Source organism: Enterobacter sp. BNK-8 (genome assembly GCF_048685095.1).
Taxonomy (GTDB): domain Bacteria; phylum Pseudomonadota; class Gammaproteobacteria; order Enterobacterales; family Enterobacteriaceae; genus Enterobacter; species Enterobacter quasiroggenkampii.
On record NZ_JBLQTN010000001.1, the window covers coordinates 1 to 57,465 of the forward strand.

The window sequence follows — 57,465 nt, forward strand, 5'->3', positions numbered from 1 at the left end:
AACTCCCTATAATGCGCCTCCATCGACACGGCGGATGTGAATCACTTCACACAACAAGCGGTTCGGTTGAAGAGAAAAAATCCTGAAATAACGGGTTGACTCTGAAAGAGGAAAGCGTAATATACGCCACCTCGCAACGGTGAGCGAAAGCCGCGTTGCACTGCTCTTTAACAATTTATCAGACAATCTGTGTGGGCACTCAAAGTGACATGGATTCTTAATGTCTTCGGACAATAAATGAATACCAAGTCTCTGAGTGAACATGCGTAATTCATTACGAAGTTTAATTCACGAGCATCAAACTTAAATTGAAGAGTTTGATCATGGCTCAGATTGAACGCTGGCGGCAGGCCTAACACATGCAAGTCGAGCGGTAACACAGGGAGCTTGCTCCTGGGTGACGAGCGGCGGACGGGTGAGTAATGTCTGGGAAACTGCCTGATGGAGGGGGATAACTACTGGAAACGGTAGCTAATACCGCATAACGTCGCAAGACCAAAGAGGGGGACCTTCGGGCCTCTTGCCATCAGATGTGCCCAGATGGGATTAGCTAGTAGGTGGGGTAACGGCTCACCTAGGCGACGATCCCTAGCTGGTCTGAGAGGATGACCAGCCACACTGGAACTGAGACACGGTCCAGACTCCTACGGGAGGCAGCAGTGGGGAATATTGCACAATGGGCGCAAGCCTGATGCAGCCATGCCGCGTGTATGAAGAAGGCCTTCGGGTTGTAAAGTACTTTCAGCGGGGAGGAAGGTGCTGAGGTTAATAACCTCAGCAATTGACGTTACCCGCAGAAGAAGCACCGGCTAACTCCGTGCCAGCAGCCGCGGTAATACGGAGGGTGCAAGCGTTAATCGGAATTACTGGGCGTAAAGCGCACGCAGGCGGTCTGTCAAGTCGGATGTGAAATCCCCGGGCTCAACCTGGGAACTGCATTCGAAACTGGCAGGCTAGAGTCTTGTAGAGGGGGGTAGAATTCCAGGTGTAGCGGTGAAATGCGTAGAGATCTGGAGGAATACCGGTGGCGAAGGCGGCCCCCTGGACAAAGACTGACGCTCAGGTGCGAAAGCGTGGGGAGCAAACAGGATTAGATACCCTGGTAGTCCACGCCGTAAACGATGTCGACTTGGAGGTTGTGCCCTTGAGGCGTGGCTTCCGGAGCTAACGCGTTAAGTCGACCGCCTGGGGAGTACGGCCGCAAGGTTAAAACTCAAATGAATTGACGGGGGCCCGCACAAGCGGTGGAGCATGTGGTTTAATTCGATGCAACGCGAAGAACCTTACCTACTCTTGACATCCAGAGAACTTTCCAGAGATGGATTGGTGCCTTCGGGAACTCTGAGACAGGTGCTGCATGGCTGTCGTCAGCTCGTGTTGTGAAATGTTGGGTTAAGTCCCGCAACGAGCGCAACCCTTATCCTTTGTTGCCAGCGGTTAGGCCGGGAACTCAAAGGAGACTGCCAGTGATAAACTGGAGGAAGGTGGGGATGACGTCAAGTCATCATGGCCCTTACGAGTAGGGCTACACACGTGCTACAATGGCGCATACAAAGAGAAGCGACCTCGCGAGAGCAAGCGGACCTCATAAAGTGCGTCGTAGTCCGGATTGGAGTCTGCAACTCGACTCCATGAAGTCGGAATCGCTAGTAATCGTAGATCAGAATGCTACGGTGAATACGTTCCCGGGCCTTGTACACACCGCCCGTCACACCATGGGAGTGGGTTGCAAAAGAAGTAGGTAGCTTAACCTTCGGGAGGGCGCTTACCACTTTGTGATTCATGACTGGGGTGAAGTCGTAACAAGGTAACCGTAGGGGAACCTGCGGTTGGATCACCTCCTTACCTTAAAGAACCTGCCTTTGTAGTGCTCACACAGATTGTCTGATGAAAAGTAAATAGCAAGGCGTCTTGCGATTGAGACTTCAGTGTCCCCTTCGTCTAGAGGCCCAGGACACCGCCCTTTCACGGCGGTAACAGGGGTTCGAATCCCCTAGGGGACGCCACTTGCTGGTTCGTGAGTGAAAGTCACCTGCCGTCATATCTCAAAACTGACTTGCGAGTCACGTTTGAGATATTTGCTCTTTAAAAATCTGGATCAAGCTGAAAATTGAAACGACACATCTTTAAGGTGTGTTCGAGTCTCTCAAATTTTCGCAATCAGAAGTGAAACATCTTCGGGTTGTGAGGTTAAGCGACTAAGCGTACACGGTGGATGCCCTGGCAGTCAGAGGCGATGAAGGACGTGCTAATCTGCGAAAAGCGCCGGCGAGGTGATATGAACCTTTGACCCGGCGATGTCCGAATGGGGAAACCCAGTGTGATTCGTCACACTATCGTTAACTGAATACATAGGTTAACGAGGCGAACCGGGGGAACTGAAACATCTAAGTACCCCGAGGAAAAGAAATCAACCGAGATTCCCCCAGTAGCGGCGAGCGAACGGGGAGCAGCCCAGAGTCTGAATCAGCTTGTGTGTTAGTGGAAGCGTCTGGAAAGTCGCACGGTACAGGGTGACAGTCCCGTACACGAAAACACACAGGTTGTGAACTCGAAGAGTAGGGCGGGACACGTGGTATCCTGTCTGAATATGGGGGGACCATCCTCCAAGGCTAAATACTCCTGACTGACCGATAGTGAACCAGTACCGTGAGGGAAAGGCGAAAAGAACCCCGGCGAGGGGAGTGAAAAAGAACCTGAAACCGTGTACGTACAAGCAGTGGGAGCACCTTCGTGGTGTGACTGCGTACCTTTTGTATAATGGGTCAGCGACTTATATTCTGTAGCAAGGTTAACCGTATAGGGGAGCCGAAGGGAAACCGAGTCTTAACTGGGCGTTAAGTTGCAGGGTATAGACCCGAAACCCGGTGATCTAGCCATGGGCAGGTTGAAGGTTGGGTAACACTAACTGGAGGACCGAACCGACTAATGTTGAAAAATTAGCGGATGACTTGTGGCTGGGGGTGAAAGGCCAATCAAACCGGGAGATAGCTGGTTCTCCCCGAAAGCTATTTAGGTAGCGCCTCGTGAACTCATCTTCGGGGGTAGAGCACTGTTTCGGCTAGGGGGCCATCCCGGCTTACCAACCCGATGCAAACTACGAATACCGAAGAATGTTATCACGGGAGACACACGGCGGGTGCTAACGTCCGTCGTGAAGAGGGAAACAACCCAGACCGCCAGCTAAGGTCCCAAAGTCATGGTTAAGTGGGAAACGATGTGGGAAGGCACAGACAGCCAGGATGTTGGCTTAGAAGCAGCCATCATTTAAAGAAAGCGTAATAGCTCACTGGTCGAGTCGGCCTGCGCGGAAGATGTAACGGGGCTAAACCATGCACCGAAGCTGCGGCAGCGACACTATGTGTTGTTGGGTAGGGGAGCGTTCTGTAAGCCGTTGAAGGTGTGCTGTGAGGCATGCTGGAGGTATCAGAAGTGCGAATGCTGACATAAGTAACGATAAAGCGGGTGAAAAGCCCGCTCGCCGGAAGACCAAGGGTTCCTGTCCAACGTTAATCGGGGCAGGGTGAGTCGACCCCTAAGGCGAGGCCGAAAGGCGTAGTCGATGGGAAACAGGTTAATATTCCTGTACTTGGTGTTACTGCGAAGGGGGGACGGAGAAGGCTATGTTAGCCGGGCGACGGTTGTCCCGGTTTAAGCATGTAGGCGGAGGTTCCAGGTAAATCCGGTACCTTTTAACGCTGAGGTGTGATGACGAGGCACTACGGTGCTGAAGTAACAAATGCCCTGCTTCCAGGAAAAGCCTCTAAGCATCAGGTAACATTAAATCGTACCCCAAACCGACACAGGTGGTCAGGTAGAGAATACCAAGGCGCTTGAGAGAACTCGGGTGAAGGAACTAGGCAAAATGGTGCCGTAACTTCGGGAGAAGGCACGCTGATATGTAGGTGAAGCCCCTGCGGGTGGAGCTGAAATCAGTCGAAGATACCAGCTGGCTGCAACTGTTTATTAAAAACACAGCACTGTGCAAACACGAAAGTGGACGTATACGGTGTGACGCCTGCCCGGTGCCGGAAGGTTAATTGATGGGGTTAGCGGCAACGCGAAGCTCTTGATCGAAGCCCCGGTAAACGGCGGCCGTAACTATAACGGTCCTAAGGTAGCGAAATTCCTTGTCGGGTAAGTTCCGACCTGCACGAATGGCGTAATGATGGCCAGGCTGTCTCCACCCGAGACTCAGTGAAATTGAACTCGCTGTGAAGATGCAGTGTACCCGCGGCAAGACGGAAAGACCCCGTGAACCTTTACTATAGCTTGACACTGAACACTGGTCCTTGATGTGTAGGATAGGTGGGAGGCTTTGAAGTGTGGACGCCAGTCTGCATGGAGCCGTCCTTGAAATACCACCCTTTAATGGCTGGTGTTCTAACGTAGACCCGTGATCCGGGTTGCGGACAGTGTCTGGTGGGTAGTTTGACTGGGGCGGTCTCCTCCCAAAGAGTAACGGAGGAGCACGAAGGTTAGCTAATCCTGGTCGGACATCAGGAGGTTAGTGCAATGGCATAAGCTAGCTTGACTGCGAGAGTGACGGCTCGAGCAGGTGCGAAAGCAGGTCATAGTGATCCGGTGGTTCTGAATGGAAGGGCCATCGCTCAACGGATAAAAGGTACTCCGGGGATAACAGGCTGATACCGCCCAAGAGTTCATATCGACGGCGGTGTTTGGCACCTCGATGTCGGCTCATCACATCCTGGGGCTGAAGTAGGTCCCAAGGGTATGGCTGTTCGCCATTTAAAGTGGTACGCGAGCTGGGTTTAGAACGTCGTGAGACAGTTCGGTCCCTATCTGCCGTGGGCGCTGGAGAATTGAGGGGGGCTGCTCCTAGTACGAGAGGACCGGAGTGGACGCATCACTGGTGTTCGGGTTGTCATGCCAATGGCACTGCCCGGTAGCTAAATGCGGAAAAGATAAGTGCTGAAAGCATCTAAGCACGAAACTTGCCCCGAGATGAGTTCTCCCTGAGACTTTAAGTCTCCTGAAGGAACGTTAAAGACGATGACGTTGATAGGTCGGGTGTGTAAGCGCAGCGATGCGTTGAGCTAACCGATACTAATGAACCGTGAGGCTTAACCTTACAACGCCGAAGATGTTTTGGCGAAGAGACGAACAATCAAAATTCAGCCTGATACAGATTAACAGAATTTGCCTGGCGGCTTTAGCGCGGTGGTCCCACCTGACCCCATGCCGAACTCAGAAGTGAAACGCCGTAACGCCGATGGTAGTGTGGGGTCTCCCCATGTGAGAGTAGGGAACTGCCAGGCATCAAATAAGAAGAACCCCGTACCGTAAGGTGCGGGGTTTTTTGCTTTGTGCGTCAGAAATCATGCCGGATGGTTTTGTAGGCCCGGTAAGCGCAGCGCCACCGGGCATGGCAGACCGCACGATCCCACGGTAAAAAGAAGCAAGAATACTAAAGAAGGGATTTATAAACGCAGAAAAGCAAAAACCCAGCCATAGGCTGGGTTCTTTAAATAGTGGTGCCCGGACTCGGAATCGAACCAAGGACACGGGGATTTTCAATCCCCTGCTCTACCGACTGAGCTATCCGGGCAACGGAGCGCATTAAACCGCAATCGCGCCTTATCGTCAACATTATTTCGGGAAAAGCTGTTCAATTGCTTAACTTTGCGGCAATCTGATGGTTTACGCGTCGAATAGGGCAAATTTAACAGGCTCGCTTACGTCAATGCCCCACCCATACGGCACTGAGCAAAGCGCAGAATATCTTCCGCCAGTCGGTGCGCCGTATCCACGTCGGCCTGGCTACGGTTCACCAGCATGCGGCTCAGGCAGCCCTCCAGCACCAGCTCCATCTGTTTCGCCACCATTGCCGGGTCATCCACTTCAAGACGGGTCAGCAGATCGTGAGTGAAATCATGCGCTGCCCGTTTTTGCAGATCCGCCAACTGGTGGACAGGATGGTCGGGATCGGGATAGAACGTACAGGCCGCAATAAACAGGCAGCCCGGATAGCGGTTGTTGCTGACACATTCCGTCAGGGCGGTATAGCGCGCCAGCAGCTTTTGTTCCGCAGTCAGCTCTTCATTCAGCATCAGCTGCCTGCGCCAGATATCAACCTGCTGGCTGAGATAGCGTAGAGCATCATAAACGAGCGCCTCTTTATCCGGCCAGAAGCGCTTAAGATCATCCAGGGGGTAATCGATACGGTCGGCTACCATCTCAAGCGTGGTGCTGGCGATCCCATAAATCTCAAGTAATTGCAGGGCTTGTCCCAGTACGTCTTCGCGTTGCACGGTTGTCTCCTCCGCTATTCCCAACGGTGTGTTACGTTTACAGTGTTGTTTACGGTTGGCGATTGCGCAAATGCGCACTGAATGCCGCGGCATCCATAAAGCCGGTTACACGCTGTTCTGGCTGCTCCTGCCCCTGTTGATTGAAGAACAGGATGGTTGGCAGCCCGAGCACGTTAAGCTGCTTCAGCAGAGCCTTATCCTGCGCATTATTGGCGGTTACATTCGCCTGGAGTAGAACAGTCTCTTTCAGGGCGTTTTGCACCTGTGGATCGCTAAAGGTGTATTTTTCAAACTCTTTGCAGGCGACGCACCAGTCGGCATAGAGATCGAGCATCACCGGCTTGCCTTTCGCCTGTGCGAGCGCGCTGTTGAGCTCATCGACGTTCTTAATCTGGATGAAGTTCAGATGCGCCTGCGTCTGGCCGACCGGCGAGCCGAACGCCCAGTCCTGAAGAGGACGCACGCTCACCAGCGCGGCGGCGAGCAGGAGGATTTGCACCAGGCGCATCCACGCTTTTTTGGCCCCCAGACTGACGATAAACGCCCAGGAGAAGAACGCTACGCCGAGCATCGCCCAGAGGCGAGAGCCCCATACGTCACCCGTAATGCGTTCCAGCAGGAACACCGGCAGCGCCAGAATCACAAAACCAAACGCGGTTTTCACCGTCTCCATCCACGGGCCGCTCTTCGGCAGCAGGCGGTTGCCGAAAACCGTGACCAGAATCAACGGCAGGCCCATGCCCAGTGCGTAAAGGTACAGCGTACCGCCGCCAAGCCACAGATTGCCGCTCTGGGCAATATAGAGCAGGATGGCGCTCAGCGGTGCGGTGGTGCAAGGGGAGCAAATCAGTCCGGCGATGGCCCCCATCATAAACACGCCGCCTGCCGAACCACCCTGCTGGCGATTACTCATCAGCGTTAAGCGGGTTTGCAGAGCTGACGGTAACTGCAGCGTGAACAGGCCAAACATCGACAGTGCCAGCAGGATAAATATCGCCGACAGGCCAATCAGCACATAAGGGTGCTGAAGTGCGGCCTGGAACTGCAACCCGGCAGCGGCGACCACAAGGCCGAGTGCCGTGTAGGTCAGCGCCATACCCTGCACGTAAATAAAGGCCAGCAGCAGCGCGCGGGCGGTGGAAAGGCGCTGTTTGCCGCCCAGCACAATCCCAGAGATGAGTGGATACATCGGCAGCACGCACGGCGTAAAGGCAATGCCGATACCGATCAGCAAGGCCCACAGCGCGGAGAACGGAAGGTCAGCGGGAGCTTCACGCTTCTCGCCTGAAGGAAGAGGGGGAACCGTGGCAGAGGCTTTCACTTCACTAAGCGGAACCACCTTTGTTTCAGGCGGATAGCAGAATCCGGCATCCGCGCACCCCTGATAGGTCACCGTCAGGGTCGCACCTTTATCCGCCTGATTCACCGTAACAGGCACGCTCAGGTGCTGGCGATAGATTTCGCTTTTGCCGTAAAACTCATCTTCATGCCACTCGCCAGAGGGCATCTGTAAAGCGCCCACGCTGGCCTGAGCAGGCGTAATGCTGACCTGCTTGCGATAGAGGTAATAGCCCTCTTTCACCTGCCAGTTAAGCGTAAGGACATGCTGGTTTTGCTGAAAATCGAAAACAAACGCCCGATCGGCAGGAATGAAGTTCGAACGGCCGGGCGCGTCAAACAACCCGGCAAATACTGATGTGCTGCACAGCAGCAGGATCAGCGTAAGGAAGCGTTGAGCCATGAGAGATAGTCGTTATCGCCATGAACCACTGGCAGGACCAGCAGCTCCGGGGTTTGGTAAGGATGATGAGATTTGAGGCAGTCCAGGAGTGCCTGCTGATTCGCCAGATTGGTTTTGAGCAACATCTGGACTTCGTACTCTTGCTCCAGCTTACCTTCCCAATAGTAAAGAGAGGTCGCGCCGGGGAGGAGCGTGACGCAGGCTGCCAGTTTTTCGGCCAGCACTTTGGCTGCGAGATCCTGGGCAGAGGCTTCATCAGGGGCGGTACACAGTACGACAACGGCATCAGGCGTGTTCACAAGTCGACCTCCTCATCACGAAAGGTTTCACTATATCACGCAAGGCGGTTGGTCATTAATGAAACGGGCCGCAGAGCGGCCCGATTTTAACTATTTTTACAACCGGGAACGGTTTACAGCACCACGCCACCGATGATAAAGCCGAGGATCACGCAGAGTGAAATGGCGACCACGCCCGGGATCAGGAACGCATGGTTAAACACATACTTACCGATACGGGTTGAGCCGGTGTCGTCCATCTCAACGGCCGCCAGCAAGGTTGGGTAGGTAGGTAGCACGAACAGGGCAGAAACAGCAGCAAACGAGGCGATAGCGGTTAACGGGGTGACGCCCAGCATCAGAGCCGCAGGCATCAGCGCTTTGGTGGTCGCTGCCTGAGAGTAAAGCAGGGTAGCCGCAAAGAACAGCACGACCGCCAGCAGCCATGGGTAGTTATGCAGCAGGTCGCCTGCTACGGTCTGAATGTCGCTAATGTGCGCTTTCACGAAGGTATCACCGAGCCACGCCACGCCCAGCACGCACACGCAGGCGCTCATACCGGATTTGAAAGTGCTGGCGTTCAGCACTTCGCTGGTATCAATTTTACAGGTGATGCTAATCAGCGTTGCGATGGTCAGCATGAACACCACAATCGCTTCGTTACGCGGCAGGACCGGGTTCTGGATCAGGCCCACGGTATCGCTGATGGCGGTCGCATAGAACATGACGGCGACGATACCAATCAGGAACAGCAGCACGGAGCGTTTTGCATGTGGCTTCAGTTCGAAGACCTGGCTGCCGCGCAGGCTCACTTCACCTTTTGCCAGACGCTCCTGATAAACCGGGTCGTCTTTCAGTTCAGCGCCGAGGAAGTTACACAGCACGGCGGTAATCATCACCGCAATCAGCGTCACCGGGATACAGATCGCCAGCAGCGTCAGGTAGCTCACGCCCATCGGCTCCAGGATACCGGCGAAGAAGACCACCGCCGCGGAAATCGGCGAGGCGGTAATGGCGATCTGGGACGCGACGACCGCAATGGAGAGCGGACGCGACGGACGGATACCCTGTTCTTTCGCCACTTCGGTAATCACCGGTAACGTGGAGAAAGCGGTGTGGCCAGTACCGGCGAGAATGGTCATAAACCAGGTCACCAGCGGAGCAAGGAAGGTAATGTATTTAGGGTGGCGGCGTAGCATGCGTTCCGCCAGGCTTACCAGGTAGTCCATACCGCCTGCCACCTGCATGGCGGCAATAGCGGCAATAACAGCCATGATGATTTCGATAACGTCGAACGGGATAGCGCCGGGTTTAATCTGAAAGATAAGGGTAAGAACGAGCACTCCAAGACCGCCGGCAAAACCGATGCCGATACCCCCGAGTCGTGCTCCCAAATAAATCGCCAACAAGACGATGACGAGTTCTGCTCCAAACATAAGGACCTGCCTTGCTTATTAACAAGTTGATATTGAATTGTTGTATTTTGGTAACGCCTAAAAAGAAAAAAGGCACGTCACAAGTGACGTGCCTTAAGAAGCCTAGCCTGAACGGTTACTGTTCGCTTTCATCGGTATATCGTTTCGCTTTATATGCCGGGTGCATCAGGTTTTGGGCCGAGAAGATATCGTCCAGCTCGGCTTCGGTCAACAGCCCGCGCTCCAGCACCACTTCACGTACGCTCTTACCGGTTTCGGCACAAATCTTACCGACGATGTCGCCGTTGTGGTGGCCAATGAACGGGTTGAGGTAGGTGACGATCCCGATGGAGTTATAGACATAACCTTCACAAACTTCTTTATTCGCCGTGATGCCGTTAATGCATTTTTCCAGCAGGTTGTAGCAGGCGTTGGTCAGAATGTGGATAGATTCAAACATCGCCTGGCCAATTACCGGCTCCATCACGTTCAGCTGCAGCTGACCCGCTTCAGAGGCCATGGTCACGGTCGTATCGTTACCGATGACTTTAAAGCAAACCTGATTCACCACTTCTGGCACGACCGGGTTCACTTTGGCCGGCATGATGGATGAACCCGCCTGCAGTTCTGGCAGGTTGATTTCGTTCAGGCCAGCGCGCGGACCGGAAGAGAGCAGGCGCAGGTCATTACAGATTTTGGACAGTTTCACCGCCAGACGTTTCAGCGCGCTGTGTACCATGACGTAGGCGCCGCAGTCGGAGGTCGCTTCAATCAGGTCTTCTGCAGGCACAACCGGCAGGTTGGACACTTCAGCCAGCTTCTGTACCGCCAGTTGCTGATAGCCATCCGGGGTGTTCAGACGCGTACCGATGGCGGTGGCGCCCAGGTTCACTTCCAGCAGCAGCTCGGAGGTACGCAGCAGGTTTTTGGTCTCTTCGTTCAGCAGTACGTTAAACGCGTGGAATTCCTGACCGAGGGTCATCGGCACCGCATCCTGCAGTTGGGTACGACCCATTTTCAGAATGTCCTGGAACTCAACCGCTTTACGCTGGAAGCCATCGCCCAGCTGGTTGATCGCATCCACCAGTTTCACCACGGAGGCATACACCGCAATACGGAAGCCGGTTGGGTAGGCGTCGTTGGTGGACTGGCATTTGTTGACGTGGTCGTTCGGGTTCAGGTACTGGTATTCACCTTTCTGGTGACCCATCAGCTCCAGGCCAATGTTTGCCAGTACTTCGTTAGTATTCATGTTGACGGAAGTGCCCGCGCCGCCCTGATAGACGTCAACCGGGAACTGATCCATGCATTTGCCGTTGTTCAGCACTTCATCGCAGGCCGCGATAATCGCATTTGCCGCGCTTTTAGGAATGGTTTGCAGCTCTTTGTTGGCCAGGGCTGCGGCTTTCTTCACCATCACCATGCCACGAACAAACTCAGGGATGTCGCTGATTTTGCTGTTGCTGATGTAGAAGTTTTCAATCGCTCTCAGAGTGTGGACACCGTAGTAGGCATCCGCTGGAACTTCCCTGGTACCCAACAAGTCTTCTTCGATACGAATGTTGTTTAACATGTGAACCTTCTTTTCAAGCTGCCGATGGATTGTACTAAACACACAGTATTTATGTGGTTTTGAATATTTTCTGGCCGACGATTATTCCCTCAATCAGCCAGATGCTCGAGATCATATGCTGATGATAGCGAATTGCCGTAAGCTGGATCACTTATTATCGAGCCGATTCCATGATAATTATTAATCTGTGAAATGGGTCACCGCTTTAATATTTCCAAAAAAAATATCCGTGCAAACTGATTGAATTTTCGCTAACCGTCACCATCTCATACAAACGCGCGTCGCGAACACATTCAGACAGGGGCCCGATGGCCTCTGCCACACAGGAGATGCCAGTGCGCTGGATACCGTTTATTGCTTTCTTTCTCTATGTTTATATTGAGATTTCCATTTTCATCCAGGTTGCCCATGTGCTGGGCGTCCTGCTGACGTTGATTCTGGTGATTTTCACCTCCGTCATCGGCATGTCGCTGGTGCGTAATCAGGGTTTCAAAAATTTCCTGATAATGCAGCAGAAGATGGCCGCAGGCGAAAGCCCGGCGGAAGAGATGATCAAAAGCGTGTCGTTGATTATTGCGGGGCTGCTGCTGATTCTGCCAGGGTTCTTCACCGACTTCCTCGGCCTTCTGCTGCTTCTGCCGCCGGTGCAAAAACACCTCACCATGAAGCTGCTGCCGCATCTGCGCTTTAGCCGTATGCCCGGCGGTGGGTTCAGCACCGGGCCAGGCGACACGTTTGAAGGGGAATATCAGCGTAAGGATGAACAGCACGACCGTCTGGATCACAAAGACGATCGGTGATTTTGTTGCCCGGTGGCGCTTCGCTTACCGGGCCTACTAAAGCGCCAGCCACAACACCGCCAGCATGACGATGGCATACACGCTCTTCCATCCCACCATCGCCAGCAACAGCAGGCACAGCAGCCCCCCAACAACCGCCAGTGCTTTATAACGGCCTTTCAGCAAACGGCAGCCCGCCAGCATACACAGCAGGTAGATCATAATAAAAATGCCGTTGGCATAGACGAGCAGCGTATCCAGATTGATCTTCAGGGCGTAAATGCACAGCGTACTCAGCACGCAGCAGCCCAGTACGGCATTCAGGGCATTCAGCGGCAGCTGGCGTTTAGACAGGCGCGCGAGGCGGTTATCAGGTTTATCCAGCGCCTGCGACCACACCAGACGGGCAAAGCTCTGGATATAAATGTTGAGGCTGGCAAAACAGGCCAGATAGCCGATAACGCAGGCGATCCACAGCGCCTTCACACCAAACAGTTCAACCACGATACCCGGCAGCGATGCCGCGGCGGCGAGATCCGCGCCGAACGCGTGGAAGTGCAACACCAGCACGGTACACGCCCAGTAGACCGTACCCGCCAGCAGCAGGCCGATCATCAGCGCGCGGGGGAAATCACGTTCAGGTTGCTTAAATTCCGACGCCAGATGGGCAAAGGCTTCCAGACCGACAAAACACCAGAACATGACGGAGAGCGCGGCAAAAAGCTGCGCGTGGTCGACGTCTGTTACCGCCGGGAAGGGAATCTCCTTTACGGTGATATCGCCCGCCCACCAGATAGCGGCCACAAGCGCGACAATCAGCACTGCAACCAGCGTCTGCAGGTTGGCGCTGGAGCTGGCGCCGCGTGAGCCCACCCACCAGACGATAGCCAGCGTCCCCAGCTCGGCCAGCAACAGCTGCTCGTGATGCCAGCCAAACAGCGCCTGCCCAAAGCCTGTCGCAATATGCAGCGCCGCCGGGAGGCCAACCGGAATGACGGAGAGAAACAGCCAGCCGGTCACTCGCTCCAGCCGTGCGCCAAAGGCCAGGCCGACAAAGTGCGCCACGCCGCCCGCGCTGGGGAAATGCCGCCCCAGGATGGCAAACACAATGGCTATCGGGAAAACCAGTACAATCAACACCGGCCACGCCCACAGGCTGTTATTTCCTGCCACCAGCGCCGCCAGTGCGGGTACGGCAAACACGCCCGTACCTAACAAGGAGGTTGAGAGCAGGCCAACGCCCTGCGCCAGCCCCAACTCCTGCTTGAGTCCACTCATTGACATCGCCCTGCCAATACCAAAAGAGAGGCGATGGTAACACTTTCGCAAATTTTTTTTTCAACTCCCCCTTGAAGGGGTAAAAAGCTATCCCCATCTCTCAGGGCACTAGTCGGAAAACCGCATGCGGGCCGGCGTCATCCATAACTGATAATGACTTTCTCAAAGGAGAGCTATCAATGAGTATTCGTCCGTTACATGATCGTGTGATCGTCAAACGTAAAGAAGTTGAAACCAAGTCTGCTGGCGGCATCGTTCTGACCGGTTCTGCAGCAGCCAAATCAACGCGTGGCGAAATCATCGCTGTCGGTAAGGGCCGCATCCTGGAAAACGGAACTGTGCAGCCGCTGGACGTTAAAGTTGGTGACATCGTAATTTTCAACGATGGCTACGGCGTGAAATCCGAGAAGATCGACAATGAAGAAGTGTTGATCATGTCCGAGAGCGACATTCTGGCAATTGTTGAAGCGTAATTTACGCACGAGAATTTGAGGAAATAAGAACATGGCAGCTAAAGACGTAAAATTCGGTAACGACGCTCGTGTAAAAATGCTCCGCGGCGTAAACGTACTGGCAGATGCAGTTAAAGTGACCCTGGGCCCGAAAGGCCGTAACGTAGTGCTGGATAAATCCTTCGGCGCGCCAACTATCACCAAAGATGGTGTTTCTGTAGCACGTGAAATCGAGCTGGAAGACAAGTTCGAAAACATGGGCGCGCAGATGGTGAAAGAAGTTGCCTCTAAAGCGAACGACGCTGCAGGCGACGGTACCACCACCGCGACCGTTCTGGCGCAGGCGATCATCACCGAAGGTCTGAAAGCCGTTGCGGCGGGCATGAACCCAATGGATCTGAAACGTGGTATCGACAAAGCTGTCGCTTCCGCTGTTGAAGAACTGAAAGCGCTGTCCGTACCGTGCTCTGACTCTAAAGCCATTGCTCAGGTAGGTACCATCTCCGCTAACTCCGACGAAACCGTGGGTAAACTGATCGCGGAAGCGATGGATAAAGTCGGTAAAGAAGGCGTGATCACCGTTGAAGACGGTACCGGTCTGGAAGACGAACTGGACGTGGTTGAAGGTATGCAGTTCGACCGCGGTTACCTGTCACCATACTTCATCAACAAGCCAGAGACTGGCGCTGTTGAGCTGGAAAGCCCGTTCATCCTGCTGGCTGACAAGAAAATCTCCAACATCCGCGAAATGCTGCCAGTGCTGGAAGCCGTTGCGAAAGCAGGCAAACCGCTGGTTATCATCGCTGAAGACGTTGAAGGCGAAGCGCTGGCGACCCTGGTGGTTAACACCATGCGCGGCATCGTGAAAGTGGCTGCGGTTAAAGCACCTGGCTTCGGCGATCGCCGTAAAGCGATGCTGCAGGATATCGCTACCCTGACCGGCGGTACCGTCATCTCCGAAGAGATCGGTATGGAGCTGGAAAAAGCGACCCTGGAAGACCTGGGTCAGGCGAAACGCGTTGTGATCAACAAAGACACCACCACCATCATCGATGGCGTGGGTGAAGAAGCCGCTATTCAGGGCCGCGTAGGTCAGATCCGTAAGCAGATCGAAGAAGCGACTTCCGATTACGACCGTGAAAAACTGCAGGAGCGCGTAGCGAAACTGGCAGGCGGCGTTGCGGTAATCAAAGTCGGTGCTGCGACCGAAGTTGAAATGAAAGAGAAAAAAGCACGCGTTGACGATGCCCTGCACGCGACCCGTGCTGCGGTAGAAGAAGGCGTGGTTGCGGGTGGTGGCGTTGCGCTGGTGCGCGTTGCCGCTAAACTGGCTGGCCTGACTGCTCAGAACGAAGACCAGAACGTGGGTATCAAAGTTGCGCTGCGCGCAATGGAAGCCCCTCTGCGTCAGATCGTGTCTAACGCCGGTGAAGAGCCATCTGTGGTGGCGAACAAGGTTAAAGCGGGCGAAGGTAACTACGGTTACAACGCTGCAACCGAAGAATACGGCAACATGATCGACTTCGGTATCCTGGACCCAACTAAAGTGACCCGTTCTGCTCTGCAGTACGCGGCCTCTGTTGCTGGTCTGATGATCACCACCGAGTGCATGGTGACCGACCTGCCAAAAGGCGATGCGCCTGACTTAGGTGCTGCTGGTATGGGTGGCATGGGCGGAATGGGCGGCATGATGTAATCATGTTGTTCTGAACCTCTCAGAACGAACCCCGGGCAGAAATGCCCGGGGTTTTTTATTGCGTGCTATTCGAAAGTCCCTTTGACGCATACAGCCCCTTCACGCACCATCTGGCGCCCTTTGGCCCAGACGTCGCGGATCTGCAGGTCATCCGTCAGCACCAGGAAATCGGCATCGCATCCGGGCGCGATCCGTCCCTTATGTTCCAGACCGAGAAACGCCGCCACGTTTTGCGTAAACGGAAGAAGCGCCTCTTCCAGCGGCAACTGATGTCGGTTGACCAGCTGTTGCAGGGTTTCGAGCAGGGATTCGAACCCCGCCACGCCTATACCCACCAGATTGCCGCTCTCATCAAATTTCGGCTGGCTGCCGTTACCGTCAGAACTGAGCGTAAGCCGGTTAAACGGCACCTGCGCCTCGCGGGCCATCACGATGGCGCAGGCGGCGTCAATCGGTTCGCTGATGCTGGTCGTGATGTCGATAAAGCCGCCTTCGCGGGCATAGTTCAGCGCGGCATGGAACAGCGCCTGGGCGCGGTTAACGTGGGTTGGCAGCAGTTTTACGCGGGGAACGTCAGCGTTATGCAGGATGCTTAATAGCGGCTCCAGGAGCTTTGGGCTGTTGCCGAGGTGAAACACGGATATGCCCGCTTTGGCACCCAACAGCCCACCTACGCGAGACTGGGCAGCCATACTGGCGAGCTGGTGGTCTGCTGGCGCGGAAGAACGATGGTCAGAGATTGCGCATTTCACGCCGATAATTTTGTCTATCAGCGCCACGTCTTTTTCGACACTGCCGGTGATTGTCGGTGAAGGCAGCCCGTACGCGCCCGTCAGCATCCATGCGCTGATCCCTTCATGTTCGAGCGCCCGCGTTTTTGCCAGCAGCGATTCAGGATGGCGGGTTACGCCGTCGGTGCCGAGCAGGCCCACAACGGAGGTGATGCCTGCGGCCACGAGTGCAGACAGGCAAACCTCTGGCGTGCGGGTGTGAGGGCCTGCCTCACCGCCGCCCCCGATCAAATGCACATGCTGGTCGATAAACCCCGGGCAAACCACCGCCCCGGCGAGATCGCTTTCCGGGCAGTCTGGCCTCGTTGTTCCCTGGCTCGCTTTTTCGATCGCCACGATTTTCCCCGCAGCGATCAGCAGATCGCAACGTCCTTTATCCTCCGGAGCGAAGAGATGCGCGTTGCGGAAAAGGTGGGGGGTCAGCACTGAAAAATCCATTTTTATCTCCTCAGAAGAGTAGCTGCATCACCCACATCGAGATTAGGGCATTAATGACGCAAAGAGTAATAATATGCGGATAATATTTCGGGTTCACGCCGGCGGTCCCCAGGCAGCGGCCGGTGTTTTGCACCGGATTGCCCATCAGATAGATGGCCGGCAGCAGGATGGTGGCATCGTGGCCGTTGAGCGTGCCGGCGGCGACCAGGCTGGCGCAGACACCCACGCCGCCCCCCATACTCATCACCGAGGCCAGAAGAACCGTTGCCGCCGCGCCCGGAAGGCCCCACAGCGCCATAATCGGCTCACATAGTTTGCCGACAATATCCAGCAGGCCGGTGACCTTGAGCGCCTGAATGATGACAAACGCCATGACGACGTTCGGCAACAGGCTGGTGGTGGCGATGGTAAAGCCGCGGCGGGCGCCATCAATAAACATATCCATGATATTTTTACGCGGCTGGGCGATCATGTTCTTCCTCCTGAAGACGATTTTCCATGTGGGCGATCCACAGGCGCAGGACGTTCGCGCCAACAAACTTAAACACCAGAATGACGGCCAGCGGCGTAATCACCGGGACGGTAATGAAGGTGAATAGCGCGGCACCGGAAGAAAAATAGTTAGTAATGATGGCGCTACCGCTGGTCTGGAAGGTGGCGAAAATAGCGCGCTCCTGGTCCGTAATCGCGCCTTCATCGGTTAACTCTTTGGTCATCCCTGCCGCCGCATCGGTGTTTTGCAGGTTGGCAATCAGCGCCAGGGAGCAAACGCCCGGCACACCAAGCAGCGGACGTAAAACAGGTGTCATAAGCTGCTGCGCGGCACGCAGCCCGCCCAGACCTTCGGTGACGGCAATAATACCGAGCGATAAGATGACCGAGGGAGCCAGCTCAAGGGCAAACAGGAAACCGTCTTTCGCCCCCGTTCCGCCCGTTCCGCGAAACGTCAGGGCGCCGTTAACCGGGCCAAAGCTGCCGTTTAAGACGGTAAAGTCCAGCACGCGCCACCAGTCGGTGCTTTTTGCGAAAAAACCGGAGAAAAAAACGATGGTCAGCACAAACGCCAGATAGCCCACCCACGTCACTCTTTCCTCTCCTGAGGATGATGCACTCATGTAACCTCCTTTTCGTTGCGTACAAAAGTTGTACGTCGCATCACTAAAAACGATCGGAGAAGAAAACACGATATCCCAAAGGCCAATATCAGAATTCATTTAGGATATCAGGGAAGGGATGACTGGAATCAGGCCCTCAGAATTGCTCAACGTTTTTCTTTTGGTCATCTTTTAGGTATAAGATTTACACACGGACAACTACTGTCCAGCTTATTGAAAACGAGGAATAACATGCGCGTAAAAGTCTGTGCAGGGATTGTAGGGGCAGCACTGCTGCTGGCGGGGTGTAGCTCCAGCAATGAGCTGTCGGCAGCGGGCCAGGGCGTTCGCTTTGTGGAAGATAAGCCTGGCACTGAATGCCAGCTGTTAGGCACGGCAACCGGTGAGCAAAGTAACTGGATGTCAGGGCAGCATGGCGAAGAAGGTGGCTCAATGCGCGGTGCGGCGAATGCCCTGCGCAATCAGGCTGCGGCAATGGGTGGCAACGTGATTTACGGCGTAAGCAGCCCAACGCAGAGTATGCTGTCCAGCTTCGTGCCGACCGCCAGCCAGATGACGGGCCAGGTCTATAAGTGCCCGAACTGATGTAATGTGCTGATGGCGCTACGCTTACCTGCCCTGTAGGGCAGGTAAGCGTAGCGCCACCTGCCTTTTTAGTGCTGCCGCAACTGCAAATCCAGCGGCGTCTTGCTCGGCTCTCCGCCAATCTCACGTGCCAGCTTCGGCACCATATAGCCTGAAACCAGCGTTAACAGTTCGCGCATGATCTGCCGGGCTTCTTCATCCGTCACCATGAAATGCGCCGCGCCCTGAACGCGATCCAGCACGTGCAGGTAATACGGCATCACGCCCGCATCAAACAGGGCATTGCTCAGATCGGCCAGCACGCGGGCGCTGTCATTCACGCCGCGCAGCAGCACGCTCTGATTCAGCAGCGTCACGCCCGCTTTACGCAGTGGCGCCATCGCCGCGCAAAACGCATCGTCAATTTCGTTCGCGTGGTTAATATGATTCACCAGCAGCACCTGCAGGCGGGACTGCTCCAGGCGTGACACCAGGCCGTCGGTGATACGTGCCGGAATGACAATCGGTAAGCGGCTGTGAATGCGCAGGCGCTTAATGTGCGGGATGGCTTCAAGCTGAGTCAGCAGCCAGTCCAGCTCATGATCTTTCGCCATCAGCGGATCGCCGCCGGAAAAAATAATCTCATCCAGCTCCGGATGGGCGGCAATATAGTCCAGCGCAACCTGCCAGTTGCGTTTATTGCCCTGATTTTCGGCGTACGGGAAGTGCCGGCGGAAGCAATAACGACAATTTACCGCACATCCGCCTTTGACCAGCAGCAGGGCGCGGTTGAGATACTTATGCAGTAAACCCGGCACCACGCTGTTCTGCTCTTCCAGCGGATCGGTGCTGTATCCCAGCGCAGTAATGAATTCATCCTGCGAAGTAAGTGTTTGTTTTAATAATGGATCGTCGGGGTTGCCTTTCTCCATCCGCGCCACAAACGCACGGGGAACGCGCAGGGCGAAAAGGCGCTTTGCCTCGCGGCCTGCAAGCAACTCTGGGTGCTGATCGAGGTCTAAAAGACGCAGCAATTCATCAGGACTGGTGATTACATCGGCAAGTTGCGATAACCAATCTTCTCTGGACGGGGTGTTTAGGGTTACAATATGCGCCATTTTGTGGCTTAGCTACCAGTTAACAAATTTAGAGGGCCTTATGGCAACGTACTATAGCAACGATTTTCGTGCTGGTCTTAAAATCATGATGGACGGCGAACCGTACGCGGTTGAAGCCAGCGAATTCGTTAAACCAGGTAAAGGCCAGGCATTCGCACGCGTTAAGCTGCGCCGTCTGCTGACCGGTACCCGTGTTGAGAAAACCTTCAAGTCTACTGACTCTGCTGAAGGCGCTGATGTTGTTGATATGAACCTGACCTATCTGTACAACGATGGCGAGTTCTGGCATTTCATGAACAACTCCACTTTCGAACAGCTCTCTGCTGATGAGAAAGCGGTAGGTGACAGCGCTAAATGGCTGCTGGATCAGGCTGAGTGCATCGTGACCCTGTGGAACGGCCAGCCTATCGCGGTGACCCCACCAAACTTCGTAGAGCTGGAAATCGTAGAAACCGATCCAGGTCTGAAGGGTGATACCGCAGGTACCGGCGGTAAGCCAGCCAAACTGTCTACCGGCGCAGTGGTGAAAGTGCCACTGTTCGTACAGACTGGCGAAGTGATCAAAGTGGATACTCGCTCCGGCGAATACGTGTCCCGCGTGAAGTAATTTACGTATGACTGAAGGCGCAGCGCCCGCTGCGCCTGATTTTTGCAGGCAGGGATGATGAAACGTACCGTTAAAATTCTGCTTCTGTTAGCGCTCTCCAGTGCATTACTTTCCGGCTGTAACACCACGCGTGGAATGGGACAAGATATCCAGGATCTGGGTCATATCATTTCTCACGCCGCCAGCTAAGTTCGTCTAATTTTCCTAAAAATGCGTCCTTTTCCGTCAACCGGCGGGATTTTGTCTATCCTTAAGTTGCTATACACAAAACAACTTTGGCTATAAAAGGAAGATATTATGGTTAAGAAGACAATTGCAGCGATCTTTTCAGTCCTGGTACTTTCTTCAGTGTTAACGGCCTGTAATACCACGCGTGGCGTCGGTCAGGATATTTCTGAAGGTGGTAGCGCAATCTCTGGTGCGGCAACAAAAGCTCAGCAGTAACGAATAAACGGTACGGGACCAGTCGGGTTTCGTACCGTCAGCTTTCTGATTCCTGCAGGGATAAGAACGGAGAAAAACGCGTATCCATATGTAATTTCATGCGGATATTGCGTTTATAGGTATAAACCGTTTTTCCATTGATACTCAGGTGAGCGGCAATTTTTTGATTGCTCGCGCCGTCCATCCACAATGTCAGCACCTTCTCTTCCTGGCGGGTCAGCAAGGGGGCCGCCGCCGTTGGCCTGTCAGCGCCTGCGCGCGAGCGTAATGCGTCGTTGATAACCGTCGCCACTTCTTTGAGACTGACGTTTTTCAACAGTGACGACCACACCGGGAACTTTCCAAGCCAGTCGGTCATGCCGCTGTCCTCTCCCGACTGCAGTAAAATAAACGGTAAGCGTTCACTGGCGTTAAGCAGAGAAGAGAGCTGCTGAAAATGGTGAATATCCTGCCTGAAGCCGTACAGGTCAGCGATGACCAGCGCAGGTTTCCATTGCAGAATGTGTTCTCTGGCAAGAAACAGATTATTCAGCCCGGTCACAACGTAGTGTCCCGGGAACAAACCGGAATGATTGAGCCATGCTTCAAACCCCGCGCGGGTGAAGTGACAACGGTCAATCAAAAGAATTTTGAACATATTTTATTCGCAGTCGGCTAGTGGTTTGGCTTCCTGCCATCAGAAAGCACATCATCATAGAGAAGTCGGATGAGTGCTAAAAGCCGGAACTCCGCGCCATACTGCGGCTATTTCTTGCCTTAACGTGTTCAGCAAAAAATGATTGAAAAATAATAGCACGCTAACCACAATAGGGGGCGTAATCTCTGCCTTACGGGACGACCCGTAAGCGTTTCTTTCACCGGGGACGGCCCCAACTTGCATTAAGTTAAGGAGCCTGACATGTCCTGGATCATTCTTTTTATTGCTGGCCTGCTCGAAGTGGTATGGGCGATTGGTCTCAAGTACACCCACGGATTTACCCGCCTGACGCCCAGCGTCATTACCGTTACCGCCATGATCGTCAGTATCGTTCTGTTATCCTGGGCGATGCGCTCTCTGCCTGTGGGAACGGCTTATGCCGTCTGGACGGGTATTGGCGCGGTGGGTGCTGCCATCACCGGCATTCTGCTGCTTGGCGAGTCAGCGAGTCTGGCGCGTATTGCCAGCCTCGCGTTGATTGTGGCCGGGATCGTTGGGCTTAAGCTCAGCACCCACTAATGGGGCTGTTTTACCCAGATAAGTTTTGACACATCAAACCCTTGCCGGGTCGCGACGTCCAGCATCTGCTGCTTCATTTCGGGTGAAAGAGTTGGCGTGCGGGAGAGTATCCACAGGTAGTCGCGATCCGGCCCGCAGACCAGCGCGTGACGGTACTCTCTGTCGAGCGCGATCACGTTATAGCCGCCATAAAACGGGCCAAAGAAAGAGACCTTGAGCGCGGCTCGCCGCGGGTCGCCAGTGAAGTACGCTTTCCCAACCGACTGCTGCCACATCTCACGATCGGGATTATAGCCCCGGTTGATCACCTGAATACCGCCATCATCCATCGGACTGTAATTCGCAGTGACCTTCTCTAAGCCCTGCTCAAACCGATGGTCGAGGCGCGCGATTTCATACCATGTTCCAAGGAAGCGTTGTGCATCAAAAGGCGTGACGACGGTAACGCCAGGCGGTGGGGTAGGGGAACTGCAGGCAACCACTAAAAATGCGGCTGTCACCGCGGCGATAACAGGCAGAATGCGCATAGGAGTTTCCTTACTGTTTTTTGTTAAGTGTAGATGACAGCAGGAAAAATGCGGAAGAGTGTGCGGGGTATTTCGCCGCACACCGTGGATTTTATAGGCCGGGTAAGGCGAAGCTGCCACCCGGCAATGTTTTACTGCAGCGCGTCGAGGATACGGTATGCCGCCTCAACGCGTGCCGGGTTCGGATAGCTTTTATTCGCCAGCATCACAATGCCGAGCTGCTTTTCAGGAATAAATGCCACGTAGCTGCCAAATCCGCCGGTAGAGCCCGTTTTATGGACCCAGGAGGCCTTAACCGGTGGTGCCGGTGGATTCACTTCTCTTGCAGGCAACGGCGCCAGCGCCACCTTATTGTCGCTGCCCCCGACCACCGTTTGGGCGTCGACCGGCCAGTTCAGCATTTCCCAGCCCAATCCTTGATACATGGATCCCACGCGCCAGTAGCGAGACTGTGCCAGGGCAATACCGTGTTTAAGTGGGGAATCCTGAAGGGAGTCCGGCATCATATTGACCATCACCCAGCTTGCCATATCCTGCACGTTGGTTTTTACGCCATAGGCTTCCGCGTCCAGCATCCCTGGCGAAACGTGGACCGCTTTACCGTCACGGTATCCCCAGGCGTAATGCGCCTCTTCCGCTTTCGGGACGTTAATCCATGTATGGTCCAGCTTGAGCGGCTTAAATACCCGCGTCGTCATGGCCTGCTCATAGCTCATGCCGGAGGGTTTGACCGCCAGCGCGCCAAAAAGACCGATGCTGGTGTTAGCGTAAAGACGCGTGGTGCCCGGCTTCCACTTTGGCTGCCAGTTTTGATAAAAGCGCAGCAGGGAGGCGGTATCCGTGACCTCATCCGGCACCTGCAACGGCAGGCCGCCTGCGGTATAGGTTGCCAGATCCAGCATGCGAATGCCCTGCCACTGCTTGCCCGTGAGCTCAGGCCAGTATTTGGTCACCGGATCGCCCAGCGTTATTTCACCGCGCGCAATCGCATCGCCACCCAATACGCCGGTGAAGGTTTTACTTATCGAACCCAGCTCGAACAAGGTTTGCGGGGTGACGGGTTTGTTCGCTGCAACATCAGCTTTACCGAAGGTAAAGTAGTGCGGCTGACCCTGATAAATCACCGCCACCGCCATACCCGGAATGGCCTGCGCGTTCATCAGCGGCGTAACGGTACGTTCCACCACCTCAGCCAGCTGTTTTTCGGACATCGGTGCGGCGAATGCAGCGCTGGCAACGCTGAGCAGCAGGGCACAGCTTAGGTTTTTTTTCATCATTAGTTATCTTCCGTAATAGCAGTTCAAGGGAGTGTCCGGGCCCGTCAGACCGCTGTAGTCTGTGAGATTTGACTGTGGCTGACAAACGGTTAAATTTAGCATTAGCTGTTAATTTTTCTAACGGACGAGACCATGACGCGCAGCTATCTTCCTCTTAATTCCCTGCGGGCGTTTGAAGCCGCCGCCAGGCACCTCAGTTTTACGCATGCCGCTATTGAGCTGAATGTCACCCATTCCGCGATTAGCCAGCACGTAAAGGCGCTGGAGCAGCACCTGAACTGCCAGCTGTTCGTCCGCGTTTCCCGTGGGCTGATGTTGACCACGGAAGGCGAGAATTTGCTGCCGGTACTGAATGACTCGTTCGACCGAATTGCCGGAATGCTGGATCGCTTTGCCAGCCAGCGCGCTCAGGAGAAGCTGAAAATTGGCGTGGTGGGTACCTTTGCTACGGGGATGTTATTCTCGCAGTTCGCTGACTTTCGTCGCTGCTATCCGCATATCGATCTTCAGCTGTCGACGCACAACAATCGCGTCGATCCGGCAGCCGAGGGGCTTGATTACGCCATTCGCTATGGCGGAGGGGCGTGGCACGGCACGGAAGCGACATTTCTCTGTTCTGCGCCGCTGGCACCGCTTTGCACGCCTGATATCGCTGCCGCGTTGCATACTCCTGCCGATATCCTGAAGTTTACCCTGCTGCGTTCTTACCGGCGCGACGAGTGGACCGCCTGGATGCAGGCCGCGGGAGAACATCCGCCTTCACCGACGCACCGGGTGATGGTGTTTGATTCGTCCGTGACCATGCTGGAAGCTGCGCAGGCAGGTGCGGGCATAGCGATTGCCCCTGTCGATATGTTTACCCACCTGCTGAACAGTGAGCGCATTGTGCAACCCTTTGCGACGCAGATTGACCTTGGCAGCTACTGGCTCACGAGGCTGCAGTCACGCGCAGAAACGCCCGCAATGAGTGAGTTTGCCCAGTGGCTGGTGGGGAAGATGCAGAGATAAAAGGCCCGCCGGATGGCGGGCCAGAGGCGTCAGAGGGTGACCACCGCAATCAGCGTCACCACGGTCAGGATGGTCGCCAGACCGTAGAATACCCATTTCCCGCTCGGTACATGAATTTTCAGGTCATGCATCGCATGGTGAATACGGTGCAGGCCACACCACAGCGGCAGGACGATCATCAGGAAGATGAACACGCGGCCGATAAAGCTGCTCGCGAACGCCAGTACGCGCTCGTAGCTCAGCGCATCGCCCGGGAACAGCCCCAGCGGCAGCATAATGCCGACCAGCAGAATGATGACGGGGGCAATGATGGCACTCCACATGCCGCCTGCGCCAAAGAGGCCCCAGAAGACCGGCTCATCAGAACGTTTTGGATTTGGATTGATCACAATAGTCTCCTTACCAGAACAGTGCGACAAACAGAATGACCACGGTGACCAGAACCGTCACCGCCCAGAGCCCCTTAATCACCGGCTCTGGCCCCATTTTCTCGCCTTTTACAATGATGTTCGCCGCTTTTGGCGCCAGTTCAAACCAGGTTTTGGTATGCAGCAGCGCGGCCGCAAGCACGATCAGGTTCAGAATGACTATGATCGGGTTTTGCAGGAAACCGACGAAGCTGGCCCAGGTTTCCGGGCCATGCTTGAGGGCAAAAACGCCGTACATCAGCTCAAGGCTGAACCAGACCGCCGGTACCGCCGTGCCTTCACGCAGCATGTAGAAGCGATAAAACGGCAGGTTTTTCCACCAGGTGGACGGCACAGGCCGCACATAGGCTTTGCGTTTAGTCGTCATCATGCACTCCTTAGCGTGGTTTCAGGGTAGCGATAAGAAAGTCTTTCGAGCTTTCCACTTTACCCTGCTGAATAGCGGCGGCCGGGTCGACGTGCTTCGGACAGACTTCGGAGCAATAGCCCACAAAGGTACAGGTCCAGACGCCGTTCTGGCTGTTAAGCTGCGCCATACGTTCTTTTTTACCGTGGTCGCGGCTGTCTTCGTTATAGCGGTGCGCCAGGGTAATGGCGGCCGGGCCGATGAACTCGGGGTTCAGGCCAAACTGTGGACAGGCAGCGTAGCAAAGACCGCAGTTGATGCAGCCGGAGAACTGATGGTATTTCGCCATCTGAGCCGGGGTCTGGGTGTTTGGCCCCTGATCCGGCGTGCGCGGGTTGCCGATGATGTAGGGCTTAATGGCTTCCAGGCTTTCGATAAAGTGGGTCATATCGACCACCAGATCGCGTTCAATCGGGAAGTTGCCCAGGGCTTCGACCTTGATGCCTTTGGTATAGTCACGCAGGAAGGTCTTACAGGCCAGCTTCGGCACCTTGTTGACCATCATGCCGCAGGAGCCGCAGATCGCCATGCGGCAGGACCAGCGGTAGCTCAGGTCTGGCGCCAGGTTGTCTTTGATATAGCCGAGCGCGTCCAGCAGGGAGGTTTGCTCGTCGTAAGGGACTTCATAGAAAGCACTGTGCGGTGCGGCATCCACTTCCGGGTTGTAGCGCACCACTTCAACTTTGAGTGTTTGCATCTCAGCCATTCGCCTTCTCCTTCTTCTCGGCGGCTTCTGCTTCTGCACCGTACACGCGTTTAGCCGGTGGCAGCGTGGTGATTTTCACGTCGCTGTAGTCCAGACGTGTGGTGCCATCCGCATCGCGCCAGGCGAGCGTGTGTTTCAGGAAGTTGACGTCGTCACGCTCGGTACAGCCTTCGTCCAGACGCTGGTGGGCACCACGCGACTCTTTCCGCGCCAGCGCAGAGTGCGCCATACATTCCGCCACGTTCAGGCCGTGGCCCAGTTCGATGGTATAGAGCAGGTCGGTGTTGAAGACGCTGGAGGTATCGGTGATCCGTACGCGCTTGAAGCGCTCCTGCAGTTCCGCCAGCTTGTCGACGGTTTTTTGCATCAGCTCAGGGGTACGGTAGATACCGCAGCCTTCTTCCATCGACAGGCCCATCTCGTCGCGGATCTTAGACCAGTTCTCGTTACCTTCCTGGTTCACCAGATCTTTCAGGCGTTTTTCAACGTCGGCGACCTGTGCATCCAGCGCGGCACCGTTGGCTTCGCCTGCGGTTGCCGCCCGCTCCATCGCGCGCTCGCCCGCCATGCGGCCAAAGACGACCAGCTCGGCCAGCGAGTTTGAGCCGAGACGGTTGGCGCCGTGCAGGCCCACGGAGGAACATTCACCGACGGCGAACAAACCCTTAATACGAGTTTCACACTGCTGATCGGTTTCGATCCCGCCCATGGTGTAGTGCGCCGTTGGGCGTACCGGAATCGGCTCTTTCACCGGATCGACGCCGACGTAGGCTTTCGCCAGCTCGCAGATGAACGGCAGACGTTCCAGCAGTTTTTTCTCGCCCAGATGACGCAGGTCGAGATAGACCACATCGCCGCGCGGCGTAGAGATGGTGTTGCCTTTGCGCCACTCGTGCCAGAAAGCCTGAGAGACTTTGTCACGCGGGCCGAGCTCCATGTACTTGTTCTTCGGCTCGCCGAGCGGGGTTTCCGGACCCATGCCGTAATCCTGCAGGTAGCGGTAGCCGTTTTTGTTGACCAGAATACCGCCTTCACCGCGGCAGCCTTCCGTCATCAGAATGCCGGAGCCTGGCAGACCGGTTGGGTGATACTGCACGAATTCCATATCGCGCAGCGGCACGCCGTGGCTGAGCGCCATACCCATACCGTCGCCGGTAACGATGCCGCCGTTGGTGTTATAACGATAAACGCGGCCCGCACCGCCCGTCGCCATCACCACCGCATTGGCGCGGATCTGGACGAGCGTGCCTTCCATCATATTCATCGCCACCAGGCCGCGCGCGTGTCCATCATCCACCAGAATATCGAGGACGAAATGCTCATCGAAGCGCTGAATTTGTGGGAACTGAAGGGAGGTCTGGAACAGGGTGTGCAGCATGTGGAAGCCGGTCTTATCGGCAGCGAACCAGGTGCGTTCGATCTTCATGCCGCCGAAGCGGCGAACGTTGACGCTGCCGTCCGGACGGCGGCTCCACGGACAACCCCACTGCTCAAGCTGGGTCATCTCCGTTGGACAATGGTGCACAAAGTAGTCAACGACATCCTGTTCACAAAGCCAGTCGCCCCCTGCAACCGTGTCGTGGAAATGGTATTCAAAGCTGTCATGATCCTGCGCAACGGCGGCGGACCCTCCTTCTGCGGCCACCGTGTGGCTGCGCATTGGATAGACTTTTGAAATCAATGCGATTTTAGCGTTGGGATTAGCTTGCGCTGCAGCAATCGCAGCACGTAATCCAGCCCCGCCAGCGCCTATTACGGCAAGATCGGCCTGAAAAGTTTGCACGACATTCCTCCAGATTTTTGTTATTTCGCAACGCGACAAACTAAAGGTAGTTCACCCGTCCAAAAGGACGATTGCGAAAGCGTTTCCACTGCTCCTTTATGGGTAAAACAGTATAACCGTGTAGATGTCAGGGAAATTTGACGTGTTCGATTTTTTTGCTGTTCTGTCCGGCGATTTATCATTGAGATTGATGAATTGCATCACGCAATTGTTCACCTAAATGAAATGCGCTTTTTTACTGCGCAAAATTTGTCTCTGTCCCTGCTAACGAGTAGACTTCGTGCCCTTGTCTGAAATCGGAGAACAACTCATGAGCGAAACGGCCACCTGGGAGCCGAGCGCATCCATCCCTAATCTGTTAAAACGCGCTGCAATTATGACGGAGATCCGCCGTTTCTTTGCCGACCGCGGCGTCCTGGAGGTGGAAACCCCGTGCATGAGTCAGGCAACGGTAACGGATATTCATCTGGTCCCGTTTGAAACCCGTTTTGTTGGCCCCGGCCACTCTCAGGGCATGAATTTGTATCTGATGACCAGCCCGGAATACCACATGAAACGCCTGCTGGCGGCGGGGTGTGGTCCGGTCTATCAGCTGTGCCGCAGTTTCCGTAATGAAGAGATGGGGCGTCACCACAACCCGGAATTCACCATGCTGGAGTGGTACCGCCCGCATTATGATATGTACCGCCTGATGAATGAGGTGGACGATCTGCTGCAGCAGGTCCTGGACTGCTCTGAAGCTGAAACGCTCTCTTATCAGCAGGCCTTCCAGCGCTATCTGGAAATCGATCCGCTGTCGGCGGACAAAACCCAGCTGCGCGAAGTGGCGGCAAAACTGGATCTGAGCAACGTGGCGGATACCGAAGAGGATCGCGACACGCTGCTGCAGCTGCTGTTCACCTTCGGCGTGGAACCGCAGATTGGCAAAGACCGTCCGACGTTTGTCTATCACTTCCCGGCAAGCCAGGCGTCACTGGCGCAGATCAGTACCGAAGACCATCGTGTCGCAGAGCGTTTTGAGGTCTATTACAAAGGTATTGAGCTGGCGAACGGCTTCCACGAACTGACCGACGCCCGCGAGCAGGCGCAGCGTTTCGAGCAGGATAACCGCAAGCGCGCCGCGCGCGGCCTGCCACAGCAGCCGATCGATACCAACCTGCTGGAAGCGTTAAAAGCGGGCCTGCCGGATTGCTCCGGCGTGGCGCTGGGCGTAGACCGTCTGGTGATGCTGGCGCTGGGCGCCGAGCAGCTGGGCGATGTGATTGCCTTTACGGTCGATCGCGCTTAAAGAATTGCCGGGTGGCGCTGTCGCTTACCCGGCCTACTCGGTCATTTGGTCCTGCCACATTAAAAACTGCCATATTATCAATACACGGGTCTTTTTCTTAATTTGGCCCTTATAGCCACAATATTAGTCTGGTCTTCTGCTACCATCCGCGCAGTTTAATTTCTCTTTGGATGGTTCTATGTCCCACTCACTCAAAAAGATGACCCTCACCGGGCTCATCCTGATGATATTTACCTCAGTGTTTGGCTTTGCAAACAGCCCCTCCGCGTTCTATCTGATGGGCTATAGCGCGACGCCGTTTTATATCGTTTCTGCTCTGTTCTTCTTTATCCCGTTTGCGCTGATGATGGCGGAGATGGGCTCGGCTTACCGGAAAGAAGAGGGCGGGATTTACTCATGGATGAATAACAGCGTCGGCCCGCGTTATGCCTTTATCGGTACGTTTATGTGGTTTTCATCCTACGTCGTCTGGATGGTCAGTACGGCCGCTAAAGTCTGGGTGCCGTTCTCGACGTTTGTTTTCGGCGCCGATAAAACCCAGGTCTGGTCGTTAGCCGGGCTGAGCTCCACGCAGGTCGTCGGGATTCTGGCGGTATGCTGGATGGTTGTCGTGACGCTGGTGGCGTCTAAAGGCATCAACAAAATTGCCCGGATTACCGCCGTGGGCGGGATTTCCGTGATGTGCCTGAACCTGGTGCTGCTGCTGGTGAGTATCGCTATCCTGTGCCTGAACGGTGGTCATTTTGCGCAGGAGGTGAACTTCGTTTCATCGCCTAATCCAGGTTACCAGTCCGGGCTGGCTATGCTCTCCTTCGTGGTGTTTGCCATCTTCGCTTACGGCGGCATCGAAGCCGTTGGCGGTCTGGTCGACAAGACCGAGAACCCGGAGAAAAACTTTGCCAAAGGCATTATTTTTGCCGCCATCGTGATTTCCATCGGCTATTCGCTGGCGATTTTCCTCTGGGGGGTCAGCACCAACTGGCAACAGGTGTTGAGCAACAGCACCACCAACCTCGGGAACATCACCTATGTGCTGATGAAAAGCCTGGGGATGACGCTGGGGCAGGCGATGAACCTGACGCCGGATGCGGCGGCAACGCTGGGCATTTGGTTTGCGCGTATTACCGGTCTGTCGATGTTCCTCGCCTATACCGGCGCATTCTTCACGCTGATCTATTCGCCGCTGAAAGCGATTATTCAGGGTACGCCGAAGGCGCTGTGGCCTGCGCGCATGACCCAGCTCAACACGACGGGGATGCCTGCTAACGCGATGTGGATGCAGTGCCTGCTGGTATGTGCGTTCATTCTGCTGGTGTCATTTGGCGGCGATACGGCGTCTGCGTTTTACAACAAGCTGACCCTGATGGCAAACGGGTCGATGACCCTGCCGTACCTGTTCCTGACCCTGGCGTTCCCGTTCTTTAAGGCGAAGCAGGACCTTGAACGTCCGTTTGTGATCTTCAAAACCCGCGCGGCAACACTGCTGGCCACCACGGTGGTGGTGCTGGTGGTGGCGTTTGCCAACATCTTCACCATTATTCAGCCGGTGATTGAGGCGAACGACTGGAACAGCGCGCTGTGGATGGTGGGCGGCCCAATTTTCTTCTCGCTGTTAGCGATGGGGATTTATGAGAATTACCGTCGACGCGCGACGGCGTTCATCGCAGAAGTGGCGTAGCGGGAATATTCCCCTCCCGAAAGGGAGGGGAAACGAGTTACAGACTGCCCGCCGGGCGCGTACGCGCCGCTGACGTCAGCGTTCTTCCCGTTTTACGCCCGTCCAGGCTTTCCAGACGCATCTGGAACGGTGGGAACGGCATATCAATACCGTGCTCGCGGAAGCCCGCCAGAATCAGCTGGTGGATCTCATGGCGCAGCGGCATACGGTGGCCCATTTCGGCGGCGTAGATACGCAGCTCGAAAATCTGAATCCCCTGCTGTAAATCCACAAGGAAGACTTCTGGCGCCGGGTTGTCGATCACCAGCGAGCAGCGCTCAGCGGCGGTGTAGAGGATCTGGGTGACCTCTTCGCTGTTAGCGTCCGACGGTGCCGGTACCGTCAGCACCACACGGGTAACGGAGTCTGACAGCGACCAGTTGATGAACTGCTCGGTAATAAACGCCTTGTTTGGCACGATGATCTCTTTCCGATCCCAGTCGCTGATCGTCGTCGCACGGGTGTTGATCTTCGTGATGCTGCCGGTCAGATCGCGGATCGTGACGGTATCGCCAATACGGATTGGTTTTTCGAACAGTATGATCAGGCCAGAGATGAAGTTGGCGAAGATCTCCTGTAAACCAAAACCTAACCCGACGCCGAGCGCTGCGACGAGCCACTGGAGCTTCGACCACTCAATGCCGATCATCGAGAAGCCAACCAGTCCACCAAACAGCATGATCAGATACTTGGTAATGGTCGTGATCGCATAGCCCGTACCCGGCGTTAAATCCAGATGCTGCAGCAGCGCCAGCTCCAGCAGCGCCGGGAAGTTGCGCACCAGCTGGGTGGTGATGATAAGCACCAGAATGGCAATCAGCACTGCCCCTAGAGTGATCGGCTCCAGGCTTTCAACGCCCTGCACCGTGGAGGTCACATCCCACAGCGAGATGTTCTCCAGGAAGCCAAATGCGGAGTGGATCTCCGACCACAGGAAGATGACCGACAGGAGGGCAATCAGCATCAGAATGGAGCGAACCAGACGCAGGGACTGGGTACTGATGGCATCCAGATCCAGCTCGACCTCATCCGCCTCCGTCGTGCCTTCCGTACTGTTGACGTGGTTTGGCTCTTCCTCACCCCGCGCGCGCTGGGCGAGGATCTCCGCCCGGCGATGCTTGGCACGATCAAACGCCAGACGGCGGCGCTGAATCAGCATCCAGCGGCGGATCACGTGATATACCACCAGCAGCAGGAACCAGATGGCCACCGAGGTTTCCAGACGAGCCAACAGCGCTTGCGACGTCGCCAGGTAACCCACCGCGGCTGCCAGCATCGCAATCAACGGTGCGCTGAGCAGCAGGTTCCAGAGCAGCCGGTTGAACATGTTGTCGCCGCTGCCGGTTTTATCCAGATAGAGCGGGATACCCGCGCGTTTCAGGCTGAGCGTGACGATGGCCAGCGCTCCACATATCAGCATAAAGCAGAGGCGGCCCAGCGAGCCTGAGAATTCGCGGTCGTTGAGATTATCGAACATGATCAGCGCCATAATCAGCGGCACAATCAGCCCGATGCTCATCAGATAGTAACGCATGGCGCGCGCCACGCGATTACGCGGCCAGCCAAAGTGGGCGATAAACAGGCCATTGGGTCGCGCAAAGGTGGCGCAAATCATCACCACCCACAGCAGCGGTACCGTGGCGGTGACGCCATCGCCAATCGCTACCGCGAGCGGATAGGGCCAGGCTTCCCGCAGGCCATAGCCCAGCGTCATCCACAGCACCGGCAGCGGGGAGGCGACAAGAATCGACCAGAATACGGTGCGCAACGTCAGCCAGAAGTGATCCTGGGTAACCTTCCCCACCCGGGAGCTGGAACGCTCGAGGAAGCGGGTGAAATGTCTGCGCGAGTAAATGCTGAAGCCCACCAGAATCAACGCCCCCAGCAGCGGGAAAATGGTCTCTTTGCTGGTGAGCATCATTACGCTTGCCTGTCCCAGCTGGCTGAAGGTATCCAGCGAAATCAGACGGCGCAGATCCTGGACAATCTCAATTGGCCACGAGAAGGTCATCGGACGCACGTCGGACGTCCAGAAGAGATAACGGTGCGTCGCCTCGTTCACCTCTTTCAGCGCATCTTCCAGCTGGCTGTTGGACACTTTTAGCTTGGTCAGCTCCAGAATCAGCGTATCCCCGCCCTGGAGCAGAGAGTTCAGCAGTTCACGCTGGGTACGCATCTGGGCTTCAAGAATGCGGTTTTGCTCGCTGGTCAGAGGCTGTCCGTCAGCCTGACGGATCTGGCGGATTTGCGGCTGTTTGTTGAGAAGATCTTCAAAATGCAGCCGCTGAACGCGCAGCTGGGCCATTTCGGTATCCAGCTGCTGCGGCTTGGGCATTTCCGGCAGCCGCGCGACCTGGGCGCGCAGCGCTTCGCCCAGCAGGTTTGACGATCCGAGCCACTGGGACTGCTCGCGCAGGGTGTTAAGCGCCTGGCGAACCTGAAGGGTTTGATTGGTGGCCTGACGCTGCTGCGAGGCCACCAGATCCATACGCTGCGCCTGTTGGTTCAGCGCGGCCGAAAGCTCACGGTTGACCTTAAACTGCTGGACGATGCCGGCAGGCAGGTTATCGCTGTTTTCTGCCAGCAGCTCGGTACTTTCCAGCGCGCGCTCCGCTTCACGCTGGCGCTGGCTGTTGAGCTGGTTGCGCAGGGCCTGAAGATACGCGTCCAGTTGCTCGCTCTGCTTCTGAGCGAGTTCTGAGCGCATCCGCGACAGCTCCTGGCGGTTATTGGCGGAAAGCTGCGCCAGCTCAAGCTCATCGACAAGGGCCTTCAGGCGAGCCGATTCTGCCTGCAGGCCCAGATTTTGGGCCTGTGCCTGCGGCGTGTTGCCGTTTTGCGTACCCACGCGGCGCTCAACTTCATTAAGCTGGCGACGGGCGTCGGTTTGCTGCTGCGGAAGCTGGCTGAGAGAGTCGGCAATTTCGCGCGCTCGCTCCTGCTCCTGCTGAGCTAGGCGGCTCTTTTCCAGAAGCTGGCTGCTGACCTGCAGGATCTCCTGGTTCAGTGCGTCGGAGGTCATCCCTGCGGGCACATCGCGCGGTTCGTCACGCAAATTATTGAGCTGCGCGCGCAGCGTCTGCGAGAGTTTGGGGAAGTTGTCGATAACCTGCTGATACTGCTGAGCGCGCTCAAGAGAGCCTTTCCGCTCCTCAAGCGCGTTCAGTGCGGACTGGAGCGACTCGACGGTCTCTGGCTGAGCGGGTTTGGCCGCTTTTGCCTGCTCCAGTTCCTGGGTTATCTGTTTGGCGTCGGGGGCTGTCGCTGCGTACGCCCCCATGCTGAGGCACCAGGCCATCAGTAGAACGATAATCGGGCGCACGTCAGCGATCCTTCTGTTGTTAGCCTTCGTCTTTTTTGTCGTCAACCAGCGGGCTGGCGTCGTGCTCGGCCTGGATCTCTTCTTGTGACAGCGGAGCCGGTTCTGCCTCTGGCGTCACGAAGGTTTCAGTAGAGACCGCCAGCGGCTGGCCCAGCTTTGTCACCGACAGGCTTTCAAGCTGTTCAGCCAGCTTCACTTTGCCCGGCGCAAACAGGTTGATCACGGTGGAGCCCAGCTTAAAGCGACCCATCTCCTGGCCTTTCAGCAGGGCCACAGAGCCTTCCGCTTCACCGGCAGGCCAGGTCCAGCGTTTGATCACGCCTTCGCGCGGTGGGGTAATGGTGCCAGCCCAGACGGTTTCGATGCTGCCGACGATGGTCGCACCGACCAGAATCTGTGCCATAGGGCCGAATTCAGTATCAAACAGGCAGATGACGCGCTCGTTACGGGCAAACAGGTTTGGCACGTTCTGCGCGGTGAGGTGGTTCACGGAGAACAGATCGCCCGGGACGTAAATCATTTCACGCAGGATGCCGTTACACGGCATGTGCACGCGGTGGTAGTCGCGCGGTGACAGATAGGTGGTGGCAAAGGTACCGTTGCGGAACAGATCCGCCATCAGGTAGTTACCCGCCAGCAGCGCTTCCAGGCTGTAGTTATGGCCCTTCGCCTGCAGAATTTTGTCGTCTTCGATGTTACCCAACTGGCTGATCACGCCGTCTGCCGGCATCACCAGGACGTTAGGGTCGGTGTTCACCGGGCGCACGTCGTCACGCAGCGGGCGCACGAAGAATTCGTTGAAGGTGCGGTAGCTGGCGGTATCCGGCTTCTGCGCCTCTTTCATATCGACCTTGTAATATTTTACGAAAAGGTCGATGACCAGTTTGGTCAGCCAGCCTGCGCGTTTGCTCGCGCCCCAGCCCGCCAGGCGAGTGAGCCACAGTTTTGGCAGAATGTATTGAAGCGAAAGTTTAAATGCGTTTAACAAGGTAGCCTCCAGGCCATTGTTTTGTCGTTCCTGATCCGGCGTTAAGCCGCCGGAACCTGAAAAAAGGGGACGATTTTAGCGATGCTTAGCTTAGTTGTCAGTTATCAGAATCAGAAAAGTTTTTACGCGTTTTTACCTGATCCATGCTCTCAAGAATACGGTGGTAATTCTCGAAGCGGGTCTCCGCAATTTCGCCTTTCTCAACCGCTTCACGGATAGCGCAGCCTGGGTCGTTATCGTGTTTACAGTCGCGGTACTTGCAAGCGCCTAAATAATCATGGAATTCGACAAATCCGTTAAAGATTTGTTCCGGCTCCAGGTGCCATAAACCGAACTCTCGCACGCCCGGGGAGTCAATGACATCGCCCCCATGCGGGAAGTGATACAGGCGTGACGCGGTAGTGGTGTGCTGGCCCAGGCCCGAGACATCAGAGACATCGTTGGTGAGGATCTCTTGCTGGAGGCCAAGCAGGTTGTTCAGAAGGCTCGATTTGCCCACGCCGGACTGGCCCGCAAAGATGCTGATGCGATCGGTAAGCGCCTCTTCCAGCGGTTTCAGGCCATCTTTGGTGTAGCTGGAGACCATCAGGACGCGGTAGCCAATCTTGCGATAGATATCCATCTGCTCATTGACGAAAGCCATTCCGTCGTCGTCCAGCAGATCGATTTTGTTCAGCACGATAATCGGCTCAACCTGCAGCGTTTCGCAGGCGACGAGGTATCGGTCGATAATATTGAGCGACAGTTCGGGCAAAATCGCCGATACGATAACAATCTGGTTAATGTTGGCGGCAATCGGTTTGACCCCGTCGTAGAAATCGGGACGGGTTAACACGGACGTGCGCTCATGGACCGCTTCAACGATACCTTTTACCGTCACGCCTTCCGCCGCCTCTTTACCCGGCCGCCAGACGACGCGGTCGCCGGTCACCAGAGAACGAATGGTCCGGCGGATGTTGCAGCGGTGAATCGCACCATCGGCGGATTCCACGTCAGCGTGCATACCGAAACGGCTGATGACTACGCCTTCCGTTGGGTCGCCAAACAGGTTGTCGTCGTAATCGACCTTCTCCGCAGTGGTTTTAAGACGGCGCTGGTGATTGGCATTCACGCGGCGCTGCTGCCCTTTGGAGAGTTTATTTTTACTCAATCGCACTGGCTCCTGGTCGCCCGTAGGGGGCAAAACCTCTATGATACACTCTAATTAATACTAGTTAACCTGCTACTGCCGGTTATGCGAGAAGGGTGGAAAATAACATGAGCGCGGATGAAAACAACCTGATTTGGATCGATCTCGAAATGACCGGGCTGGATCCCGAGCGCGATCGCATCATTGAAATTGCAACCCTGGTGACGGACGCCAACCTGAATATCCTGGCGGAAGGGCCAACGATAGCGGTGCATCAGTCCGATGACCAGCTGGCGTTGATGGATGAGTGGAACGTGCGTACCCACACCGGCAGTGGTCTGGTGGAGCGCGTGAAGGCGAGCACCATGGGTGACCGTGAGGCGGAGCTGGCGACGCTTGAGTTCCTGAAAAAGTGGGTTCCGGCGGGCAAATCGCCTATCTGTGGGAATAGTATCGGTCAGGATCGTCGTTTCCTGTTTAAGTACATGCCGGAGCTGGAGTCTTACTTCCACTACCGCTATCTGGATGTCAGCACGTTGAAAGAGCTGGCGCGTCGCTGGAAGCCTGAAATCCTCGACGGCTTTAAAAAGCAGGGGACGCATCAGGCGATGGACGATATCCGAGAGTCCGTGGCGGAGCTTTCCTACTACCGCGAAAACTTTATTAAGCTGTGATTTTGAGATCCGGCGCCTTGCGTGGCCGGGTTTTTGTCGTTAAATTGTTCAGCTTGCCGATTAAATAAGCATTTGAACTGAATTTCGAAAAAATCGCTTTAAGGGGGGTTGCAGCTAAAAGGATTTCTCGTATAATGCGCCTCCCGTAACGACAGAGAATTACACGTTACGACAGCAACAAAAGCAGTACAGATTTGCGGGAATAGCTCAGTTGGTAGAGCACGACCTTGCCAAGGTCGGGGTCGCGAGTTCGAGTCTCGTTTCCCGCTCCAAAATTTGAAAGTGCTTTCACAGCACAGACTGCCCAAGCGGGAATAGCTCAGTTGGTAGAGCACGACCTTGCCAAGGTCGGGGTCGCGAGTTCGAGTCTCGTTTCCCGCTCCAAAATTTGAAAGTGCTTCCACAGCACGGACCACCCAAGCGGGAATAGCTCAGTTGGTAGAGCACGACCTTGCCAAGGTCGGGGTCGCGAGTTCGAGTCTCGTTTCCCGCTCCAAATTCTTCTTCATCTCTAAAATATCCACAGCGAAAAGCGTCGCTGGGGACGTTTTCTATTGTCTCTGAAATACTCTTGTGAACAGAGTTATCCACAGAAACTGCGCTTAACCGAAACAGGGTTAAAACTTAGCAGGGTGAATAATATCTTCATAACGCACTGTATTTTCAGTATAAAATTTGATTTCAAAATGTTATTGAGATCACTTGACCTCATCTCCAGCCCAGATGGCGCTTGAGTTTGTAATTTTATTCACAGGCTGTGAATAGTTCAGGCATCCCGCGGAAGCCCTTTCTCAATCACCCTCACCAGACGCTGTTTCTTCGGTAGCTGCACCTCGACCACGCAGGCATTACGCTTCTCTATCTGCTGCGCAATCGCCCATTCTATGTGTTCATCAAGAAGTGGGTGCTCACCTCGACGGCTTTCAAGCGCCCGAATATTGGCTTCATCCCACGGGGCATTCCCCAGCGCGACGGCGATATTTCTCAGCCAGCGCAGATGGCCGATACGGCGAATAGCCGAACCCTCCGTCACTTTCAGGAACCAGGCCTCGGACCAGGCGAACAGCTCAATAAGCGGCGGGGCATGGAGCGCCTTACGCGGGTTGAAATCCTCTTCGTCAGTAAGCTGCGAATAGCGGTTCCATGGGCAGATGAGCTGGCAATCATCGCAGCCGTAGATGCGGTTGCCGATAAGCGGTCGGAATTCCTCTGGAATGGCTCCTTCCAGTTCGATAGTCAGGTAGGAGATACAGCGGCGCGCATCAACGGTGTAGGGCTCAACGATGGCGCCGGTAGGGCAGATGGTCATACAGGCCACGCAGCGGCCACAGCCTTCCTCTACCGGGCCGTCTACCGGCAGCGGTAAATCGATCAGCAGTTCACCGAGGAAGAAGAACGATCCGGCGTCGCGGCTAAGGATAAGTGAGTGCTTACCTGTCCAGCCAAGCCCGGCTTTTTCGGCGATCGGACGCTCAAGAATAGGCGCGGAATCGACAAAGGGTCTAAAATTCAGCGAAACACAGTGCTGCTGAATAGTTTCCCCGAGTTTTTTTAAACGGTTACGCAGAAGCTTATGGTAATCACGTCCCAGGGCGTACCGGCTAACGTAACCCAGCGAGGGGTCTTTGAGCGTGCGCGCAAAGGCCGCGTTGGCGGGCAGATAATTCATGCGCACGCTGATGACGCGTAATGTGCCCGGCAAAAGCTCGTGTGGACGGGCGCGCATCATGCCATGACGCGCCATCCACTCCATTTCGCCGTGGTATTGTTTATCCAGCCAGGCCTGCAGTTTCGGCTCGCTGGCGGAAAGGTCGGTATCGGTAATGCCCACCTTCTGGAAGCCAAGCTCAGCACCCCACTGTTTTATTTTTTGCGCTAATTCATTGAGATCGAGGGGCTGTGACATGACGGACCATACGGTGAAGAAAAACCCCGCAAGTATACCACATTCCATCTGGCATGCGGATGACCTCCGGCGCGCCGAAAAAGAGGCCGCAGACAGCCTCGGGATTACCCTGTATGAACTGATGCTGCGCGCGGGTGAGGCGGCGTTTGACGTTGCCCGAAGCGCCTTCCCGCAGGCGGCTCACTGGCTAATTCTGTGCGGGCACGGCAACAACGGCGGTGATGGCTACGTCGTTGCCCGTCTCGCGGTGGCTGCGGGTATCCGCGTGACCTTGCTGGCTCTCGAAAGTGATAAACCGCTGCCGGAAGAGGCCAGCGCGGCGCGGGAGGCATGGCTGAACGCAGGCGGTGTGATTCATGCGCCTGATATCGTCTGGCCAGAGGATGTTGATCTGATTGTTGACGGGCTGCTGGGCACCGGGCTGCGCAGCGCGCCGCGCGAAAACGTTGCCGCGCTTATTGAACACGCTAACAGACATTCCGCGCCGGTAGTCGCCCTGGATATTCCCTCTGGCCTGATGGCACAAACCGGCGCGACGCCGGGGGCGGTGATTCAGACGGCACATACGGTGACCTTCATCGCCCTCAAGCCGGGGTTACTGACCGGCAAAGCGCGGGATGTCGTCGGCGTGCTGCACCACAGTGCGCTGGGACTGGAGAGCTGGCTCGCCGGGCAGGAAACGAAACTGTCACGCTTTGACGCCTCGCAGCTCCCAGCGTGGCTCCCGCCGCGCCGGTCGACCTCCCATAAGGGCGATCACGGCAGGCTGGTCATTGTGGGCGGCGACCACGGTACGGCAGGTGCGATTCGCATGACCGGTGAAGCAGCCCTGCGCAGCGGCGCCGGATTAGTGCGAGTGCTCACTCGCATTGAGAATATTGCGCCAATCATCACTGCCCGACCGGAGTTGATGGTCCATGAGCTTACGCTTCAGACGTTAGAGGAAAGCCTCGAATGGGCGGATGTGGTGGTGATCGGTCCCGGGCTTGGACAGCAGGCGTGGGGTAAACAGGCCCTGCAAAAGGTCGAGAATTTTCGCAAACCGATGCTGTGGGATGCCGACGCGCTTAACCTTCTGGCAATAAACCCGGATAAGCGTCACAATCGCATTCTGACGCCACACCCCGGCGAAGCCGCGCGGCTGCTTAACTGCAGCGTGGCAGAAATTGAAAGCGATCGCTTACTTTCTGCTCAGCGTCTGGTAAAACGTTACGGAGGTGTTGCTGTTTTAAAAGGGGCAGGAACCGTTGTCGCCTGTGACGAGACGCAGGGGATTATTGATGCCGGAAATGCGGGCATGGCGAGCGGCGGCATGGGCGATGTGCTTTCCGGCATCATCGGCGCATTGCTTGGACAGAAACTTCCCCTTTATGATGCAGCCTGCGCGGGCTGCGTGGCTCACGGCGTTGCGGCAGATAAACTGGCCGCGCGTTACGGTACACGCGGTATGCTGGCCACCGATCTCTTTTGCACGCTGCGGCGTGTTGTTAACCCGGATGTGATTGACGTAGAAAATGACTAATCGAGCGATTCCTTTACCTGATGAACAAGCCACTTTAGAACTCGGCAAGCGCGTGGCGCAGGCCTGTCAGGGGGCAACCGTCATTTATCTGTATGGTGATTTAGGTGCGGGTAAAACCACCTTCAGCCGGGGTTTTTTGCAGGCGTTAGGGCATAACGGGAATGTGAAAAGCCCAACCTACACGCTGGTAGAACCGTACACCCTTGAAAATCTCATGGTGTACCACTTCGATTTATACCGCCTTGCGGATCCTGAGGAGCTGGAATTTATGGGGATCCGTGATTATTTTGCCAATGATGCCATCTGCCTGGTGGAGTGGCCGCAACAAGGTGCGGGTGTGCTGCCTGACCCGGATGTCGAAATTCACTTAGATTACCAGGCACAAGGGCGTGAGGCACGCATCAGTGCTGTTTCCTCATCAGGCAGTTCCTTACTGGCGCGACTGGCCGGTTAAGCGTAGGGATGACGGGATGATAAATCGCGTTAAAGGTTGGTTGTTGGCTGCCACCGTGCTGCTGTGCGCGCAGGCCGGGGCGGCAAACCTCTCAGATATTCAGGTATCGAACGGCGAAAGCCAGGCTCGAATCACGTTCAGCTTTATGGGCGATCCTGAGTATGCGTTTTCACAGCCAGACAGCCACAGCGTGGCGCTGGATATCAAACAGACAGGCGTGATCCAGGGACTCCCGCTGCAGTTCAGCGGCAACAACCTGGTGAAGAGTATCCGTTCGGGTACGCCGCAGGATAGTCAGTCGTTACGCCTGGTGGTCGATCTGACCGAAAAGGGCAAAACGAAGGCGGTGAAGCAGCAAAACGGGGCGAACTATACGGTGGTCTTTACCATCAATGCTGATGTCCCGCCACCGCCTCCACCGCCGCCGGTCGTTGCGAAACGCGTCGAAGAACCGGTGTATACGCCGCGTCCTGCTGAACCTGCGCGTAATCCGTTTAAATCGCAGAACGATCGCATCACTGCGGCAACCAGCAGCAATACGGTAACGCGTCCGGCAGCGAGTGCGCGCCGTGCAGCGACCAGCGGTGACAAAGTGATTATCGCCATCGATGCGGGTCACGGTGGACAGGACCCGGGTGCGATTGGCCCGGGGGGAACGCAAGAGAAAAATGTCACCATCGCCATTGCCCGTAAGCTACGTGCGCTGCTCAACGACGACCCTATGTTCAAAGGCGTGTTGACCCGCGACGGGGATTACTTCATTTCGGTGATGGGGCGTTCGGATGTCGCTCGTAAGCAGAATGCGAACTTCCTGGTCTCCATCCACGCGGATGCTGCGCCAAACCGTAACGCGACCGGCGCCTCGGTATGGGTACTCTCGAACCGTCGCGCCAACAGCGAAATGGCCAACTGGCTGGAAGAGCATGAGAAGCAGTCCGAACTGTTGGGCGGCGCGGGCGATGTGCTGGCAAACAGCCAGTCAGACCCGTATCTCAGCCAGGCGGTGCTGGATTTACAATTCGGTCATTCTCAACGCGTCGGGTATGATGTCGCCACTAACGTATTGAACCAGCTGCAAAGTATTGGCGTGCTGCATAAGCGCCGTCCTGAACATGCCAGCCTCGGCGTTCTGCGCTCGCCAGATATCCCGTCCATCCTTGTAGAGACGGGCTTTATCAGTAACAACGGTGAAGAACGTCTGCTGGGAAGCGACAGCTATCAGCAGCAAATTGCCGAAGCGATTTATAACGGTCTGCGTAAATACTTTGATGCCCATCCGCTGCAGTCTGCGCCACAGAGTGGCGCAGGCCAGACGGCCAGCGCAGCGCTGCCGGGTGAGATGACCGCGACCAACTAAGGAGAATTCATGCCGATTCAGGTTCTGCCGCCGCAGCTTGCGAACCAAATCGCCGCCGGTGAGGTGGTGGAACGTCCTGCGTCGGTCGTGAAGGAGCTGGTGGAAAACAGCCTTGATGCGGGCGCGACCCGTATTGATATTGATATCGAGCGCGGTGGCGCGAAGCTTATCCGCATTCGTGATAACGGCTGTGGCATAAAAAAAGAGGAGCTGGCGCTGGCGCTGGCCCGTCACGCCACCAGTAAAATTGCTTCTCTGGATGACCTGGAGGCGATTATTAGCCTCGGCTTTCGCGGTGAAGCGCTGGCCAGTATCAGCTCGGTTTCGCGCTTAACGCTGACCTCCCGTACCGCCGAACAGCAGGAAGCCTGGCAGGCGTACGCCGAAGGGCGCGATATGGATGTAACGGTCAAACCCGCGGCGCACCCTGTCGGCACGACGCTTGAAGTATTAGATCTCTTCTACAACACCCCCGCCCGACGCAAGTTCATGCGTACCGAGAAGACCGAATTCGGACACATCGACGAGATCATCCGCCGTATCGCGCTGGCGCGTTTCGATGTCACCATCAACCTCAGCCACAACGGCAAGGTGATGCGCCAGTATCGCGCGGTGGCTGAAGGTGGACAGAAAGAGCGACGGCTGGGCGCCATTTGCGGGACCCCGTTTCTGGAACAGGCGCTGGCCATTGAGTGGCAGCACGGCGATCTGGCGCTGCGCGGCTGGGTAGCCGATCCGAATGCGAGCAGCGCTGCGTTTGCGGAGATCCAGTATTGCTACGTCAACGGCCGCATGATGCGCGACCGTCTCATCAATCACGCCATTCGCCAGGCCTGTGAAGACAAGCTCGGGGCCGATCAGCAGCCTGCTTTCGTGCTTTATCTGGACATCGACCCGCATCAGGTGGATGTGAACGTTCATCCTGCCAAGCACGAAGTACGATTCCACCAGTCGCGACTGGTGCATGATTTTATCTATCAGGGCGTGCTGAGCGTGCTGCAGCAGCAGGTTGAAACGTCGTTGCCGCTGGAACACGCAGAACCGGCGCCACGCCCAATCCCGGAAAACCGCGTCGCGGCGGGCCGCAACCATTTTGCGGAGCCCGCCGTCGCGCGTGAACCGGAAGCGCCGCGCTTTTCCTCCGCCGGGGGGGCACCGCGTCCAACGGGAGCTAACTACCCGAATGCCCAGCCTGGCTATCAAAAGCAGCAGGGCGCGTTGTACCGCAAACTGCTGGAAACGCCGGCCGTGGAGCGTAAAACATCTATTCCGGCGCCTCAGCCTTCTCTGGACGGCCACAGCCAGAGTTTTGGTCGTGTTCTGACGATCATCGCGCCGGATATGGCGCTGCTGGAGCGTGACGGTAAATTGATGCTTCTGGCACTGCCGGTGGCCGAACGCTGGCTCAAACAGGTGCAGCTCACGCCGGGCGAAAATGCCGCCTGTGCGCAGCCGCTGTTAATTCCGGTTCGCCTGAAAATATCCCCTGATGAAACAAGGGTATTGCAGCGCGCCGAGGCGCAGCTGGCGCAGATGGGGATTGAAACTGTGCTCGAACCGCAACATGTGACAATTCGTGCAGTGCCTTTACCCTTACGCCAACAAAATTTACAAAACTTGATTCCTGAACTGATAGGCTACCTGGCGCAGCAAACAGCGTTTGATGCCGCTAACACCGCGCAGTGGATCGCCCGTCATCTGGCAAGCGAACACACGCCGTGGAGCATGGCACAAGCCATTAGCGTGCTGGCGGAGGTGGAACGCCTCTGTCCGCATCTGGTGAAAACGCCGCCGGGTGGATTATTACAACCTGTTGATTTACAAACGGCGATGAACGCCCTGAAACATGATTGATGTAAGTAAGGCGAGCCTGCCTAAGGCAATTTTTTTAATGGGCCCAACGGCCTCCGGCAAAACGGCGCTCGCCATTGAGTTGCGTAAAGTTTTGCCTGTAGAGTTGATTAGCGTCGACTCCGCCCTCATTTATCGGGGGATGGACATCGGCACGGCGAAGCCTGACGCAGAAGAGCTGCGTGCGGCACCGCACCGTTTGCTGGATATACTCGACCCGGCTCAGGCTTACTCCGCAGCGGATTTTCGCCGGGATGCCTTAGCCGAGATGGCCGAGATAACGGCGGCGGGGCGTATACCGCTGTTGGTTGGCGGAACCATGCTCTACTTCAAGGCGCTGCTGGAGGGGTTATCACCTCTGCCATCCGCGGACCCGGAAGTAAGAGCGAAAATTGAGCAGCAGGCGGCAGAGCAGGGTTGGGACGTTTTGCATCAGCAACTGGCGGAGATTGATCCGGTTGCCGCAGCACGGATCCATCCAAATGATCCGCAAAGGCTTTCCCGGGCACTGGAAGTTTTTTTCATTTCGGGTAAAACTTTAACGGAACTGACGCAAACGTCAGGAGACGCTCTGCCGTATCAGGTGCATCAGTTCGCCATCGCCCCGGCGAGCCGTGAACTGCTCCATCAGCGAATTGAGCAGCGTTTTCATCAGATGTTAGCTTCAGATTTTGAAGCAGAAGTGCGGGCGTTATTTGCCCGTGGAGATTTGCATACGGACATGCCTTCCATTCGTTGTGTGGGATACCGCCAGATGTGGTCGTATCTTGAAGGTGAGATTTCATACGATGAAATGGTTTATCGAGGTGTTTGCGCCACGAGACAGTTAGCGAAGCGCCAGATCACCTGGTTGCGCGGTTGGGAAGGGGTTCACTGGTTAGACAGTGAAAAACCACAACAGGCGTTAAACGACGTGATTGAGGTTGTTGGTGATATCGCTCACTGAATGTGTACAATTGAGACGTATCGTGCGCAATTTTTCAGAATCGCAAGGTTCTAAGTACAAAACAAGCATATAAGGAAAAGATAGAATGGCTAAGGGGCAATCTTTACAAGATCCGTTCCTGAACGCATTGCGTCGGGAACGTGTTCCAGTTTCTATTTATTTGGTGAATGGTATTAAGCTGCAAGGTCAGATTGAGTCTTTCGATCAGTTCGTGATTCTGTTGAAAAACACGGTCAGTCAGATGGTCTACAAGCACGCTATTTCTACTGTTGTTCCGTCCCGTCCGGTATCTCATCACAGCAATAACGCTGGCGGCGGCACAGGTAGTAACTACCATCATGGCAGCAACGCGCAGGGTTCTTCAACGCCAGCGCAGGACAGCGACGAGACCGAATAAGGTTTCGCACTGTTATCCACACGGGGAGCCAGGGATCCTGCGTTCCCCGCTGATCTTTTTAGAGAGGTTTACGCTTGTTTGACCGTTATGATGCCGGTGAGCAGGCGGTGCTGGTACACATCTATTTTTCGCAAGACAAAGATATGGAAGACCTCCAGGAGTTTGAATCTCTGGTCTCTTCCGCCGGTGTCGAAGCAATGCAGGTGATTACCGGTAGCCGTAAAGCGCCGCACCCAAAGTATTTTGTTGGTGAAGGTAAAGCAGTCGAAATTGCGGATGCCGTAAAAGCAACCGGCGCGTCAGTCGTGTTGTTTGATCATGCGCTGTCTCCAGCCCAGGAGCGCAACCTGGAAGCTCTCTGCGAATGCCGTGTAATCGATCGCACGGGATTGATTTTAGACATTTTTGCTCAGCGTGCACGTACCCACGAAGGGAAACTGCAGGTTGAGCTGGCGCAGCTGCGCCATCTGGCAACGCGTCTGGTGCGTGGCTGGACCCACCTTGAAAGACAAAAAGGCGGGATTGGTTTGCGCGGCCCGGGTGAAACCCAGCTCGAAACCGACCGTCGTTTGCTGCGTGGCCGAATTACCCAGATCCTCTCACGTCTGGAAAGGGTTGAGAAACAGCGTGAGCAGGGGCGTCGGGCACGAACCAAAGCCGACATCCCGACGGTGTCGCTGGTGGGGTATACCAACGCCGGTAAATCCACCTTGTTTAACCAGATAACCGAGGCCCAGGTTTATGCCGCAGACCAGCTGTTTGCGACCCTGGACCCTACGCTGCGCCGTATTGACGTCGCAGACGTCGGTGAAACGGTGCTGGCGGATACCGTAGGGTTTATCCGTCACCTGCCGCATGACCTGGTGGCGGCATTCAAGGCCACCCTGCAGGAGACGCGACAGGCGACGCTGCTGCTGCACGTGATTGATGCGGCAGACGTGCGCGTGCAGGAGAACATCGACGCGGTGAACGTGGTGCTTGAAGAGATCGACGCCCACGAAATTCCCACGCTGTTGGTCATGAACAAGATCGATATGCTGGACGATTTCGAACCGCGTATCGACAGAGATGAAGAGAACAAACCGATTCGGGTCTGGCTTTCTGCCCAGACCGGTATTGGTGTGCCACTGCTTTTCCAGGCTTTGACAGAACGTCTTTCCGGTGAGGTAGCTCAGCACACGCTGCGACTGCCGCCACAGGAAGGCAGGCTGCGCAGCCGGTTTTATCAGCTTCAGGCGATAGAAAAAGAGTGGATGGAGGATGACGGCAGCGTGGGGATGCAGGTGCGTATGCCGATCGTTGACTGGCGTCGCCTCTGTAAACAAGAACCTGCGCTGGTCGACTATATCGTCTGATCAGAAAGGGGATGCCTGAATAATTCGCCCTTGCATAACAAATATGGAGCATATACATGGCGTGGAATCAGCCCGGTAATAACGGACAGGACCGCGACCCGTGGGGAAGCAGCAATAATCAAGGCGGCAACTCTGGGGGAAATGGCAACAAAGGTGGTCGCGAGCAGGGGCCGCCGGATCTGGATGATATCTTCCGCAAGCTGAGCAAAAAGCTTGGTGGTCTTGGCGGAGGTAAAGGTTCTGGCTCAGGTGGAAATTCCACCCAGGGGCCGCGCCCGCAAATGGGTGGCCGCGTAGTGGGTATTGTTGCCGCTGCAGTGGTAATCATCTGGGCTGCTACCGGATTCTACACCATTAAAGAAGCGGAACGCGGTGTGGTGACCCGCTTCGGTAAGTTCAGCCATCTGGTTGAGCCGGGCCTGAACTGGAAACCGACCTTCATTGACGACGTGACTGCGGTCAACGTGGAATCCGTCCGTGAACTGGCCGCCTCCGGCGTGATGCTGACCTCTGACGAAAACGTCGTGCGCGTTGAGATGAACGTGCAGTACCGCGTAACCGATCCTGAGCGTTATCTGTTTAGCGTGACCAGCGCCGATGACAGCCTGCGTCAGGCGACCGACAGCGCCCTGCGTGGTGTGATCGGTAAATACACCATGGACCGCATTCTGACCGAAGGTCGTACCGTTATTCGTAGCGATACCCAGCGTGAGCTGGAAGAGACCATTCGTCCGTATAACATGGGTATTACCCTGCTGGACGTCAACTTCCAGGCTGCCCGTCCGCCGGAAGAAGTAAAAGCGGCCTTTGACGATGCGATTGCTGCACGAGAAAACGAACAGCAGTACATCCGTGAAGCAGAAGCTTACACCAACGAAGTTCAGCCGCGTGCTAACGGTCAGGCGCAGCGTATTCTGGAAGAAGCGCGTGCGTATAAGACCCAGACCATCCTGGAAGCACAGGGTGAAGTGGCTCGCTTTGCAAAGATCCTGCCTGAATATAAAGCGGCGCCGGAAATTACCCGTGAGCGTCTCTATATCGAGACCATGGAAAAAGTGCTGAGCCACACCCGCAAAGTGTTGGTTAACGACAGTAAAGGCGGAAACCTGATGGTGCTGCCGCTGGATCAGATGCTGAAAGGCGGTTCTGCTCCGGCAGCAAAAGACAACAGCGGTGCGAACAACCTGCTGCGTCTGCCGCCATCCTCAACGGGCAGCGCCAGCACGAACACAACGCCTTCTTCGAACGATGGTGACATTATGGACCAACGCCGTGCTAACGCGCAGCGTAACGACTACCAGCGTCAGGGGGAATAAGGATGCGTAAGTCAGTTATTGCGATCATCGTCATCGTACTGGTCGTGCTTTATACCTCGATCTTTGTGGTGAAAGAGGGCGAGCGTGGGATTAAGTTCCAGTTCAGCAGCGTCGTGCGTGATGGCGACAAACGTCCGGTCATTTACGAACCGGGCCTGCACTTCAAGGTGCCGTTCATTCAGTCTGTGAAAACGCTGGATGCGCGTATCCAGACCATGGATAACCAGGCCGACCGTTTCGTGACCAAAGAGAAGAAAGACCTGATCGTTGATTCCTATATCAAATGGCGCATCAGTGATTTCAGCCGTTACTTCCTGGCAACGGGCGGCGGTGACGTTTCTCAGGCGGAAGTGCTGCTGAAACGTAAGTTCTCTGACCGTCTGCGTTCCGAGATTGGTCGTCTGGATGTGAAAGACATCGTGACCGACTCCCGTGGCCGTCTGACCCTGGAAGTTCGCGATGCGCTGAACTCCGGCACCGCGGGCACGGAAGATGAAGTTTCAACGCCAGCAGCTGACGATGCAATTGCCAAAGCGGCTGAACGCGTTCAGGCAGAAACCAACGGTAAAGTGCCGGTGATCAACCCGAACAGTATGGCTGCGCTGGGTATCGAAGTGGTGGACGTGCGTATCAAGCAGATCAACCTGCCGGTGGAAGTGTCCGAGGCGATTTACAATCGTATGCGCGCCGAGCGTGAAGCGGTCGCCCGTCGTCACCGTTCACAGGGCCAGGAAGAGGCGGAGAAGCTGCGTGCTGCTGCGGACTACGAAGTGGCCAAGACGCTGGCGGAATCTGAGCGCCAGGGCCGTATCCTGCGCGGTGAAGGTGATGCGGAAGCCGCGAAACTGTTTGCTGATGCCTTCAGCCAGGATCCTGACTTCTATGCCTTTATCCGTAGCCTGCGTGCTTACGAGAATAGCTTCCAGAGCAACCAGGATGTGATGGTGCTCAGCCCGGATAGCGATTTCTTCCGTTATATGAAGACGCCGACTAACGCAACGCGATAAACTCAGGCTCGTTTGAGTATTCAAACCACCGCTCCCCACGGAGCGGTGGTTTTCTTTTATAAGGAACAAAAATGAATTCAACGATCTGGCTCGCGCTGGCCCTGGTCCTGGTGCTGGAAGGTCTGGGACCGATGCTCTATCCACGCGCCTGGCGTCGAATGATCGCCACCATGAGCCAACTGCCGGATAATATTTTACGTCGTTTTGGCGGCGGTCTTGTGGTTGCGGGCATCGTGATCTACTACATGTTGAGGAAAACGATTGGCTGATCAAAAAGTAGGCGCAATCGGCGTATTTTGAGGTCAAAAAGTGCTGTATATCTGAAAAAGCGATGGTAGAATCCATTTTTAAGCAAACGGTGATTTTGAAAAAAATGGGTAACAACGTCGTCGTACTGGGCACCCAATGGGGTGACGAAGGTAAAGGGAAGATTGTTGATCTTCTGACTGAACGGGCTAAATATGTTGTGCGCTACCAGGGCGGTCACAACGCAGGCCATACTCTCGTAATCAACGGTGAAAAAACCGTCCTCCATCTTATTCCATCAGGCATTCTTCGCGAAAACGTCACCAGCATCATCGGTAACGGCGTTGTGCTGTCTCCAGCGGCGCTGATGAAAGAGATGAAAGGTCTGGAAGACCGTGGTATCCCTGTTCGTGAGCGTCTGCTGCTCTCCGAAGCCTGCCCGCTGATCCTGGATTATCACGTGGCGCTGGACGTTGCGCGTGAAAAAGCGCGTGGCGCGAAAGCGATCGGCACCACCGGTCGTGGTATCGGCCCGGCTTACGAAGATAAAGTTGCACGTCGCGGTCTGCGCGTGGGCGACCTCTTCGACAAAGCGACCTTCGCTGAAAAGCTGAAAGAAGTGATGGAATATCACAACTTCCAGCTGGTGAACTTCTACAAAGCTGACGCTGTTGACTACCAGAAAGTGCTGGATGACGTCATGGCGATTGCAGACATTCTGACCGGTATGGTTGTTGATGTATCCGATCTGCTGGACCAGGCGCGCAAGCGTGGCGATTTCGTCATGTTCGAAGGTGCGCAGGGTACGCTGCTGGACATCGACCACGGTACCTATCCGTACGTCACCTCCTCTAATACCACCGCGGGTGGCGTGGCGACCGGCTCTGGCCTGGGTCCACGTTATGTGGATTACGTTCTGGGTATCATCAAAGCGTACTCCACTCGCGTGGGTGCGGGTCCATTCCCGACCGAACTGTTTGATGAAACCGGCGAGTTCCTGTGCAAGCAGGGTAACGAGTTTGGCGCGACCACCGGTCGTCGTCGTCGTACCGGCTGGCTGGATGCGGTTGCCGTGCGTCGTGCAGTGCAGATCAACTCCCTGTCTGGCTTCTGCCTGACCAAGCTGGACGTACTGGACGGCCTGAAAGAAGTGAAAATCTGCGTAGGCTACCGTATGCCAGATGGCCGCGAAGTGACCACCACTCCGCTGGCTGCTGACGACTGGGAAGGCATTGAGCCAATCTACGAAACCATGCCGGGCTGGTCTGAGACCACTTTCGGTGTGAAAGAGCGTAGCGGCCTGCCGCAGGCGGCGCTGGATTACATCAAGCGTATTGAAGAACTGACCGAAGTGCCGATCGATATTATTTCTACCGGCCCGGATCGTACTGAAACGATGATCCTGCGCGACCCGTTCGACGCATAATCTTCGTGACTGCTGGCCTGCGGGGAGACCCGTAGGCCGGATAAGCGTAGCGCCATCCGGCGACCGCTCCTGGATCTCCGCTTTTTCGCCCCGTCTGTCAAATAAATTAGCCGCTAACTATCTGGCTGGTTTATCATCATTAATGAATATCTCTGCGGTTTGTCCGCGATTTCCCTTTTTCCTGAGGTTGATGTGCAGTTAACAAGTTTCACCGATTACGGCTTACGCGCGCTGATCTACATGGCGTCGTTACCCGATGGGAAAATGACCAGTATCTCTGAAGTCACAGAGGTCTACGGCGTATCCCGTAATCATATGGTCAAAATAATCAATCAACTTAGTCGTGCCGGATACGTTGCTGCCGTCCGCGGGAAGAATGGTGGGATCCGTCTTGGTAAACCGGCACAGAGTATTCGTGTTGGCGATGTGGTACGTGAACTGGAGCCGCTCTCTCTGGTGAACTGCAGCAGCGAGTTCTGCCACATCACGCCCGCTTGCCGCCTGAAACAGGCGCTTTCTAAGGCCGTGCAAAGTTTTCTCATGGAACTGGATAACTACACGCTGGCCGATTTGGTTGAAGAGAATCAACCGCTTTATAAATTATTGCTGGTGGAATGAAGAAAATTTCCACCGGAGATGACAACGGAGGAACCGACATGTCACACGATCCTTTCCAGGAACGCGAAGCCGAAAAATACGCGAATCCTATCCCCAGCCGCGAGTTCATCATTGAACACTTAACAAAACGCGAAAAACCCGCCAATCGTGAAGAACTTGCTGTTGAATTAAACATTGAAGGTGAAGAGCAAATTGAAGCCCTTCGCCGCCGCCTGCGCGCGATGGAGCGTGACGGGCAACTGGTCTTTACCCGCCGCCAGTGCTACGCGCTGCCAGAACGCCTCGATCTGCTGAAAGGGACCGTCATTGGTCACCGCGATGGCTTCGGCTTCCTGCGCGTAGAAGGCCGTAAAGACGATCTGTATCTCTCATCTGAACAGATGAAAATGTGCATCCACGGCGACCAAATTCTGGCGCAGCCGCTGGGCGCCGACCGTAAAGGCCGCCGCGAAGCGCGCGTCGTGCGCGTGCTGGTGCCAAAAACCAGCCAGATTGTCGGCCGCTACTTTACCGACGCGGGCGTGGGGTTCGTGGTGCCGGACGACAGCCGTCTGAGCTTCGATATTCTGATCCCACCTGAAGAGGTGATGGGTGCCCGCATGGGCTTTGTGGTGGTGGTGGAACTCACCCAGCGCCCAACCCGTCGCACCAAAGCGGTAGGTAAAATCGTCGAAGTGCTGGGCGATAACATGGGCACCGGCATGGCCGTTGATATGGCGCTGCGCACCCACGAAATTCCGTACATCTGGCCGAAAGCGGTTGAAGAGCAGATCGAAAGCCTGCGTGAAGAAGTGCCGGAAGAATCCAAAGTGGGCCGCGTGGATCTCCGCTCCCTGCCGCTGGTCACGATCGACGGTGAAGACGCCCGTGACTTCGATGACGCTGTCTACTGCGAGAAAAAACGCGGCGGCGGCTGGCGTCTGTGGGTAGCGATTGCAGACGTAAGCTACTATGTTCGTCCGCATACCCCGCTGGATAACGAAGCGCGCAGCCGCGGTACCTCGGTCTACTTCCCGTCGCAGGTTGTACCGATGCTGCCGGAAGTGCTCTCTAACGGTCTGTGCTCCCTGAACCCGCAGGTTGACCGCCTCTGTATGGTGTGTGAGATGACCATCTCCAACAAAGGGCGCTTAACCGGCTACAAGTTCTACGAAGCGGTGATGAGCTCGCATGCGCGTCTGACCTATACCAAGGTCTGGCATATGTTGCAGGGCGACCAGGATCTGCGCGAACAGTATGCGCCGCTGGTCAAACACATCGAAGAGCTGCATAACCTCTACAAAACGCTGGATCAGGCGCGCGAAGAGCGCGGTGGGATCTCTTTTGAGAGCGAAGAAGCGAAGTTTATCTTCAACGCCGAGCGCCGCATTGAGCGTATCGAACAGACCCAGCGTAACGATGCGCACAAGCTGATCGAAGAGTGTATGATTCTGGCGAACATCTCGGCGGCACGCTTCGTTGAGAAAGCCAAAGAACCGGCGCTGTTCCGTATTCACGATAAACCGTCGACGGAAGCCATCACCGCGTTCCGCTCCGTGCTGGCCGAACTGGGCCTGGAGCTGCCGGGCGGCAACAAGCCAGAGCCGCGCGATTACGCCGAGCTGCTGGAATCCATTAGCGATCGTCCTGATGCAGAAATGCTGCAGACGATGCTGCTGCGCTCAATGAAGCAGGCGATTTACGATCCGGAAAACCGCGGTCACTTCGGCCTGGCGTTGCAGTCTTACGCCCACTTTACGTCGCCGATCCGTCGTTACCCTGACCTCTCTCTGCACCGTGCGATCAAGTATCTGCTGGCGCAGGAGCAGGGACATAAAGGGAACACCACCGAAACCGGTGGCTACCACTATTCGATGGAAGAGATGCTGCAGCTGGGTCAGCACTGCTCCATGACCGAACGTCGTGCCGATGAAGCAACCCGCGACGTGGCGGACTGGCTGAAGTGTGACTTTATGCTGGACCAGGTCGGCAATGTCTTCAAAGGCGTGATTGCCAGCGTGACCGGCTTTGGCTTCTTCGTTCGTCTGGATGAGCTTTTTATCGACGGTCTGGTGCACGTCTCCAGCCTGGATAACGACTACTACCGCTTCGACCAGGTCGGCCAGCGTCTGATCGGCGAATCTGGCGGCCAGACCTATCGTCTGGGCGACCGCGTGGAAGTGAAGGTTGAGGCCGTGAATATGGACGATCGTAAAATCGACTTCAGCCTGATCTCCAGCGAGCGCGCGCCGCGTAACGTCGGTAAAACCGAGCGCGAAAGAGCGAAAAAAGGCGGAAATGGCAAAACGAGCGGCAAGCGCCGTCAGGCCGGTAAGAAGGTGAACTTCGAGCCGGACAGCGCGTTCCGCGGTGAGAAGAAGCAGAAGCCGAAGGCGGCGAAGAAAGAAGCCCGTTCAGCGAAGAAACCTTCCGCGAAGACACAGAAAATAGCGGCCGCCACCAAAGCGAAGCGCGCGGCTAAGAAAAAGCAGGCGGAGTAAATTCTCCCCTCACCCTGACCCTCTCCCCAACCGGGAGAGGGGAAATACTTATTACGAGAACCATCAATGAGTGAAATGATTTACGGCATCCACGCGGTGCAGGCCCTTCTCGAGCGCGCACCGGAGCGTTTTCAGGAAGTGTTTATTCTGAAAGGGCGTGAAGACAAACGTCTGATGCCGCTGATCCACGCTCTGGAAGCGCAGGGCGTGGTGATCCAGCTGGCGAACCGCCAGTTCCTGGATGAAAAAAGTGACGGGGCGGTGCACCAGGGCATTATTGCCCGCGTGAAGCCGGGCCGTCAGTATCAGGAAAACGATCTGCCGGATCTGATCGCCGAGCTGGAGAATCCATTCTTCCTGATCCTCGATGGCGTAACCGATCCGCACAACCTCGGCGCGTGTCTGCGCAGCGCGGATGCGGCGGGCGTGCATGCGGTGATCGTGCCGAAAGATCGCTCCGCGCAGCTGAACGCGACGGCGAAGAAAGTGGCCTGCGGCGCGGCGGAAAACGTTCCGCTGATCCGCGTGACCAACCTGGCGCGCACCATGCGTCTGCTGCAGGAAGAGAACATCTGGATCGTCGGTACCGCCGGTGAAGCGGATCATACTCTGTACCAGAGCAAAATGACCGGCCGTCTGGCGCTGGTGATGGGGGCGGAAGGCGAAGGCATGCGTCGTCTGACCCGCGAGCACTGCGACGAGCTGATCAGCATCCCGATGGCAGGCAGCGTGTCCTCCCTGAACGTGTCTGTTGCGACGGGCATCTGTCTGTTTGAAGCGGTGCGTCAGCGTAGCTAATGAGTAAACTATAAAAAAAGCCACCCACTTCGGGTGGCTTTTTTTATGCCCTGGCTGGTAATATAATGGCCGAAATGATACCGGCTTTTATAAATATCTTTAAAACTAACACATGGATGAAATTATGAGATGGTCTCTCTCATCGCTTGCCGATGAATTGTCACGCCGGCGCGATATTTATATTGATTTAAAAAATAACAATGATGTACTTATTATAAAAATGAATGAATATGGCGATTTGCCATTAAGTATTTTTATTACATCCCAGCAAGTTATCATTGAAACCTATATATGTCCTGTTAATGACATTAAGCGCCAGGCTGACTTCAATCTCTTCTTATTACGTAATCAAAAAATGCTTCCCTTATCTTCTGTTGGAATTTCGCAAATTCAACATGATGAATATTATGTCGCTTTTGGTGCCTTATCCGTAAGTTCTTCTCTTGAGGATATTATTCTGGAAATCACAACCCTTGCGGAGAATGCGCTGGATTTGGCTGAGCTTACACAAGAATTTATAAATTAACAGGTAGGGAAAGGTATGGGCATCTTGAAGAATCTTTTTACACTGGGTAAATCACTACTCAATCAGGCCGATGAAGCGATAGAAGAAGCGCAGGGCGTTCGGATGCTGGAGCAGCACATCCGGGATGCAAAAGCTGAGCTTGATAAAGCAGGCAAATCCCGGGTTGATCTGCTTGCCCGGGTGAAGCTCAGTAATGACAAGCTTTCCGAGTTGCGGGAGCGGAAGCAATACCTTGAGTCACGAGCGATAGAAGGAATGAGCAAGAATATTGATGCTGCGCTGCTAAACGAGGTTGCAGAAGAAATCGCCCGACTTGAGAATACCATTACTCGTGAAGCACAGGTTTTGGACTCTCTTGAAACCTCAAGAAATAATATTGAAAAAGCCGTAGCTATTACATCACAACGTATTAATCAGTTTGAACAGCAGCTCGAGGTTGTTAAAGCCACGGAAGCCATGCAGCGGGCGCAACAGGCCGTAACGACGTCAACGGTCGGAGCAACATCGAACGTAACGACGGCCGCAGAGTCTTTAAAAAGACTTCAGACGCGTCAGGCTGAACGTCAGGCCAGACTTGATGCGGCAGCGCAACTGGAAAAAGTGGCTGATGGACGTGAGCTTGAAGAGAAACTCGCGCAGGCAGGCGTGGGTACCTCAGGAACAAGCTCCGCACAGGCGGTTCTTGAACGGTTAAAACTTACGCCGGCTCCGTAATGTTTCTCTCCTGGGTCGTGAATGTTTGCAGGCAACATTTATTCCGGCTTACCTGGACAGCGCTGCTGTGCTTGTTTGCCGGGCATTATTTGCTTTGCTTTATTGTCTTTCGTTGGTTGGGAGAGACGACCCTCGTTGGCCGGATAAGTGATTTTGTTTATTACAGCTCAGTGGTTGGGGCGACGATTGGCTTTGGCGATTTGAGTCCTCGGAGCGAAGCAGGGAAGTTGTTCACAGCTCTCTGGCAAATCCCTATTGGCGTTGGCCTTTTCGGCGCGCTGATGGGCAAAATCATTGCATTGGTGCAGGGATTATTAGCTAAAGGAATAGCAGGAATGGGCAATTTTCATTCTCTACGTAATCATGTTTTGGTGATTGGCTGGCGTGGTCATCAGACAGAGAAAATGATCTCATTGCTGCTTTATGATGAGCAGCGGGTATTTAGTCGCGTAGTGTTGTGTGAGCACCAGGATATAGCGCATCCTTTATCCGATAATTTATATGTCGATTTTCTCAAAGTAAGTAACTACAGCGATCCGAAAGAGCAAAAACGGATGGGGTTAGTAAATTGTTCATGTGTAGTCATTTTTGCCAGCTCCGATGAACAAACCTTTACGGCCACACTCTCGCTGGTAAATGATGCGCCAGCGCATTGCCATATCGTTGCTTATCTTGAGGATGAACGCTACGCAAGCTTACTGGAGACCCATTGTCCGACAATAGAGATTGTTCGCAATCTTTCAGCCGAACAGCTTTCCCGTTCGATCCAGGATCCTGGCTCTTCACAATCCGTAGCATCAATCATGAACCCGATGCTGGGTGATACAGGTTACGCGCTGATGGTACCCACATCGGTTTCCTGTATACCTTATGGTGCGTTAATGCATTACATGAAACTGCAACATGATGCGACGGTGCTGGGGATTAGCCACTGTAAAAATGGTCGTGGTATGGAGCTTAACCCTGTGATCTCCACAGAGGTTAGAGGAGGAATGTGGTTGCATTTAATCGGCAATAGTCGCATTTCGTCGAATGAGGTGTGCTGGCAGAACATAGGGAAAAGTCATGCGGAACTTATTTTTTAATTTATTTAATAAAACAGGTCAGCCAGTGATGCGTGGCCCATTGGGATTACATCAACGTGCGGCGTTTACACTTGATACGCTGACATTTCGACTTTCCGCCCGTTTTTTGACTCAAATACCAGAAGAGGAATATACCATTGCAGCGAGCAGCGTGATTGAAGTTGGCGCAGGTTGTCGTATTTATCGTTATTACACTTCTGGTGATGAGTTTTTGCAGATAAATACTACTGGTGGTATGGAAAGGGAAAATATTGATGATATTAAGCTTTTTATTTATCAGGATAGCTTTGGTATTACTTCGGAGAAACAATGGCAAAAAGAGATTGGTGCCGCTTTAATTGGCAGGCCCAGTCTGCAATGGAATGAACGAGACTGGAAAAGAATATTTAACGAGAATGAGGTGGGGAACGTTGAACCGGTTTACCTGCTGG

General features: G+C 55.2%; 51 protein-coding genes, 5 tRNA genes and 3 rRNA genes (1 of these 59 only partly in view). 37 read left to right on the plus strand and 22 right to left on the minus strand.

The genetic code is table 11. The features are described from left to right. The first annotated feature begins 305 nt into the window (after positions 1-305). From ACMGGU_RS00005 to rrf, 4 genes are all read left to right on the plus strand, one after another. A 16S ribosomal RNA gene (locus ACMGGU_RS00005) occupies positions 306-1,845 on the plus strand. Positions 1,846-1,930: 85 nt separating this feature from the next. Next, positions 1,931-2,006: transfer RNA gene (locus tag ACMGGU_RS00010), tRNA-Glu, on the plus strand. A 182-nt stretch (positions 2,007-2,188) separates the two neighbouring features. Continuing rightward, a 23S ribosomal RNA gene (locus ACMGGU_RS00015) occupies positions 2,189-5,092 on the plus strand. Between the two features lie 71 nt (positions 5,093-5,163). Then, positions 5,164-5,279 (plus strand): 5S ribosomal RNA (gene rrf / locus ACMGGU_RS00020). The 16S, 23S and 5S rRNA genes sit together here with 1 tRNA gene alongside, the layout of an rRNA operon. Positions 5,280-5,493: 214 nt before the next feature. Here rrf and ACMGGU_RS00025 read toward each other — a convergent pair. From ACMGGU_RS00025 to aspA, 6 genes are all read right to left on the minus strand, one after another. Continuing rightward, positions 5,494-5,569: transfer RNA gene (locus ACMGGU_RS00025), tRNA-Phe, on the minus strand. Positions 5,570-5,696: 127 nt separating this feature from the next. Beyond that, positions 5,697-6,272, minus strand: a complete 576-nt coding sequence (locus ACMGGU_RS00030) for a transcriptional regulator (protein WP_229226615.1) — start codon at positions 6,270-6,272, stop codon at positions 5,697-5,699. Between the two features lie 49 nt (positions 6,273-6,321). After that, positions 6,322-8,013: a protein-disulfide reductase DsbD gene (locus tag ACMGGU_RS00035; protein ID WP_420300153.1), complete on the minus strand. Its 1,692-nt coding sequence runs from the start codon at positions 8,011-8,013 to the stop codon at positions 6,322-6,324. Next, positions 7,989-8,312 carry a divalent cation tolerance protein CutA gene (gene cutA, locus ACMGGU_RS00040; RefSeq protein WP_014168278.1) on the minus strand — a complete coding sequence of 108 codons (324 nt, stop codon included), beginning with the start codon at positions 8,310-8,312 and terminating at the stop codon, positions 7,989-7,991. Before cutA ends, ACMGGU_RS00035 begins: the two co-directional genes overlap by 25 nt. A 113-nt stretch (positions 8,313-8,425) precedes the next feature. Continuing rightward, on the minus strand, positions 8,426-9,727 hold the full coding sequence (locus tag ACMGGU_RS00045) for an anaerobic C4-dicarboxylate transporter (protein ID WP_024907357.1): 1,302 nt from the start codon (positions 9,725-9,727) through the stop codon (positions 8,426-8,428). Positions 9,728-9,842: 115 nt separating this feature from the next. After that, a complete protein-coding gene (gene aspA / locus ACMGGU_RS00050; RefSeq protein ID WP_003855923.1) occupies positions 9,843-11,279 on the minus strand; it encodes an aspartate ammonia-lyase in 1,437 nt (478 codons plus the stop codon). A gap of 335 nt (positions 11,280-11,614) precedes the next feature. Between aspA and ACMGGU_RS00055 the strand changes: the two genes are divergently transcribed. Further along, entirely contained in the window at positions 11,615-12,079 is a 465-nt protein-coding gene (locus ACMGGU_RS00055) for an FxsA family protein (RefSeq protein WP_023616652.1), read from the plus strand. Between the two features lie 36 nt (positions 12,080-12,115). Here ACMGGU_RS00055 and yjeH read toward each other — a convergent pair whose 3' ends face one another. After that, positions 12,116-13,336, minus strand: a complete 1,221-nt coding sequence (gene yjeH, locus ACMGGU_RS00060; RefSeq protein WP_049122274.1) for an L-methionine/branched-chain amino acid transporter — start codon at positions 13,334-13,336, stop codon at positions 12,116-12,118. Between the two features lie 179 nt (positions 13,337-13,515). Here yjeH and ACMGGU_RS00065 point away from each other — a divergent pair, with 179 nt between their 5' ends. Together ACMGGU_RS00065 and groL are read left to right on the plus strand one after the other, a co-directional pair. Then, positions 13,516-13,809, plus strand: coding sequence for a co-chaperone GroES (locus tag ACMGGU_RS00065; RefSeq protein WP_003855929.1), 294 nt, complete (start codon positions 13,516-13,518; stop codon positions 13,807-13,809). 31 nt (positions 13,810-13,840) lie between these two features. Next, positions 13,841-15,484: a chaperonin GroEL gene (gene groL, locus ACMGGU_RS00070; RefSeq protein WP_008502946.1), complete on the plus strand. Its 1,644-nt coding sequence runs from the start codon at positions 13,841-13,843 to the stop codon at positions 15,482-15,484. 65 nt (positions 15,485-15,549) lie between these two features. Here groL and iadA read toward each other — a convergent pair whose 3' ends face one another. From iadA to ACMGGU_RS00085, 3 genes are read right to left on the minus strand one after another with little or no spacing between them, the layout of a single operon-like run. Beyond that, positions 15,550-16,713: a beta-aspartyl-peptidase gene (gene iadA / locus ACMGGU_RS00075; protein ID WP_196347154.1), complete on the minus strand. Its 1,164-nt coding sequence runs from the start codon at positions 16,711-16,713 to the stop codon at positions 15,550-15,552. 10 nt (positions 16,714-16,723) lie between these two features. Continuing rightward, the gene (locus tag ACMGGU_RS00080; RefSeq protein WP_045909556.1) at positions 16,724-17,185 is read right to left on the minus strand and encodes a YjiG family protein; all 462 of its coding nucleotides are present in this window, start codon (positions 17,183-17,185) and stop codon (positions 16,724-16,726) included. Further along, entirely contained in the window at positions 17,166-17,828 is a 663-nt protein-coding gene (locus ACMGGU_RS00085; RefSeq protein WP_045909555.1) for a nucleoside recognition domain-containing protein, read from the minus strand. The genes ACMGGU_RS00080 and ACMGGU_RS00085 overlap by 20 nt, the downstream gene beginning before the upstream one ends. A gap of 231 nt (positions 17,829-18,059) precedes the next feature. On the opposite strand from ACMGGU_RS00085, the gene ACMGGU_RS00090 reads away from it, so the two are divergent. After that, positions 18,060-18,413, plus strand: coding sequence for a DUF4156 domain-containing protein (locus tag ACMGGU_RS00090; protein ID WP_045909554.1), 354 nt, complete (start codon positions 18,060-18,062; stop codon positions 18,411-18,413). A 68-nt stretch (positions 18,414-18,481) separates the two neighbouring features. Here ACMGGU_RS00090 and epmB read toward each other — a convergent pair whose 3' ends face one another. Then, entirely contained in the window at positions 18,482-19,510 is a 1,029-nt protein-coding gene (epmB, locus tag ACMGGU_RS00095; RefSeq protein WP_395299739.1) for an EF-P beta-lysylation protein EpmB, read from the minus strand. 40 nt (positions 19,511-19,550) lie between these two features. Between epmB and efp the strand changes: the two genes are divergently transcribed. The 3 genes from efp to ecnB all read left to right on the plus strand — a co-directional run bounded on the left by efp (position 19,551) and on the right by ecnB (position 20,561). Continuing rightward, entirely contained in the window at positions 19,551-20,117 is a 567-nt protein-coding gene (gene efp / locus ACMGGU_RS00100; RefSeq protein WP_008502940.1) for an elongation factor P, read from the plus strand. 57 nt (positions 20,118-20,174) lie between these two features. Next, positions 20,175-20,306, plus strand: a complete 132-nt coding sequence (locus tag ACMGGU_RS00105) for an entericidin A/B family lipoprotein (RefSeq protein ID WP_024907352.1) — start codon at positions 20,175-20,177, stop codon at positions 20,304-20,306. 108 nt (positions 20,307-20,414) lie between these two features. Continuing rightward, on the plus strand, positions 20,415-20,561 hold the full coding sequence (ecnB, locus tag ACMGGU_RS00110) for a lipoprotein toxin entericidin B (protein WP_003025482.1): 147 nt from the start codon (positions 20,415-20,417) through the stop codon (positions 20,559-20,561). 37 nt (positions 20,562-20,598) lie between these two features. Here the strand turns inward: ecnB and ACMGGU_RS00115 are convergent, their stop codons facing one another. Further along, positions 20,599-21,198 (minus strand): response regulator transcription factor, encoded by a 600-nt coding sequence (locus ACMGGU_RS00115; RefSeq protein ID WP_395299740.1) that lies wholly within the window; start codon positions 21,196-21,198, stop codon positions 20,599-20,601. Positions 21,199-21,459: 261 nt separating this feature from the next. Here ACMGGU_RS00115 and sugE point away from each other — a divergent pair, with 261 nt between their 5' ends. Continuing rightward, positions 21,460-21,777 carry a quaternary ammonium compound efflux SMR transporter SugE gene (sugE, locus tag ACMGGU_RS00120; protein ID WP_008502938.1) on the plus strand — a complete coding sequence of 106 codons (318 nt, stop codon included), beginning with the start codon at positions 21,460-21,462 and terminating at the stop codon, positions 21,775-21,777. Here sugE and ACMGGU_RS00125 read toward each other — a convergent pair. Then, the gene (locus ACMGGU_RS00125) at positions 21,774-22,304 is read right to left on the minus strand and encodes a lipocalin family protein (protein WP_045909551.1); all 531 of its coding nucleotides are present in this window, start codon (positions 22,302-22,304) and stop codon (positions 21,774-21,776) included. The genes sugE and ACMGGU_RS00125 overlap by 4 nt on opposite strands. Positions 22,305-22,435: 131 nt before the next feature. After that, on the minus strand, positions 22,436-23,581 hold the full coding sequence (locus ACMGGU_RS00130) for a cephalosporin-hydrolyzing class C beta-lactamase ACT-168 (protein ID WP_367187912.1): 1,146 nt from the start codon (positions 23,579-23,581) through the stop codon (positions 22,436-22,438). 132 nt (positions 23,582-23,713) lie between these two features. Here ACMGGU_RS00130 and ampR point away from each other — a divergent pair, with 132 nt between their 5' ends. Continuing rightward, on the plus strand, positions 23,714-24,589 hold the full coding sequence (gene ampR / locus ACMGGU_RS00135) for a LysR family transcriptional regulator AmpR (RefSeq protein WP_420300154.1): 876 nt from the start codon (positions 23,714-23,716) through the stop codon (positions 24,587-24,589). A 29-nt stretch (positions 24,590-24,618) separates the two neighbouring features. On the opposite strand, the gene frdD is transcribed toward ampR, so the two are convergent. Genes frdD through frdA form a run of 4 tightly spaced genes read right to left on the minus strand, consistent with a single transcriptional unit; the run spans position 24,619 to position 27,912 of the window. Then, positions 24,619-24,978, minus strand: a complete 360-nt coding sequence (gene frdD, locus ACMGGU_RS00140; protein WP_032662398.1) for a fumarate reductase subunit FrdD — start codon at positions 24,976-24,978, stop codon at positions 24,619-24,621. 10 nt (positions 24,979-24,988) lie between these two features. Next, positions 24,989-25,384, minus strand: coding sequence for a fumarate reductase subunit FrdC (gene frdC, locus ACMGGU_RS00145; protein ID WP_045909548.1), 396 nt, complete (start codon positions 25,382-25,384; stop codon positions 24,989-24,991). A gap of 10 nt (positions 25,385-25,394) precedes the next feature. Continuing rightward, positions 25,395-26,129 (minus strand): succinate dehydrogenase/fumarate reductase iron-sulfur subunit, encoded by a 735-nt coding sequence (locus ACMGGU_RS00150; protein ID WP_045909547.1) that lies wholly within the window; start codon positions 26,127-26,129, stop codon positions 25,395-25,397. Beyond that, positions 26,122-27,912: a fumarate reductase (quinol) flavoprotein subunit gene (gene frdA, locus ACMGGU_RS00155; protein ID WP_045909546.1), complete on the minus strand. Its 1,791-nt coding sequence runs from the start codon at positions 27,910-27,912 to the stop codon at positions 26,122-26,124. Before frdA ends, ACMGGU_RS00150 begins: the two co-directional genes overlap by 8 nt. 310 nt (positions 27,913-28,222) lie before the next feature. On the opposite strand from frdA, the gene epmA reads away from it, so the two are divergent. Together epmA and yjeM are read left to right on the plus strand one after the other, a co-directional pair. After that, a complete protein-coding gene (gene epmA, locus ACMGGU_RS00160) occupies positions 28,223-29,200 on the plus strand; it encodes an elongation factor P--(R)-beta-lysine ligase (RefSeq protein WP_045909545.1) in 978 nt (325 codons plus the stop codon). Positions 29,201-29,378: 178 nt separating this feature from the next. Then, positions 29,379-30,878: a glutamate/gamma-aminobutyrate family transporter YjeM gene (gene yjeM, locus ACMGGU_RS00165; RefSeq protein ID WP_420300155.1), complete on the plus strand. Its 1,500-nt coding sequence runs from the start codon at positions 29,379-29,381 to the stop codon at positions 30,876-30,878. A gap of 37 nt (positions 30,879-30,915) precedes the next feature. Here yjeM and mscM read toward each other — a convergent pair whose 3' ends face one another. The 3 genes from mscM to rsgA form a co-directional block, all read right to left on the minus strand. Beyond that, positions 30,916-34,239, minus strand: a complete 3,324-nt coding sequence (gene mscM, locus ACMGGU_RS00170) for a miniconductance mechanosensitive channel MscM (RefSeq protein WP_045909543.1) — start codon at positions 34,237-34,239, stop codon at positions 30,916-30,918. A 19-nt stretch (positions 34,240-34,258) separates the two neighbouring features. Beyond that, positions 34,259-35,227 carry an archaetidylserine decarboxylase gene (gene asd, locus ACMGGU_RS00175; RefSeq protein ID WP_023293460.1) on the minus strand — a complete coding sequence of 323 codons (969 nt, stop codon included), beginning with the start codon at positions 35,225-35,227 and terminating at the stop codon, positions 34,259-34,261. Positions 35,228-35,324: 97 nt separating this feature from the next. After that, positions 35,325-36,377: a small ribosomal subunit biogenesis GTPase RsgA gene (gene rsgA, locus ACMGGU_RS00180; protein ID WP_008502927.1), complete on the minus strand. Its 1,053-nt coding sequence runs from the start codon at positions 36,375-36,377 to the stop codon at positions 35,325-35,327. A gap of 107 nt (positions 36,378-36,484) precedes the next feature. On the opposite strand from rsgA, the gene orn reads away from it, so the two are divergent. The 4 genes from orn (at position 36,485) to ACMGGU_RS00200 (ending at position 37,526) form a co-directional block, all read left to right on the plus strand. Then, positions 36,485-37,030 (plus strand): oligoribonuclease, encoded by a 546-nt coding sequence (gene orn / locus ACMGGU_RS00185; RefSeq protein ID WP_045909541.1) that lies wholly within the window; start codon positions 36,485-36,487, stop codon positions 37,028-37,030. A gap of 196 nt (positions 37,031-37,226) precedes the next feature. After that, a tRNA-Gly gene (locus ACMGGU_RS00190) sits at positions 37,227-37,302 on the plus strand. 36 nt (positions 37,303-37,338) lie between these two features. Continuing rightward, positions 37,339-37,414, plus strand: a tRNA-Gly gene (locus tag ACMGGU_RS00195). A 36-nt stretch (positions 37,415-37,450) separates the two neighbouring features. Then, positions 37,451-37,526, plus strand: a tRNA-Gly gene (locus ACMGGU_RS00200). A 270-nt stretch (positions 37,527-37,796) separates the two neighbouring features. Here the strand turns inward: ACMGGU_RS00200 and queG are convergent. Beyond that, positions 37,797-38,936, minus strand: a complete 1,140-nt coding sequence (gene queG / locus ACMGGU_RS00205; protein WP_045907959.1) for a tRNA epoxyqueuosine(34) reductase QueG — start codon at positions 38,934-38,936, stop codon at positions 37,797-37,799. On the opposite strand from queG, the gene nnr reads away from it, so the two are divergent. The 18 genes from nnr to ACMGGU_RS00295 all read left to right on the plus strand — a co-directional run. After that, positions 38,935-40,458 (plus strand): bifunctional ADP-dependent NAD(P)H-hydrate dehydratase/NAD(P)H-hydrate epimerase, encoded by a 1,524-nt coding sequence (gene nnr, locus ACMGGU_RS00210; protein WP_420300156.1) that lies wholly within the window; start codon positions 38,935-38,937, stop codon positions 40,456-40,458. The two genes, queG and nnr, sit on opposite strands and share 2 nt — an antisense overlap. Next, the gene (tsaE, locus tag ACMGGU_RS00215) at positions 40,451-40,912 is read left to right on the plus strand and encodes a tRNA (adenosine(37)-N6)-threonylcarbamoyltransferase complex ATPase subunit type 1 TsaE (RefSeq protein ID WP_013095283.1); all 462 of its coding nucleotides are present in this window, start codon (positions 40,451-40,453) and stop codon (positions 40,910-40,912) included. Before nnr ends, tsaE begins: the two co-directional genes overlap by 8 nt. A 16-nt stretch (positions 40,913-40,928) precedes the next feature. After that, a complete protein-coding gene (gene amiB, locus ACMGGU_RS00220; protein ID WP_063622713.1) occupies positions 40,929-42,269 on the plus strand; it encodes an N-acetylmuramoyl-L-alanine amidase AmiB in 1,341 nt (446 codons plus the stop codon). Between the two features lie 9 nt (positions 42,270-42,278). Continuing rightward, the gene (gene mutL / locus ACMGGU_RS00225) at positions 42,279-44,123 is read left to right on the plus strand and encodes a DNA mismatch repair endonuclease MutL (protein WP_069720060.1); all 1,845 of its coding nucleotides are present in this window, start codon (positions 42,279-42,281) and stop codon (positions 44,121-44,123) included. After that, entirely contained in the window at positions 44,116-45,066 is a 951-nt protein-coding gene (gene miaA / locus ACMGGU_RS00230) for a tRNA (adenosine(37)-N6)-dimethylallyltransferase MiaA (protein WP_047073328.1), read from the plus strand. The genes mutL and miaA overlap by 8 nt, the downstream gene beginning before the upstream one ends. An 85-nt stretch (positions 45,067-45,151) precedes the next feature. Further along, entirely contained in the window at positions 45,152-45,463 is a 312-nt protein-coding gene (gene hfq / locus ACMGGU_RS00235; protein ID WP_008502919.1) for an RNA chaperone Hfq, read from the plus strand. Between the two features lie 74 nt (positions 45,464-45,537). Next, positions 45,538-46,818, plus strand: coding sequence for a ribosome rescue GTPase HflX (gene hflX, locus ACMGGU_RS00240; protein WP_023310136.1), 1,281 nt, complete (start codon positions 45,538-45,540; stop codon positions 46,816-46,818). A gap of 56 nt (positions 46,819-46,874) precedes the next feature. Then, on the plus strand, positions 46,875-48,134 hold the full coding sequence (gene hflK / locus ACMGGU_RS00245) for an FtsH protease activity modulator HflK (RefSeq protein ID WP_045907965.1): 1,260 nt from the start codon (positions 46,875-46,877) through the stop codon (positions 48,132-48,134). Between the two features lie 2 nt (positions 48,135-48,136). Next, entirely contained in the window at positions 48,137-49,141 is a 1,005-nt protein-coding gene (hflC, locus tag ACMGGU_RS00250; RefSeq protein WP_008502916.1) for a protease modulator HflC, read from the plus strand. Between the two features lie 71 nt (positions 49,142-49,212). Next, on the plus strand, positions 49,213-49,410 hold the full coding sequence (locus tag ACMGGU_RS00255) for a DUF2065 domain-containing protein (RefSeq protein WP_003855996.1): 198 nt from the start codon (positions 49,213-49,215) through the stop codon (positions 49,408-49,410). Between the two features lie 104 nt (positions 49,411-49,514). Further along, a complete protein-coding gene (locus tag ACMGGU_RS00260) occupies positions 49,515-50,813 on the plus strand; it encodes an adenylosuccinate synthase (RefSeq protein ID WP_006178975.1) in 1,299 nt (432 codons plus the stop codon). Positions 50,814-51,005: 192 nt separating this feature from the next. After that, positions 51,006-51,431 carry a nitric oxide-sensing transcriptional repressor NsrR gene (nsrR, locus tag ACMGGU_RS00265; RefSeq protein WP_010427492.1) on the plus strand — a complete coding sequence of 142 codons (426 nt, stop codon included), beginning with the start codon at positions 51,006-51,008 and terminating at the stop codon, positions 51,429-51,431. A 38-nt stretch (positions 51,432-51,469) separates the two neighbouring features. Further along, on the plus strand, positions 51,470-53,911 hold the full coding sequence (rnr, locus tag ACMGGU_RS00270; RefSeq protein ID WP_048027861.1) for a ribonuclease R: 2,442 nt from the start codon (positions 51,470-51,472) through the stop codon (positions 53,909-53,911). 66 nt (positions 53,912-53,977) lie between these two features. Next, positions 53,978-54,709, plus strand: coding sequence for a 23S rRNA (guanosine(2251)-2'-O)-methyltransferase RlmB (rlmB, locus tag ACMGGU_RS00275; RefSeq protein WP_111967108.1), 732 nt, complete (start codon positions 53,978-53,980; stop codon positions 54,707-54,709). A 124-nt stretch (positions 54,710-54,833) separates the two neighbouring features. Next, the gene (locus ACMGGU_RS00280; RefSeq protein ID WP_223539906.1) at positions 54,834-55,235 is read left to right on the plus strand and encodes a YjfI family protein; all 402 of its coding nucleotides are present in this window, start codon (positions 54,834-54,836) and stop codon (positions 55,233-55,235) included. A 15-nt stretch (positions 55,236-55,250) separates the two neighbouring features. Next, positions 55,251-55,949: a PspA/IM30 family protein gene (locus ACMGGU_RS00285; protein ID WP_223539907.1), complete on the plus strand. Its 699-nt coding sequence runs from the start codon at positions 55,251-55,253 to the stop codon at positions 55,947-55,949. Beyond that, a complete protein-coding gene (locus ACMGGU_RS00290; RefSeq protein WP_262821436.1) occupies positions 55,949-57,034 on the plus strand; it encodes a potassium channel protein in 1,086 nt (361 codons plus the stop codon). The genes ACMGGU_RS00285 and ACMGGU_RS00290 overlap by 1 nt, the downstream gene beginning before the upstream one ends. Continuing rightward, positions 57,015-57,465 carry the 5' portion of a DUF2491 family protein gene (locus ACMGGU_RS00295; protein WP_252077661.1) on the plus strand. Its footprint extends 203 nt past the window's final position, so 451 of the gene's 654 nt are visible here — the first part of the coding sequence; its start codon is at positions 57,015-57,017; its stop codon lies beyond the right edge, outside the window. The genes ACMGGU_RS00290 and ACMGGU_RS00295 overlap by 20 nt, the downstream gene beginning before the upstream one ends.

Excerpts from the sequence above, each read along its gene's own strand:
- tsaE (WP_013095283.1), top strand. The coding sequence starts at position 40,451 with ATGACTAATCGAGCGATTCCTTTACCTGATGAACAAGCCACTTTAGAA.
- hfq (WP_008502919.1), top strand. The coding sequence starts at position 45,152 with ATGGCTAAGGGGCAATCTTTACAAGATCCGTTCCTGAACGCATTGCGT.
- efp (WP_008502940.1), top strand. The coding sequence starts at position 19,551 with ATGGCAACGTACTATAGCAACGATTTTCGTGCTGGTCTTAAAATCATG.
- groL (WP_008502946.1), top strand. The coding sequence starts at position 13,841 with ATGGCAGCTAAAGACGTAAAATTCGGTAACGACGCTCGTGTAAAAATG.
- aspA (WP_003855923.1), bottom strand. The coding sequence starts at position 11,279 with ATGTTAAACAACATTCGTATCGAAGAAGACTTGTTGGGTACCAGGGAA.
- iadA (WP_196347154.1), bottom strand. The coding sequence starts at position 16,713 with ATGGATTTTTCAGTGCTGACCCCCCACCTTTTCCGCAACGCGCATCTC.
- ACMGGU_RS00260 (WP_006178975.1), top strand. The coding sequence starts at position 49,515 with ATGGGTAACAACGTCGTCGTACTGGGCACCCAATGGGGTGACGAAGGT.
- orn (WP_045909541.1), top strand. The coding sequence starts at position 36,485 with ATGAGCGCGGATGAAAACAACCTGATTTGGATCGATCTCGAAATGACC.
- ACMGGU_RS00105 (WP_024907352.1), top strand. The coding sequence starts at position 20,175 with ATGAAACGTACCGTTAAAATTCTGCTTCTGTTAGCGCTCTCCAGTGCA.
- epmB (WP_395299739.1), bottom strand. The coding sequence starts at position 19,510 with ATGGCGCATATTGTAACCCTAAACACCCCGTCCAGAGAAGATTGGTTA.
- ACMGGU_RS00130 (WP_367187912.1), bottom strand. The coding sequence starts at position 23,581 with ATGATGAAAAAAAACCTAAGCTGTGCCCTGCTGCTCAGCGTTGCCAGC.
- queG (WP_045907959.1), bottom strand. The coding sequence starts at position 38,936 with ATGTCACAGCCCCTCGATCTCAATGAATTAGCGCAAAAAATAAAACAG.
- ACMGGU_RS00115 (WP_395299740.1), bottom strand. The coding sequence starts at position 21,198 with ATGTTCAAAATTCTTTTGATTGACCGTTGTCACTTCACCCGCGCGGGG.
- ACMGGU_RS00255 (WP_003855996.1), top strand. The coding sequence starts at position 49,213 with ATGAATTCAACGATCTGGCTCGCGCTGGCCCTGGTCCTGGTGCTGGAA.
- mutL (WP_069720060.1), top strand. The coding sequence starts at position 42,279 with ATGCCGATTCAGGTTCTGCCGCCGCAGCTTGCGAACCAAATCGCCGCC.
- ACMGGU_RS00280 (WP_223539906.1), top strand. The coding sequence starts at position 54,834 with ATGAGATGGTCTCTCTCATCGCTTGCCGATGAATTGTCACGCCGGCGC.
- yjeM (WP_420300155.1), top strand. The coding sequence starts at position 29,379 with ATGTCCCACTCACTCAAAAAGATGACCCTCACCGGGCTCATCCTGATG.
- ACMGGU_RS00065 (WP_003855929.1), top strand. The coding sequence starts at position 13,516 with ATGAGTATTCGTCCGTTACATGATCGTGTGATCGTCAAACGTAAAGAA.
- epmA (WP_045909545.1), top strand. The coding sequence starts at position 28,223 with ATGAGCGAAACGGCCACCTGGGAGCCGAGCGCATCCATCCCTAATCTG.
- frdC (WP_045909548.1), bottom strand. The coding sequence starts at position 25,384 with ATGACGACTAAACGCAAAGCCTATGTGCGGCCTGTGCCGTCCACCTGG.
- ecnB (WP_003025482.1), top strand. The coding sequence starts at position 20,415 with ATGGTTAAGAAGACAATTGCAGCGATCTTTTCAGTCCTGGTACTTTCT.
- ACMGGU_RS00125 (WP_045909551.1), bottom strand. The coding sequence starts at position 22,304 with ATGCGCATTCTGCCTGTTATCGCCGCGGTGACAGCCGCATTTTTAGTG.
- ACMGGU_RS00080 (WP_045909556.1), bottom strand. The coding sequence starts at position 17,185 with ATGATCGCCCAGCCGCGTAAAAATATCATGGATATGTTTATTGATGGC.
- ACMGGU_RS00045 (WP_024907357.1), bottom strand. The coding sequence starts at position 9,727 with ATGTTTGGAGCAGAACTCGTCATCGTCTTGTTGGCGATTTATTTGGGA.
- ACMGGU_RS00090 (WP_045909554.1), top strand. The coding sequence starts at position 18,060 with ATGCGCGTAAAAGTCTGTGCAGGGATTGTAGGGGCAGCACTGCTGCTG.
- hflK (WP_045907965.1), top strand. The coding sequence starts at position 46,875 with ATGGCGTGGAATCAGCCCGGTAATAACGGACAGGACCGCGACCCGTGG.
- hflC (WP_008502916.1), top strand. The coding sequence starts at position 48,137 with ATGCGTAAGTCAGTTATTGCGATCATCGTCATCGTACTGGTCGTGCTT.
- nnr (WP_420300156.1), top strand. The coding sequence starts at position 38,935 with ATGACGGACCATACGGTGAAGAAAAACCCCGCAAGTATACCACATTCC.
- ACMGGU_RS00035 (WP_420300153.1), bottom strand. The coding sequence starts at position 8,013 with ATGGCTCAACGCTTCCTTACGCTGATCCTGCTGCTGTGCAGCACATCA.
- ACMGGU_RS00285 (WP_223539907.1), top strand. The coding sequence starts at position 55,251 with ATGGGCATCTTGAAGAATCTTTTTACACTGGGTAAATCACTACTCAAT.
- rlmB (WP_111967108.1), top strand. The coding sequence starts at position 53,978 with ATGAGTGAAATGATTTACGGCATCCACGCGGTGCAGGCCCTTCTCGAG.
- yjeH (WP_049122274.1), bottom strand. The coding sequence starts at position 13,336 with ATGAGTGGACTCAAGCAGGAGTTGGGGCTGGCGCAGGGCGTTGGCCTG.
- ACMGGU_RS00150 (WP_045909547.1), bottom strand. The coding sequence starts at position 26,129 with ATGGCTGAGATGCAAACACTCAAAGTTGAAGTGGTGCGCTACAACCCG.
- rnr (WP_048027861.1), top strand. The coding sequence starts at position 51,470 with ATGTCACACGATCCTTTCCAGGAACGCGAAGCCGAAAAATACGCGAAT.
- miaA (WP_047073328.1), top strand. The coding sequence starts at position 44,116 with ATGATTGATGTAAGTAAGGCGAGCCTGCCTAAGGCAATTTTTTTAATG.
- ACMGGU_RS00085 (WP_045909555.1), bottom strand. The coding sequence starts at position 17,828 with ATGAGTGCATCATCCTCAGGAGAGGAAAGAGTGACGTGGGTGGGCTAT.
- ampR (WP_420300154.1), top strand. The coding sequence starts at position 23,714 with ATGACGCGCAGCTATCTTCCTCTTAATTCCCTGCGGGCGTTTGAAGCC.
- sugE (WP_008502938.1), top strand. The coding sequence starts at position 21,460 with ATGTCCTGGATCATTCTTTTTATTGCTGGCCTGCTCGAAGTGGTATGG.
- amiB (WP_063622713.1), top strand. The coding sequence starts at position 40,929 with ATGATAAATCGCGTTAAAGGTTGGTTGTTGGCTGCCACCGTGCTGCTG.
- ACMGGU_RS00290 (WP_262821436.1), top strand. The coding sequence starts at position 55,949 with ATGTTTCTCTCCTGGGTCGTGAATGTTTGCAGGCAACATTTATTCCGG.